This window comes from Shewanella sp. NIFS-20-20 (assembly GCF_019209865.1).
In the GTDB taxonomy this organism is placed as follows: Bacteria; Pseudomonadota; Gammaproteobacteria; order Enterobacterales; family Shewanellaceae; genus Shewanella.
This window is the reverse complement of record NZ_JAHUTT010000037.1, coordinates 1-41067: the sequence shown is the minus strand read 5'-3', so window position 1 is coordinate 41067 and position 41067 is coordinate 1. Positions and strand designations below refer to the sequence as shown.

At 46.7% G+C, this 41067-nt stretch carries 51 protein-coding genes and 4 tRNA genes; 48 read left to right on the top strand and 7 right to left on the bottom strand.

Translation table 11 applies throughout. The features are described from left to right. Positions 1–89: 89 nt before the first annotated feature. The gene (locus tag KU855_RS12440) at positions 90–275 is read right to left on the bottom strand and encodes a transposase (RefSeq protein WP_218530598.1); all 186 of its coding nucleotides are present in this window, start codon (positions 273–275) and stop codon (positions 90–92) included. 842 nt (positions 276–1117) lie between these two features. Between KU855_RS12440 and murB the strand changes: the two genes are divergently transcribed. Together murB and birA are read left to right on the top strand one after the other, a co-directional pair. Beyond that, a complete protein-coding gene (gene murB, locus KU855_RS12435) occupies positions 1118–2140 on the top strand; it encodes a UDP-N-acetylmuramate dehydrogenase (RefSeq protein WP_218530597.1) in 1023 nt (340 codons plus the stop codon). After that, positions 2134–3102, top strand: coding sequence for a bifunctional biotin--[acetyl-CoA-carboxylase] ligase/biotin operon repressor BirA (gene birA, locus KU855_RS12430; protein WP_218530596.1), 969 nt, complete (start codon positions 2134–2136; stop codon positions 3100–3102). Before murB ends, birA begins: the two co-directional genes overlap by 7 nt. Here the strand turns inward: birA and coaA are convergent. Continuing rightward, positions 3088–4035, bottom strand: coding sequence for a type I pantothenate kinase (gene coaA, locus KU855_RS12425; protein WP_218530595.1), 948 nt, complete (start codon positions 4033–4035; stop codon positions 3088–3090). The two genes, birA and coaA, sit on opposite strands and share 15 nt — an antisense overlap. A gap of 209 nt (positions 4036–4244) precedes the next feature. Here coaA and KU855_RS12420 point away from each other — a divergent pair. The 45 genes from KU855_RS12420 (at position 4245) to rplQ (ending at position 36704) form a co-directional block, all read left to right on the top strand. After that, positions 4245–4320 (top strand) — tRNA-Thr (locus KU855_RS12420). A gap of 7 nt (positions 4321–4327) precedes the next feature. Next, a tRNA-Tyr gene (locus KU855_RS12415) sits at positions 4328–4412 on the top strand. Positions 4413–4445: 33 nt separating this feature from the next. Continuing rightward, positions 4446–4519, top strand: a tRNA-Gly gene (locus tag KU855_RS12410). Positions 4520–4527: 8 nt separating this feature from the next. Next, a tRNA-Thr gene (locus tag KU855_RS12405) sits at positions 4528–4603 on the top strand. 109 nt (positions 4604–4712) lie between these two features. Then, on the top strand, positions 4713–5897 hold the full coding sequence (gene tuf, locus KU855_RS12400) for an elongation factor Tu (protein ID WP_218530584.1): 1185 nt from the start codon (positions 4713–4715) through the stop codon (positions 5895–5897). A 342-nt stretch (positions 5898–6239) separates the two neighbouring features. Continuing rightward, a complete protein-coding gene (gene secE / locus KU855_RS12395; protein WP_218530594.1) occupies positions 6240–6611 on the top strand; it encodes a preprotein translocase subunit SecE in 372 nt (123 codons plus the stop codon). A gap of 9 nt (positions 6612–6620) precedes the next feature. Further along, positions 6621–7172, top strand: a complete 552-nt coding sequence (gene nusG, locus KU855_RS12390; RefSeq protein ID WP_218530593.1) for a transcription termination/antitermination protein NusG — start codon at positions 6621–6623, stop codon at positions 7170–7172. A gap of 127 nt (positions 7173–7299) precedes the next feature. Further along, complete coding sequence (gene rplK, locus KU855_RS12385; RefSeq protein WP_218530592.1) at positions 7300–7728, top strand: 50S ribosomal protein L11; 429 nt, start codon at positions 7300–7302, stop codon at positions 7726–7728. A 4-nt stretch (positions 7729–7732) separates the two neighbouring features. After that, entirely contained in the window at positions 7733–8434 is a 702-nt protein-coding gene (gene rplA / locus KU855_RS12380; protein WP_218530591.1) for a 50S ribosomal protein L1, read from the top strand. Positions 8435–8680: 246 nt separating this feature from the next. Further along, positions 8681–9178: a 50S ribosomal protein L10 gene (rplJ, locus tag KU855_RS12375; protein ID WP_218530590.1), complete on the top strand. Its 498-nt coding sequence runs from the start codon at positions 8681–8683 to the stop codon at positions 9176–9178. A 54-nt stretch (positions 9179–9232) separates the two neighbouring features. Continuing rightward, entirely contained in the window at positions 9233–9601 is a 369-nt protein-coding gene (rplL, locus tag KU855_RS12370; protein ID WP_218530589.1) for a 50S ribosomal protein L7/L12, read from the top strand. Positions 9602–9841: 240 nt separating this feature from the next. Further along, positions 9842–13870: a DNA-directed RNA polymerase subunit beta gene (gene rpoB, locus KU855_RS12365; protein WP_218530588.1), complete on the top strand. Its 4029-nt coding sequence runs from the start codon at positions 9842–9844 to the stop codon at positions 13868–13870. Positions 13871–13949: 79 nt separating this feature from the next. After that, on the top strand, positions 13950–18164 hold the full coding sequence (gene rpoC / locus KU855_RS12360; protein ID WP_218530587.1) for a DNA-directed RNA polymerase subunit beta': 4215 nt from the start codon (positions 13950–13952) through the stop codon (positions 18162–18164). Between the two features lie 179 nt (positions 18165–18343). After that, the gene (gene rpsL / locus KU855_RS12355; protein WP_140930189.1) at positions 18344–18718 is read left to right on the top strand and encodes a 30S ribosomal protein S12; all 375 of its coding nucleotides are present in this window, start codon (positions 18344–18346) and stop codon (positions 18716–18718) included. Between the two features lie 78 nt (positions 18719–18796). After that, complete coding sequence (rpsG, locus tag KU855_RS12350) at positions 18797–19267, top strand: 30S ribosomal protein S7 (protein ID WP_218530586.1); 471 nt, start codon at positions 18797–18799, stop codon at positions 19265–19267. Positions 19268–19344: 77 nt separating this feature from the next. Next, entirely contained in the window at positions 19345–21441 is a 2097-nt protein-coding gene (fusA, locus tag KU855_RS12345; protein WP_218530585.1) for an elongation factor G, read from the top strand. A gap of 77 nt (positions 21442–21518) precedes the next feature. Further along, complete coding sequence (gene tuf, locus KU855_RS12340) at positions 21519–22703, top strand: elongation factor Tu (protein WP_218530584.1); 1185 nt, start codon at positions 21519–21521, stop codon at positions 22701–22703. 385 nt (positions 22704–23088) lie between these two features. Next, positions 23089–23400 carry a 30S ribosomal protein S10 gene (gene rpsJ, locus KU855_RS12335; RefSeq protein ID WP_006083601.1) on the top strand — a complete coding sequence of 104 codons (312 nt, stop codon included), beginning with the start codon at positions 23089–23091 and terminating at the stop codon, positions 23398–23400. Positions 23401–23427: 27 nt separating this feature from the next. Then, complete coding sequence (gene rplC, locus KU855_RS12330; protein WP_218530583.1) at positions 23428–24066, top strand: 50S ribosomal protein L3; 639 nt, start codon at positions 23428–23430, stop codon at positions 24064–24066. Positions 24067–24083: 17 nt separating this feature from the next. After that, entirely contained in the window at positions 24084–24689 is a 606-nt protein-coding gene (rplD, locus tag KU855_RS12325; RefSeq protein WP_218530582.1) for a 50S ribosomal protein L4, read from the top strand. Further along, the gene (gene rplW / locus KU855_RS12320; RefSeq protein ID WP_140930194.1) at positions 24686–24985 is read left to right on the top strand and encodes a 50S ribosomal protein L23; all 300 of its coding nucleotides are present in this window, start codon (positions 24686–24688) and stop codon (positions 24983–24985) included. Before rplD ends, rplW begins: the two co-directional genes overlap by 4 nt. A gap of 17 nt (positions 24986–25002) precedes the next feature. Next, positions 25003–25827, top strand: coding sequence for a 50S ribosomal protein L2 (gene rplB, locus KU855_RS12315; protein WP_218530581.1), 825 nt, complete (start codon positions 25003–25005; stop codon positions 25825–25827). Between the two features lie 14 nt (positions 25828–25841). Further along, on the top strand, positions 25842–26120 hold the full coding sequence (rpsS, locus tag KU855_RS12310) for a 30S ribosomal protein S19 (RefSeq protein ID WP_140930196.1): 279 nt from the start codon (positions 25842–25844) through the stop codon (positions 26118–26120). A gap of 15 nt (positions 26121–26135) precedes the next feature. Beyond that, positions 26136–26468: a 50S ribosomal protein L22 gene (gene rplV / locus KU855_RS12305; RefSeq protein WP_218530580.1), complete on the top strand. Its 333-nt coding sequence runs from the start codon at positions 26136–26138 to the stop codon at positions 26466–26468. Positions 26469–26477: 9 nt separating this feature from the next. After that, the gene (gene rpsC, locus KU855_RS12300) at positions 26478–27167 is read left to right on the top strand and encodes a 30S ribosomal protein S3 (protein WP_218530579.1); all 690 of its coding nucleotides are present in this window, start codon (positions 26478–26480) and stop codon (positions 27165–27167) included. Between the two features lie 11 nt (positions 27168–27178). After that, positions 27179–27589, top strand: a complete 411-nt coding sequence (gene rplP, locus KU855_RS12295; protein ID WP_039036042.1) for a 50S ribosomal protein L16 — start codon at positions 27179–27181, stop codon at positions 27587–27589. Beyond that, positions 27589–27780 (top strand): 50S ribosomal protein L29, encoded by a 192-nt coding sequence (rpmC, locus tag KU855_RS12290; protein ID WP_140930199.1) that lies wholly within the window; start codon positions 27589–27591, stop codon positions 27778–27780. The genes rplP and rpmC overlap by 1 nt, the downstream gene beginning before the upstream one ends. Then, complete coding sequence (rpsQ, locus tag KU855_RS12285) at positions 27780–28037, top strand: 30S ribosomal protein S17 (protein WP_140930200.1); 258 nt, start codon at positions 27780–27782, stop codon at positions 28035–28037. Before rpmC ends, rpsQ begins: the two co-directional genes overlap by 1 nt. Before the next feature lie 176 nt (positions 28038–28213). After that, on the top strand, positions 28214–28582 hold the full coding sequence (gene rplN, locus KU855_RS12280) for a 50S ribosomal protein L14 (RefSeq protein ID WP_140930201.1): 369 nt from the start codon (positions 28214–28216) through the stop codon (positions 28580–28582). Between the two features lie 11 nt (positions 28583–28593). Continuing rightward, positions 28594–28908, top strand: a complete 315-nt coding sequence (gene rplX, locus KU855_RS12275) for a 50S ribosomal protein L24 (RefSeq protein WP_218530578.1) — start codon at positions 28594–28596, stop codon at positions 28906–28908. Positions 28909–28920: 12 nt separating this feature from the next. Next, on the top strand, positions 28921–29460 hold the full coding sequence (gene rplE / locus KU855_RS12270; RefSeq protein WP_140930203.1) for a 50S ribosomal protein L5: 540 nt from the start codon (positions 28921–28923) through the stop codon (positions 29458–29460). A gap of 10 nt (positions 29461–29470) precedes the next feature. Beyond that, positions 29471–29776, top strand: coding sequence for a 30S ribosomal protein S14 (rpsN, locus tag KU855_RS12265; protein WP_218530577.1), 306 nt, complete (start codon positions 29471–29473; stop codon positions 29774–29776). A gap of 23 nt (positions 29777–29799) precedes the next feature. Then, positions 29800–30192, top strand: coding sequence for a 30S ribosomal protein S8 (gene rpsH / locus KU855_RS12260; protein ID WP_218530576.1), 393 nt, complete (start codon positions 29800–29802; stop codon positions 30190–30192). 10 nt (positions 30193–30202) lie between these two features. After that, positions 30203–30736, top strand: coding sequence for a 50S ribosomal protein L6 (gene rplF, locus KU855_RS12255; protein WP_218530575.1), 534 nt, complete (start codon positions 30203–30205; stop codon positions 30734–30736). Positions 30737–30746: 10 nt separating this feature from the next. Beyond that, complete coding sequence (gene rplR, locus KU855_RS12250; protein WP_218530574.1) at positions 30747–31097, top strand: 50S ribosomal protein L18; 351 nt, start codon at positions 30747–30749, stop codon at positions 31095–31097. Positions 31098–31109: 12 nt separating this feature from the next. Further along, positions 31110–31613 carry a 30S ribosomal protein S5 gene (rpsE, locus tag KU855_RS12245; protein WP_218530573.1) on the top strand — a complete coding sequence of 168 codons (504 nt, stop codon included), beginning with the start codon at positions 31110–31112 and terminating at the stop codon, positions 31611–31613. 6 nt (positions 31614–31619) lie between these two features. Beyond that, positions 31620–31802, top strand: a complete 183-nt coding sequence (gene rpmD / locus KU855_RS12240) for a 50S ribosomal protein L30 (protein ID WP_140930209.1) — start codon at positions 31620–31622, stop codon at positions 31800–31802. Between the two features lie 3 nt (positions 31803–31805). Continuing rightward, positions 31806–32240: a 50S ribosomal protein L15 gene (gene rplO / locus KU855_RS12235; protein ID WP_218530572.1), complete on the top strand. Its 435-nt coding sequence runs from the start codon at positions 31806–31808 to the stop codon at positions 32238–32240. 7 nt (positions 32241–32247) lie between these two features. Next, positions 32248–33588, top strand: a complete 1341-nt coding sequence (secY, locus tag KU855_RS12230) for a preprotein translocase subunit SecY (protein ID WP_218530571.1) — start codon at positions 32248–32250, stop codon at positions 33586–33588. A gap of 21 nt (positions 33589–33609) precedes the next feature. Further along, positions 33610–33723 (top strand): 50S ribosomal protein L36, encoded by a 114-nt coding sequence (gene rpmJ / locus KU855_RS12225; protein WP_011758355.1) that lies wholly within the window; start codon positions 33610–33612, stop codon positions 33721–33723. A 115-nt stretch (positions 33724–33838) separates the two neighbouring features. Beyond that, positions 33839–34195, top strand: a complete 357-nt coding sequence (rpsM, locus tag KU855_RS12220; protein ID WP_218530570.1) for a 30S ribosomal protein S13 — start codon at positions 33839–33841, stop codon at positions 34193–34195. Between the two features lie 14 nt (positions 34196–34209). Then, positions 34210–34602 (top strand): 30S ribosomal protein S11, encoded by a 393-nt coding sequence (gene rpsK / locus KU855_RS12215; protein WP_218530569.1) that lies wholly within the window; start codon positions 34210–34212, stop codon positions 34600–34602. Between the two features lie 31 nt (positions 34603–34633). After that, complete coding sequence (gene rpsD / locus KU855_RS12210) at positions 34634–35254, top strand: 30S ribosomal protein S4 (protein ID WP_218530568.1); 621 nt, start codon at positions 34634–34636, stop codon at positions 35252–35254. A 24-nt stretch (positions 35255–35278) separates the two neighbouring features. Beyond that, positions 35279–36268 carry a DNA-directed RNA polymerase subunit alpha gene (rpoA, locus tag KU855_RS12205; protein ID WP_218530567.1) on the top strand — a complete coding sequence of 330 codons (990 nt, stop codon included), beginning with the start codon at positions 35279–35281 and terminating at the stop codon, positions 36266–36268. A gap of 40 nt (positions 36269–36308) precedes the next feature. Further along, a complete protein-coding gene (gene rplQ, locus KU855_RS12200) occupies positions 36309–36704 on the top strand; it encodes a 50S ribosomal protein L17 (RefSeq protein WP_218530566.1) in 396 nt (131 codons plus the stop codon). 811 nt (positions 36705–37515) lie between these two features. On the opposite strand, the gene ccmE is transcribed toward rplQ, so the two are convergent. From ccmE to ccmA, 5 genes are read right to left on the bottom strand one after another with little or no spacing between them, the layout of a single operon-like run. Next, on the bottom strand, positions 37516–38004 hold the full coding sequence (gene ccmE / locus KU855_RS12195) for a cytochrome c maturation protein CcmE (RefSeq protein ID WP_218530565.1): 489 nt from the start codon (positions 38002–38004) through the stop codon (positions 37516–37518). Continuing rightward, positions 38001–38201, bottom strand: a complete 201-nt coding sequence (gene ccmD / locus KU855_RS12190; RefSeq protein WP_218530564.1) for a heme exporter protein CcmD — start codon at positions 38199–38201, stop codon at positions 38001–38003. The genes ccmE and ccmD overlap by 4 nt, the downstream gene beginning before the upstream one ends. Next, positions 38201–38947, bottom strand: coding sequence for a heme ABC transporter permease (locus KU855_RS12185; RefSeq protein ID WP_218530563.1), 747 nt, complete (start codon positions 38945–38947; stop codon positions 38201–38203). Before KU855_RS12185 ends, ccmD begins: the two co-directional genes overlap by 1 nt. Next, complete coding sequence (ccmB, locus tag KU855_RS12180; RefSeq protein WP_218530562.1) at positions 38948–39637, bottom strand: heme exporter protein CcmB; 690 nt, start codon at positions 39635–39637, stop codon at positions 38948–38950. Between the two features lie 12 nt (positions 39638–39649). Then, the gene (gene ccmA, locus KU855_RS12175) at positions 39650–40297 is read right to left on the bottom strand and encodes a cytochrome c biogenesis heme-transporting ATPase CcmA (RefSeq protein WP_218530561.1); all 648 of its coding nucleotides are present in this window, start codon (positions 40295–40297) and stop codon (positions 39650–39652) included. 316 nt (positions 40298–40613) lie between these two features. Between ccmA and KU855_RS12170 the strand changes: the two genes are divergently transcribed. Continuing rightward, positions 40614–40907, top strand: a complete 294-nt coding sequence (locus tag KU855_RS12170; protein ID WP_218530560.1) for a cytochrome c5 family protein — start codon at positions 40614–40616, stop codon at positions 40905–40907. The last annotated feature ends 160 nt before the right edge of the window (positions 40908–41067 follow it).

Below are 41067 nucleotides of genomic sequence, written 5' to 3'. Positions count from 1 at the left end.
TTTTGGTTGATGTCCGAGCGAGTATCTTCTACAACAGATAAGTGTTCAATAAGGTTCAAAATGACTGTGCTGCTGAGGGTTTGGCACAATTAGATCATATTTGTTAACAAAGTGCGATCCCGCCCTGGCATCCCACCGTACTTAGATTTCCATTTGTAATAGGTACTTTGACCTACATTATGTTTGCGACATAACTCAGGCACAGTCTGTGCACCAGACTCGCCTTCTTTGAGGATGTTGATAATTTGGCTTTCAGTAAAACGTGTCTTTTTCATGTGATTCTCCATTTGGTTTAGTGTAAATGGAAAACTCTATTTAAAACATTCTGATTTTAAGGGAGGGTTACACTGGTGAATTAGGTGATAATTTGATAATTTGATGATTGTAATTTTTTGACCTCGCCGCGATGTCATTGGTGCCTACCGGCACCTTCCATTATAACGTCAGCATGCGATGTTATATCCGCGAACGGTGAGAACTGTGTTATGTGGTGCGCATTGCCTGTGTATTTGTCCTCTAAACCCCAATAGTTTGGTCGATGCCTGTACGGTCGAATAGCGGGCCGCTTAGAAAGGCCTGTGTAAATTGCTGCTACCGTATTGTTGGAGGTCTGTTCCCTTGTCTGGCCTAATCTTGCTGCTCCTGATCGCAGGTATCGCTGCGCTCTCAAGGAGTGTACCTAGGATTTTAAGGAGCGTTTTAATTGGTGGGTTGATAACCGCTTTTTGAACTTAAATTGCCAGTTGTTTGGAGAGTGGGGAAGCGTGAAGCATTCCATCAAAACCTATGTGGTTCAATAATCGATTGAAAGCGACCGATAGGTTTGTCCATATTCCGTTAAGCTAACTGTGCATATGTGCGGTTTTAAATTGCTAACATACTCGCTGTTTGTTCATCTAACTATGATGAATTTTGCGGGCTTGCAACCAGATGCCTAACGACACGTTAGGTGAGTTCGGCTTGATGTGGGGCATTACCACTCACTCCAGCGGGTGAGTTAGTTCGTCGTTTACATTTTTAGTCTCGGGGCGAGAGCCGCTGGTTTGTGCATGAATCTATGCCAATTTAATCGACTAGACTGCTACAATGTCGCTATTATTTCGATTCGATGCCAATCATGTCTAATACCTCATTAAAACCTTATAACACCTTTGCGATTGAGCAGTCCTGTCGTGAGCTTAAGGTCGCTCACACACGTCAACAGTTGATTCATATGGCTCTTGCGTGCTATCAACAACAAAGCCCTCTATTAGTCATTGGTGGCGGGAGTAATCTAGTTTTACTGCAAGACTTTCTTGGGACGGTAATAAAGATTGAGACTCAAGGGATTGAGGTGTTAGAAACAGTTGAAGCCTACCATTTAACGGTTGCAGCGGGTGTTAACTGGCATGAGTTAGTTAAGCATACCTTAGACGTGAAAATGCCTGGATTAGAAAATCTAGCCTTAATTCCGGGGACAGTTGGCGCTGCTCCTATTCAGAATATTGGTGCCTATGGCAAAGAGTTTTGTGATGTTTGCGAATGGGTTGAATACCTTGATTTAGACAGCGGGCAACTGATTAAACTGAGCGCGGAGCAGTGTCAGTTTGATTATCGTGATTCTATCTTCAAACAAGAATTAGATAATAAGGCTATTATCATTAGCGTCGGCATTAAGCTTGAGAAACGTTGGCAACCTGTGCTCGACTATGGTCCATTACAAGCCTTTGATACCGCCCAGGTTGAGGCTGAGCAAATCTTTGACTGTGTGTGCCAAGTGCGCAGCAGTAAATTACCGGATCCGAAAGAGTTGGGCAATGCTGGTAGCTTCTTTAAAAACCCTATTGTTGAGGCCGCTGTCTATCATGAATTGGCGCGCCAATTTTCATCTATTGTGGGTTATGCCTTAGATGATGGTCGAGTTAAATTAGCCGCGGGCTGGCTAATAGAGCACGCTGGGTTAAAAGGCACCCGTTTAGGGGCTGCCGGTATCCACAAAAAACAAGCATTAGTGATCGTGAATTTGGGCGGGGCAAGCGGAGAGGATATTGCTGCCCTAGCTAAGCATGTAATATTAACAGTAGAAGATAAATTTGGGGTTCGTTTAGAGATCGAACCACGACTGGTCGCTAATCACGGAGTGATTGCAAGCATATGGTAGATCATTGGCATCGTAAACGAGAAATTCTCACCCTATTAGGCTCTGAGAAGTTTGTCTCTGGGGAGTGGTTAGCGCAAGAGTTAGGCGTTAGCCGGACGGCGATTAATAAGCATATAGAAGGCTTAATTGAGCTTGGCGTTGCCATTTATAGCGTTAAAAGTAAAGGTTATAAATTAGCCAGTCCGGTGCGATTGGCTAATGAAGATACGCTCAAATTTGGGATCAAAAATCGTTGTTTTTATTTTAATCAAATCGATTCAACCAACGGATTTGTGCTCCAGCATGTCAATGAGCTTGAACGAGGGGATATTTGCGTCGCTGAATGCCAATCAGGAGGCCGTGGCCGCCGTGGTAAGGCTTGGCTTTCTCCCTATGGCAGTCATCTCTATTTTACTCAATATTGGCAAACCGCGGGCAATATGGCGCAATTAATGGGCCTCAGTTTAATCGTTGGTTGTAGCGTAGTCACCGTCTTAGAGCGTTTGGGCGTTACTGGCTTAGGGCTAAAGTGGCCGAATGATGTCTATCTTGACGGCAAAAAATTGTCTGGAATTTTAGTGGAGTTGCAAGGCCAGGCCGACGGCGGATGCCATTTAGCCATTGGGATTGGAATTAATCTATTTATGCCACAACAAATAGGTGCTCATATAGACCAACCGTGGTCAGATCTATCCGATATAGTGCCAGTGTTAGATAAGAATCGTCTAATTGTTGGTTTACAAAAACAATTGAGCCAAGATTTGACGGTCTTTGAACAGCAAGGCTTAACCGCGTTTATCGATCGTTGGAAAAAATCAGACATATTTATGGATAAAAGTGTCAATATTTTATTGGGTGATAGCAGTGTGTCGGGGGTGTATCAGGGGATCGATGAACAGGGAGGAGTTGTGCTAACCACCGACAAAGGTAAACAGAGTTTTATCGGTGGTGAAATTAGCCTGAGAGCCTCATTTACGAAGTAAGACTTGATCCATCTGATGTTGCCTACCTTTACGTAAAATAAGGTGGGCACGTTCTCTGGTCGGCAAAATATTCTGGCGTAAATTCGGGCCGTTAATGGTGTCCCAAATATTAGCGGCGGTCTCATTTGCTTGTTGATCATTTAAGCTAGCGTAGTGATGAAAGAACGAACGTTTATCGCAAAAGGCGCCGCTTCTAAATCGCAGAAAACGATCAATATACCACTTCTTCAACAGGCGCTCATCGGCGTCCACATATACAGAAAAGTCAACAAAATCAGATACAAATGGTCTTTTTGTATCGACTGGAGCATCGAGACCCGTTTGTAATACGTTGAGCCCTTCAAGGATGAGGATGTCAGGCTGATCGACGATTTGTTGTTCCGCTAATCTGTCATAAGTGATGTGGGAATAGATAGGCGCAGGTACATTTCTTTGGCCTGATTTTATGGCAGCAATAAAATCAATAAGTAATTTGGTATCATAACTTTCTGGGAACCCTTTGCGCTGTAATAACCCTTTACGTTTAAGTGTTGCCAGCGGGTACAAGAAGCCATCAGTGGTCACGAGATCCACTCGCGGGTGCTCTGGCCAACGCTGTAATAGCGCCTGTAGTATCCTTGCTGTGGTGCTTTTGCCTACAGCAACGCTACCCGCGATACTAATCACATATGGACTGGGTGGTGTGTGCTGATCTAAAAACTTTTGCACCACTTGTCCACGTTGCTGTTTAGCACCAATAATCAAATTTAATAAGCGGCTTAGAGGTAAGTATATATCGGTCACTTCTTGGAGTGATAAGTCCTCGTTGAGTCCTTGTAAATCAACAATATCTTGCTCAGATAACGTTAAAGGTACTGCATTACGTAGCTCGGCCCACTGGTGGCGTGAAAAAGGCATATACAAGGCGGCTTGGGTGCTATTTTGTACTGGCATTCGAGTTCCTCTATTAAGCCCTGCACAGTACACCATTGAGGCAGTTGTCGACAACAATTGTTATCAACCTAAATCGTTAGTTTGAAAACTAACCTAATTAGCGGGTTTTGGTGTAAAAAAGCAGCGCTTGACACTTTTTTTCATTAAAATCACATTTTTCTATTGCACTCAGGCGAACATTTACCTAATATCCGCTACCGAAATGACACGCCGGCATAGCTCAGTTGGTAGAGCAACTGACTTGTAATCAGTAGGTCCCGAGTTCGACTCTTGGTGCCGGCACCATTTTACTGGAGGGGTTCCCGAGTGGCCAAAGGGATCAGACTGTAAATCTGACGGCTCAGCCTTCGAAGGTTCGAATCCTTCTCCCTCCACCATATTCCAAGTATTAGGTAGCCTGATTAGGTTGCGCGGGCATCGTATAATGGTATTACTCCAGCCTTCCAAGCTGATAACGCGGGTTCGATTCCCGCTGCCCGCTCCAAATTTGTTGCTGATATGGCTCAGTCGGTAGAGCGCATCCTTGGTAAGGATGAGGTCCCCAGTTCGATTCTGGGTATCAGCACCATCATTCAAGCTTCCCGATACTAAAAAAACGATTCGATGCTAATAATATGCATCGAATTTTTTCACATGTGCAGTTTTCATCACCAAGAATCTTGGATTGAGGCAATACCATGGCTAAAGCTAAATTTGAACGTAACAAACCCCATGTTAACGTGGGCACCATCGGTCACGTTGACCATGGTAAAACCACTCTGACTGCGGCGATCTCTCACGTACTGTCTAAGACTTACGGTGGTGAAGCTCGTGACTTCGCACAGATCGATAACGCTCCAGAAGAGCGTGAGCGCGGTATTACCATTAATACCTCTCACATCGAATACGATACTCCAAGTCGCCACTACGCACACGTAGACTGTCCAGGCCACGCCGATTATGTTAAAAACATGATCACTGGTGCTGCTCAGATGGACGGCGCGATCCTGGTAGTAGCTTCTACTGACGGCCCAATGCCACAGACTCGTGAGCACATCCTGCTTTCTCGTCAGGTAGGTGTACCTTTCATCATCGTGTTCATGAACAAGTGTGACATGGTAGATGACGAAGAGCTGCTGGAACTGGTAGAGATGGAAGTTCGTGAACTGCTGTCTGAATACGATTTCCCAGGTGATGACTTACCAGTAATTCAGGGTTCAGCTCTGAAAGCACTGGAAGGCGAGCCAGAGTGGGAAGCGAAGATCATTGAACTGGCAGAAGCGCTGGATACTTATATTCCAGAGCCAGAGCGTGACATCGATAAGCCATTCCTGCTGCCAATCGAAGACGTATTCTCAATCTCAGGCCGTGGTACAGTAGTAACTGGTCGTGTAGAGCGTGGTATCGTTAAAGTTGGTGACGAAGTAGAAATCGTTGGTGTTCGTGACACCACCAAGACTACTTGTACTGGCGTAGAAATGTTCCGTAAGCTGCTTGACGAAGGTCGTGCAGGTGAGAACTGTGGTGTTCTGTTACGTGGTACTAAGCGTGATGACGTAGAACGTGGTCAAGTACTGGCCAAGCCAGGCTCAATCAACCCACACACTACTTTCGAATCAGAAGTATACGTACTGTCTAAAGATGAAGGTGGACGTCACACTCCATTCTTCAAAGGCTACCGTCCACAGTTCTACTTCCGTACAACTGACGTAACCGGTACCATCGAACTGCCAGAAGGCGTAGAAATGGTAATGCCAGGCGACAACATCAAGATGGTTGTTACCCTGATTTGCCCAATCGCGATGGACGAAGGTTTACGCTTCGCTATTCGTGAAGGTGGCCGTACCGTAGGTGCTGGTGTTGTAGCTAAAATCATCGCTTAATTGCGAGGTTAGCTAGACGCTAAAGAAAAGGAGGCTTAGGCCTCCTTTTTTGTTATTCCAAATAATCATCGCTGTGTAAATCCTCATCAAAGAGGGGCCCTCAGCTAAGCTGTCGTCATATTTTTGCAGTTTCTTGGATTTTTGGCATGACTACAGGCTTGTACAACCTTGCGAACTTGGCTGATTAAGAATACAATCTATGGCCGATTTTTAACCCTTTAACTGTTTTAGATTGGGCAGTTAGTTGGGCAAGTAGAACTATCCGGGATGCTCTTGTGTGTAATGCCGGATACTGGCATTCACTAAACAAGCACAGTTCCAAGCGAATAACGGACTTAACCGATGACAACGAATACTGAAGAACAGGGTAATTCTCTGGATATGGTGAAATGGGGTGTAGTCATCCTGTTACTGGCAGCTGCTGTGATCGGCAACCAGTATTATAGCGAAGCCAGCGTTCTGGTTCGTGCTTTGGCTGTTGTTGCAGCCTTTGCAGCCGCAGGCGTAATTGCTTTGCAGACTGCGAAAGGAAAAATGGCATTAGCTTTTGCCCGAGAGTCGCAAATTGAAGTGCGCAAGGTTATTTGGCCAACACGTCAAGAAGCGCTTAATACGACTTTTATCGTATTGGCTGCCACCGGTGTTTTGGCATTAATTTTGTGGGGCCTGGACGCCGTTTTGCTGCGAATTGTAAACTTTATCACTGGCGTATAGGCACCCTAGATGACTGAAGCTAAAGAAGCGAAAAAAAGATGGTATGTAGTGCAGGCATTCTCTGGCTATGAAGGCCGTGTCTGTAAATCATTAATTGAACATATCAAAATGCACGAGATGGAGCGCTACTTTGGTGAGGTATTAGTACCTACTGAAGAAGTGGTCGAAATGCGCGCTGGTCAACGTCGTAAAAGTGAACGAAAATTCTTCCCTGGCTATGTATTAGTTCAGATGGAAATGAATGACGAAAGCTGGCACTTAGTGAAGAGCATTCCACGCGTAATGGGCTTTATCGGTGGCACCTCTGATCGCCCCGCGCCTATTTCTGATAAAGAAGCTGATGCGATTTTACGTCGCTTAGAAGAAACCACTGAGTCACCAACTCATCGCGTTATTTTTGAGCCGGGTGAAGTTGTGCGTGTTGCTGAAGGTCCATTTGCTGACTTCAACGGTACCGTTGAAGAGGTAGATTATGAGAAGAGTCGCGTTAAGGTCTCTGTTATGATCTTCGGCCGTTCAACACCGGTTGAGCTTGATTTTGGTCAGGTTGAAAAAAGCTGATTAAATAAAACACAAAATCCGTTTGGCAATGGGAGGGGATTTCTATATAATCCGCTCCCGTTGTTTTCGGGGGAGCTCGTTGGCATGTCGTCAATTAGCGTTTGAACCCAAATAGAGGAAATGTCACATGGCAAAGAAAATTGAAGCTTATATTAAGCTGCAAGTAAAATCTGGTTCTGCGAATCCTTCGCCACCAGTTGGTCCAGCTCTGGGTCAGAAAGGTGTTAACATCATGGAATTCTGTAAAGCGTTTAACGCCCGTACAGAAAAAATGGAAAAAGGCATGCCTGTTCCAGTTGTTATCACTGTATACAGCGACCGTTCATTCACTTTTGAAACTAAGACGCCTCCTGCATCTTTCTTGTTGTTGAAAGCTGCTGGCCTGAAGTCTGGTTCAAGCCGTCCAAACACTCAGAAAGTTGCTACCATCAAGCGCGCTGCCGTTCAGGAAATCGCTGAATTGAAAGCTGCTGATATGACTGGTGCTGACGTTGAAGCGATGACTCGCTCAATCGAAGGTACTGCACGTTCAATGGGTTTGGTAGTAGAGGACTAAGACAATGGCAAAGCTGACTAAACGCATGCGCGTAATTCGCGAAAAAGTAGACGGAACCAAGAGCTATGACATCAACGAAGCTGTTGCTTTGTTGAAAGAACTGGCTACTGCCAAGTTTTTGGAAAGTGTTGACGTTGCAGTTAACCTGGGCGTAGACCCACGTAAATCAGATCAAAACGTTCGTGGTGCTACTGTACTGCCACACGGTACTGGTCGTGACGTACGTGTTGCTGTGTTCACCCAAGGTGCAAACGCTGAAGCGGCTAAAGCTGCTGGCGCTGAACTGGTAGGTATGGAAGAGCTGGCTGAGCAAGTTAAAGCCGGTGAAATGAACTTCGACGTAGTTATCGCATCTCCAGATGCTATGCGCGTTGTTGGTATGTTAGGTCAAATCTTAGGCCCACGCGGTCTGATGCCTAACCCTAAGACTGGTACTGTTACTCCTAACGTTGCTGAAGCCGTTAAGAATGCCAAAGCTGGTCAAGTTCGTTACCGCAACGACAAGAACGGTATCATCCACACTACTATCGGTAAAGTGGACTTCGAAACCGCTCAACTTAAAGAAAACCTGGAAGCTCTGCTGTCTGCTTTGAAAAAAGCCAAGCCAGCTGCTGCTAAAGGCGTTTACGTTAAGAAAGTAACCATCTCCACCACTATGGGTGCAGGTGTAGCTGTTGACCAGGCTTCTCTGGACGCTGCTAACTAATTTACAAAGTGCGTGCGTTAGTCTATAATGCGCGCACTTTGGTGGGTTGAAGCCTGTTTTTAACAGGTTTCCGTCCAAGACCGCAGGTGTATATCACAAGATACACTTAATTTCCTGCGTAGACGGTGTCAGGCCCCAGTTTAGATTTTTATCTGCTGGATCATCTGCGCCGTAAGTCATTAGCAACATACGTTGCTAATAGGTAAATACTGGGGATAACCCAGGTAGAATCCAGGAGTATAGCCAATGGCATTAAGACTCGAAGACAAAAAAGCGATTGTTGCTGAAGTCAACGAAGCTGCCAAAGGTGCGCTTTCTGCAGTTGTTGCCGATTCTCGCGGTGTAACTGTAGGAGCCATGACCACTCTGCGTAAAGCTGCCCGTGCTAACGGTGTATACGTGAAAGTTGTACGTAACACTCTGGCGCGTCGTGCAGTTGAAGGTACCTCTTATGAGTGCCTGAGCGAAGTGTTTACTGGCCCAACTTTGATTGCTTTCTCTACTGAGCACCCAGGTGCTGCAGCTCGTCTGTTAAAAGACTTTGCTAAAGAGCAAGCTAACTTCGAAGTTAAAGGCGCAGCTTTTGAAGGGAACTTTATCCCTGCAGCTGAAATTGATCGTTTAGCAAAACTGCCAACTTACGAAGAAGCACTGGCTCAGTTGATGATGACTATGAAAGAAGCATCTGCTGGCAAGTTCGTTCGTACTCTGGCCGCTCTGCGCGATCAAAAAGAAGCCGCTTAATTTTAAGCTGGCTGCTTGAACTAATTGAATTCAGAACAATAGGAAATATTTCTTATGTCTATCACTAAAGACCAAATCTTAGAAGCCTTTGCAGCTATGTCTGTAATGGAAGTTGTTGAACTGATCGAAGCTATGGAAGAGAAGTTCGGTGTATCTGCTGCTGCTGCTGTTGTAGCTGGCGGTGCTGATGCCGGTGCTGCTGCTGAAGAGCAAACCGAGTTCGACGTAGTCATGACTTCACACGGTGCAAACAAAGTAGCTGTTATTAAAGCAGTTCGTGGCGCTACCGGTCTGGGTCTGAAAGAAGCTAAAGCTATGGCTGAAGCTGCTCCAGTAGCAGTTAAAGAAGCTGTTTCTAAAGAAGAAGCTGAAGCTCTGAAGAAAGAACTTGAAGAAGCTGGTGCTTCTGTAGAGATCAAGTAAGCTATATTAGTTTACTGCCACTCAAAGTAATTTGAGTGAGGCTGGCGGTTTTTTAACCGTCGGCCTTTTTTGCGCTATAAGCGCTGGCGATTTTTTCACCGTGTGTCGCCGGATTGTTATGCAGTCCCTAGCAGAGATTACTGGTTAGGTTCTTGCCATCAACGGTGATGGGCAAACGTGCTGAGTTAACACATGAGTGTTGGGTCAGTCTTGGTCACATCTCGCAAGCAGAGGAAACCCATGGTTTACTCCTATTCTGAAAAGAAGCGTATTCGTAAAGACTTTGGTAAGCGTCCAAAGGTTTTGGATATCCCTTACCTGTTGTCTATTCAGTTAGACTCTTTCAAGAAATTCACCGATCAAGATCCTACTGGTGAGCGTGGTCTTGAAGCCGCTTTCCGTAGCGTTTTTCCCATCAAGAGCTTTTCTGGCAATTCTGAGCTGCAGTATGTTAGCTACAAGCTAGGCGAGCCTGTCTTTGATGTGAAAGAGTGTCAAATTCGCGGTGTTACTTATTCCGCGCCATTACGCGTTAAATTGCGTATGGTTCTGTATGACCGTGAAGCAGCGCCTGGCACTGTAAAAGATATTAAAGAGCAAGAAGTCTACATGGGGGATATTCCTCTGATGACTGACAACGGTACCTTTGTTATCAACGGTACTGAGCGTGTAATTGTATCTCAGTTGCACCGTAGCCCTGGTGTGTTCTTTGACCACGATCGTGGCAAGACGCATTCATCAGGTAAAGTTTTATATAATGCGCGTATCATTCCTTACCGCGGTTCATGGTTGGATTTTGAATTCGATCCTAAAGATGCATTATTCGTACGTATCGACCGTCGTCGTAAGCTACCTGCGACCATTATCTTACGCGCTTTAGATTTCAGCACTCAAGAAATCTTAGACACCTTCTTCGACCGTGTTGAATTCCGCCTGAAGAAAGACTCATTAGTGATGAGTCTGTGTCCTGATCGTCTGCGTGGTGAAACTGCCAGCTTTGATATCAAAGATTCTGAAGGAACTTTGTTAGTTGAAGCCGGCCGCCGTATTACTGCACGCCATATTCGTCAGTTAGAAAAAACCAATACCACTGAACTGGAAGTGCCAGTTGAGTACATTATTGGTAAAGTTGCTGCCCAAGATTATATCGATCCAGATACCGGAGAAGTATTGGTTAGCGCCAATAACGAACTGAGCCTGGAAGATTTGGCGCAACTGTCTCTGGCAGGCATCAAAGAAATCAGCACCCTGTATATCAACGAGCTTGATAATGGTGCTTATATTTCTGACACTCTGCGTATTGATTCAACAACTAACCGCTTAGAAGCCTTAGTTGAAATCTACCGTATGATGCGCCCAGGCGAGCCACCAACCAAGGACGCGGCTGAAGCCCTGTTCCAGAACTTGTTCTTCAGCGAAGAGCGTTATGACCTGTCGAAAGTAGGTCGTATGAAGTTCAACCGTCGTTTAGAAATCGAAGAAGACCAAGGTTCTGGTGTTCTAAGCAACGATGACATCGTTGCTGTGATGAAGAAAATCATCGAAATCCGTAACGGCAACGACGAAGTCGATGATATTGACCACTTGGGCAACCGTCGTATTCGTAGTGTTGGTGAAATGGCTGAAAACCAATTCCGTGTTGGTTTAGTCCGTGTTGAGCGTGCTGTTCGTGAACGTCTGTCTTTGGGCGATCTGAACGAGTTAATGCCTCAAGATCTGATCAACGCTAAGCCAATTTCTGCGGCAGTGAAAGAATTCTTCGGTTCTTCACAGCTGTCACAGTTTATGGATCAAAACAACCCGTTATCAGAAGTGACGCACAAGCGTCGTATTTCTGCACTGGGTCCTGGTGGTTTGACACGTGAACGTGCTGGCTTCGAAGTCCGCGACGTACACCCAACTCATTATGGTCGTTTATGTCCTATTGAAACTCCAGAAGGTCCAAACATTGGTTTGATCAACTCTCTGGCTACCTTCGCCCGCACTAACTCTTACGGTTTCTTGGAAACACCATATCGTAAAGTAATCGACGGCGTTGTAACCGATGAAGTTGAGTACCTGTCTGCGATCGAAGAAGGTCGTTATGTGGTTGCTCAGGCAAACATCACATTAGACAGCGAAGGTCGTATTATTGAAGAGCAAGTGGCTTGTCGTCATAAGGGTGATGCCACCTTCATGCGCGCGGCTGACATTCAATATATGGACGTTTCACCACAGCAGATTATTTCTGTTGCGGCATCGTTGATCCCATTCTTAGAGCACGATGATGCTAACCGCGCCTTGATGGGTGCGAACATGCAACGTCAGGCCGTACCGACTCTGCGTTCAGATAAGCCATTGGTAGGTACTGGTATTGAGCGTGCGTTAGCGGTTGACTCGGGTGTTGTAGTTGCTGCTAAGCGTGGTGGTGTTATCGATTATGTCGATGCGAGCCGTATCGTGGTTAAAGTTAACGAAGAAGAGTTACACGCTGGTGAAGCGGGTATCGATATTTATAACTTAACCAAATATACCCGTTCAAACCAAAACACCTGTATCAACCAACGTCCTTGCTGCTCAGTAGGTGATCCTATTGTTCGTGGCGACGTACTGGCTGACGGTCCATCGACCGACTTGGGTGATTTGGCTCTGGGTCAGAACATGCGTATCGCATTCATGACTTGGAACGGTTATAACTTCGAGGATTCGATCTTAATCTCTGAGCGCGTAGCTCAGGAAGATCGCTTTACCACTATCCATATTCAAGAGCTGTCATGTATTGCTCGTGATACTAAATTGGGTAGCGAAGAAATCACCGCTGATATTCCAAACGTCGGCGAATCTGCCCTGTCTAAACTGGACGAGTCAGGTATCGTTTACATCGGTGCTGAAGTTAAAGGCGGCGATATTCTGGTTGGTAAAGTGACACCTAAGGGTGAAACTCAACTGACGCCAGAAGAGAAGTTATTGCGCGCAATCTTCGGTGAAAAAGCCTCTGACGTTAAAGACAGTTCTTTACGTGTACCTAACTCTGTTAAAGGTACCGTAATCGATGTTCAAGTATTTACCCGTGATGGTGTAGAAAAAGACAAGCGTGCTGTTGAAATCGAAGAGATGCACATCGCTCAAGCCCGCAAGGATTTGACTGAAGAGTTCAAGATCCTTGAAGAAGGTGTTCTGGGCCGTGCACGTAACTTGCTGCTGGCTGCGGGTTATAGCGAAGCGAAGCTGGCTGAAATTCCTCGTAAGGAATGGTTGCTGCAAGTTATTGACGACGAAGGTAAACAAACTGAATTAGAGCAGTTAGCTGAGCAGAATGAAGAGCTCAAAGCTGATTTCGATAAGAAGTTTGATCTTAAGCGTCGTAAGATCACCCAAGGCGATGACCTGGCTCCAGGTGTACTGAAAATCGTTAAAGTTTACTTAGCGGTTAAGCGTACCATTCAACCTGGTGACAAGATGGCTGGTCGTCACGGTAACAAGGGTGTTATCTCTAAGATTTGTCCAATTGAAGACATGCCATACGATGACAAGGGTAACCCTGTAGACATCGTCCTGAACCCACTGGGTGTACCATCGCGTATGAACATCGGTCAGGTATTGGAAGTCCACTTGGGTGCTGCTGCTAAAGGTATCGGTAATCGCATTACTGAGATGCTTGAAGAGCAACGCGAATTGGCTGAGCTGCGCGGCTACCTGAAGAAAGCCTATGAATTAGGCGATGTTCAGCAACGTGTAGACATCGACACCTTTACTGATGAAGAAGTATTGCGTCTGGCTAAGCACCTGAAAGGTGGTTTGCCTGTTGCTACCCCTGCATTCGACGGTGCTAAAGAATCTGAAATCAAACAGATGCTGGAATTGGCAGGCTTGCCAACTTCTGGTCAGTTGAAACTGTTTGATGGTCGTACCGGTAATGAGTTTGAGCGTGAAGTAACCGTAGGTTACATGTACATGCTGAAACTGAACCACTTGGTTGACGACAAGATGCATGCCCGTTCTACCGGTTCTTATAGCTTGGTTACTCAGCAGCCGCTGGGTGGTAAAGCTCAGTTCGGTGGTCAGCGTTTCGGTGAGATGGAAGTGTGGGCCCTGGAAGCGTATGGTGCTGCTTATACGCTGCAGGAAATGCTTACCGTCAAATCAGATGACGTGAATGGTCGTACCCAGATGTATAAGAACATCGTCGACGGTAACCATCAGATGCAACCTGGTATGCCTGAGTCCTTCAACGTATTGCTGAAGGAGATCCGTTCACTCGGTATTAATATCGAGTTGGATCAGGAATAAGCGAAGCTCGCTTCGTTTGGCAACAGAAATTGGTGTCCCGTTCGCGGGGCATCCGGTTTAACTCCTTCAGGAGAGAAACGTGAAAGACTTATTAAAGTTTCTGAAACAGCAAAGTAAGACTGAAGAATTTAATGGTATCAAGATTGGCCTTGCGTCACCTGATCTGATCCGTTCTTGGTCATTTGGTGAAGTTAAGAAGCCTGAAACCATTAACTACCGTACTTTCAAGCCTGAGCGTGAAGGTTTGTTCTGTGCGCGTATCTTTGGTCCAGTAAAAGATTACGAATGTTTGTGTGGTAAATACAAGCGCCTTAAGCATCGCGGAGTGATCTGTGAGAAGTGTGGCGTTGAAGTAACACAGACTAAAGTGCGTCGTGAGCGCATGGGTCACATTGAGCTGGCTAGCCCAGTGGCTCATATTTGGTTCTTGAAATCACTGCCATCCCGTATCGGTTTGATGCTGGATATGACCTTGCGTGATATTGAGCGTGTACTGTACTTCGAATCTTTCGTAGTTATCGAAGCCGGCATGACCAGCCTTGAGCGCGGTCAAATGTTGACTGAAGAAACCTACTTAGATGCATTAGAAGAGTACGGTGATGAGTTCGAAGCTAAGATGGGTGCTGAAGCAGTATTAGAATTACTGCGCGCAATTGATCTCGAAAAAGAGATTGAGCAAATGCGTGAAGAGCTGCCATCAATCAACTCTGAAACACGTCGCAAGAAAGTCACCAAGCGTCTGAAGCTGATGGAAGCTTTCTACACTTCAGGCAATAAGCCTGAGTGGATGATCTTGAAAGTGCTGCCAGTACTGCCACCTGACTTACGTCCTTTGGTGCCACTGGACGGCGGTCGTTTTGCGACTTCAGATCTGAATGATTTATATCGTCGTGTGATCAACCGTAACAACCGTTTGAAGCGCCTGTTGGATTTGGCTGCGCCAGACATCATCGTCCGTAACGAAAAGCGTATGTTGCAGGAATCTGTTGATGCGCTGTTGGATAACGGTCGTCGCGGTCGCGCCATCACGGGTTCTAACAAACGCCCACTGAAATCTTTGGCCGATATGATCAAAGGTAAGCAGGGTCGTTTCCGTCAGAACTTGCTCGGTAAGCGTGTTGACTACTCAGGCCGTTCGGTAATTACCGTAGGTCCAACTTTGCGCCTGCATCAATGTGGTCTGCCGAAGAAAATGGCATTGGAACTGTTCAAGCCGTTCATCTATGGCAAGCTGGAAGGTCGTGGTTTAGCGACTACCATCAAGGCTGCTAAGAAGATGGTTGAACGTGAAGTCGGTGAAGTTTGGGATGTTTTGGATGAAGTCATCCGCGAACATCCGGTATTACTGAACCGTGCACCAACACTTCACCGTCTGGGTATCCAGGCGTTTGAACCCGTCCTGATCGAAGGTAAAGCGATTCAACTGCACCCATTAGTGTGTGCGGCATATAACGCCGACTTCGACGGTGACCAAATGGCTGTACACGTCCCGCTAACACTAGAAGCCCAGTTAGAAGCGCGTGCGTTGATGATGTCGACCAACAACATTCTGTCACCCGCTAACGGTGAACCAATTATCGTTCCTTCTCAGGACGTGGTATTGGGCCTGTACTACACCAGTCGTGAAAAAGTTAACGGCAAAGGTGAGGGCATGGCATTTGAGTCTGTTGCTGAAGCTGAAAAAGCGTATCGTGTTGGTGCGGTTGAACTGCATTCACGCGTTAAAGTACGTATCACTGAAACTCACATCGATGAGAATGGTGAGCGCACTCAGAGCCGTCGCATTGTAGATACCACTGTTGGTCGTTCACTATTGTCAATGATCCTGCCTGAAGGCATGTCATACGACTTAGTTAACCAAGACATGGGTAAAAAGCAGATCTCTAAGCTGTTGAACACTTGTTATCGTCAATTAGGTCTGAAAGATACTGTTATCTTTGCTGACCAATTAATGTATACCGGTTTCCACTTTGCAACCATTTCAGGTGCCTCTGTAGGTATCAATGACATGGTTATTCCAGATGAGAAAATTGAATTAGTGGCTGACGCAGAAGCTGAAGTACTGGAAATTCAAGAACAGTTCCAATCTGGTTTAGTCACTGCTGGTGAGCGTTATAACAAGGTTATCGATATCTGGGCCCGGACTAACGAAAAAGTGTCCAAGGCGATGATGGAGAACTTGTCGACTGAAGTTGTGATCAATCGTGAAGGCGTTGAAGAAAGACAGAAGTCATTCAACAGCATCTTTATGATGGCAGACTCAGGCGCTCGTGGTAGTGCTGCTCAGATCCGTCAGTTGGCGGGTATGCGTGGTCTGATGGCGAAACCAGATGGTTCGATCATTGAAACCCCAATTGTGGCGAACTTCCGTGAAGGTCTAAACGTACTCCAGTACTTTATTTCTACTCACGGTGCGCGTAAAGGTCTGGCCGATACCGCATTGAAGACTGCTAACTCGGGTTATCTGACTCGTCGTCTGGTAGACGTTGCTCAAGATTTGGTTGTGATTGAAGACGATTGTGGAACTCACGAAGGTCTCACCATGAAGCCGCTGATTGAAGGTGGTGATGTGGTTGAGCCATTACGCGAACGCGTACTGGGTCGTGTGGTTGCTACTGACGTATTCTATCCAGGTACCAATGATGTTCTGGCTCCTCGTAACACGCTGCTGGATGAAGCATGGTGTGACAAGTTAGAAGAGCATAGTGTCGATGAAGTGATCGTCCGTTCGGTGATCAGCTGTAATACTGACTTCGGTGTTTGTGCTAACTGTTATGGTCGTGATTTGGCTCGTGGCCACATCATCAACCACGGTGAAGCTATCGGTGTTATCGCGGCACAGTCAATCGGTGAGCCAGGTACACAGTTAACGATGCGTACCTTCCACATCGGTGGTGCGGCATCTCGAGCGTCTGCTGAAAACAACGTTCAGGTGAAGAACACTGGTAGTTTGAAGCTGCACAACGCTAAGCACGTGACCAACAGCGAAGGTAAGCTGGTTATCGTTTCTCGTTCTTCTGAGCTGGCCATCATCGATGACCTGGGTCGTGAGAAAGAGCGCTATAAAGTACCTTACGGTACCGTGCTTGAGAAATTAGACGACTCTAACGTGAATTCAGGCGAAATCATCGCGAACTGGGATCCACATACTCACCCAATCATCACTGAAGTGGCGGGTTATGTAAAATTCCAGGACATGATCGATGGCGTGACCATGACCACCCAAACTGACGAACTGACTGGTTTGTCTTCAATTGTGGTGTTGGACGTAGGTCAGCGTAACTCAGCGGGTAAAGAAATGCGCCCAATGATCCGTCTGGTTGATGAGCATGGCACGGATCTGATGATCCCTGGTACCGACATTCCTGCGCAATACTTCTTGCCTGGTAATGCGATTGTGAACCTGCAAGACAACGCACAAATTCGAGTGGGTGATGCGTTAGCACGTATTCCACAAGAATCGTCTAAGACTCGCGATATTACCGGTGGTCTGCCACGCGTTGCGGATCTGTTCGAAGCACGTAAACCTAAAGAGCCTGCAATTTTGGCAGAGATCTCAGGTACCATTAGTTTCGGTAAAGAAACCAAAGGTAAGCGTCGTTTGGTCATTACACCAAACGAAGGCGGCGATGCTTATGAAGAGATGATCCCTAAGTGGCGTAACCTGAACGTGTTCGAAGGTGAAAAAGTTGAGCGTGGCGAAGTGATTGCTGACGGCCCTGAGGCTGCTCACGATATCTTACGCTTGCGTGGTATCCACCATGTAGCCAACTATATCGTTAACGAAGTGCAGGACGTATACCGTCTGCAGGGCGTAAAGATTAACGATAAGCACATCGAAGTGATTATTCGTCAGATGCTGCGTAAGTGTATCATTACCGAAGCTGGCGACACTGAGTTCTTAGAAGGTGAGCAAGTCGAAGTGGCGCGCGTGAAAATCGCTAACCGCGAATTGGAAGCTCAAGGTAAATTGCCAGCGAAATTCGATCGTGAATTGCTGGGTATTACCAAGGCATCGTTGGCGACTGAGTCATTTATCTCAGCAGCCTCGTTCCAAGAAACGACTCGCGTACTGACTGAAGCTGCCGTTGGTGGTAAGAGCGATGACTTACGTGGTCTGAAAGAAAACGTAATCGTGGGCCGTTTGATCCCTGCGGGTACCGGTTATTCTTATCACATTAAGCGTAACCAAGCTCGTGGCCAGTCAGCAGTGACTGAAGCTCCGACCATCAGTGCTAGCGAAGCTGAGCAAAACTTAGCTGATTTGCTAAACATGACGTCTGGGCAAGATTAATTCCCTTGCGCATGTAAAAAGGCGCCTTTAGGCGCCTTTTTTATCGGAATTTCACGCTAAAGTTGGCTATTTCTTGACAGGCTGGCTTTAGCTTTCTAAAATTCCGCCTCCCACACTTGTGGGAATAGATTTTTTACACCCTTACAACTTCAGTTATTATCAACTGATTGGAGCTTTAAATGGCAACAGTTAACCAGTTGGTACGTAAGCCACGTCGTGCATTGGTAGAAAAAACCAATGTTCCAGCGTTGGCCGCGTGCCCACAAAAGCGTGGTGTTTGTACTCGTGTGTACACTACCACCCCTAAGAAACCAAACTCTGCTCTGCGTAAAGTAGCGCGTGTGCGTTTGACCAACGGTTTTGAAGTGACTTCATACATCGGCGGTGAAGGCCACAACCTGCAAGAGCACAGTGTGATCCTGATCCGTGGTGGTCGTGTTAAAGACTTACCAGGTGTGCGTTATCACACTATTCGTGGCGCATTAGACTGTGCTGGCGTGACTACTCGTCGCCAAGCTCGTTCTAAGTACGGTGCTAAGCGTCCTAAGTCTTAACGTATCCGTTAAGTAAGGCCAAGCTAGATTAATTGAGATTCCAGTTTTGGAAATCCCTGAAGCATACGGAGAATTGTTATGCCAAGACGTCGCGTTGTAGGACAACGTAAAATCCTACCTGATCCAAAGTTCCACAGTGAGTTGCTGGCTAAGTTCATCAACGTCATTATGCAGGACGGCAAAAAGTCGACTGCTGAAAAAATTATCTACAAAGCTCTAGATGTTGTTTCTGCCAAAAAAGGCGAAGATCATCTGGTAATTCTTGAAGCAGCTTTAGATAACGTACGCCCATCTGTCGAAGTTAAATCTCGTCGCGTTGGTGGTTCTACTTATCAAGTTCCTTGTGAAGTTCGCCCAGTTCGTCGCAATGCGTTAGCAATGCGTTGGTTGGTTGAAGCTGCTCGTAAGCGTGGTGAAAAATCTATGGCTCTGCGCCTGGCTGGTGAAATGCTAGACGCATCCGACAACAAAGGCACTGCCGTTAAGAAGCGCGAAGACGTGCATCGTATGGCAGAAGCAAACAAAGCGTTTGCTCATTACCGCTGGTAATTGCTTTATATGGGGGTGGGCGCAAGCCCACGCCTTTATCGGTTTTTCCAGGGAACCCTGGGTAAGAGGAAATAATCGTGGCTCGTACAACTCCAATTGAGCGTTACCGCAATATCGGTATCTGTGCTCATGTTGACGCTGGTAAAACCACTACCACAGAACGTGTGCTGTTTTATACCGGATTGTCTCATAAGATCGGTGAAGTTCACGATGGTGCAGCAACAACTGACTGGATGGTGCAAGAGCAAGAGCGAGGCATTACGATTACCTCTGCTGCCGTGACCACCTTTTGGCGCGGTATGGATGCACAGTTTACTGAACATCGAATCAATATCATCGATACCCCCGGCCACGTTGACTTTACCATTGAAGTTGAACGTTCTTTGCGCGTCCTAGATGGCGCTGTCGTGGTATTTTGTGGTTCTTCAGGTGTAGAACCTCAATCAGAAACCGTATGGCGTCAAGCTGATAAATACGGCGTTCCTCGCATGGTGTTCGTTAATAAGATGGACCGTGCTGGTGCTGATTTCGATCGTGTGATCTCACAAATACGTACCCGATTAGGTGCGACTTGTGTTCCGATCCAGATGAACATCGGTGCTGAAGAAAATTTTAAAGGGGTGATCGACCTCATTAAGATGAAAGCCATTAACTGGAATGAAGCAGACCAGGGCATGACTTTTACTTATGAGCCTATCCCAGCAGACTTGGCTGATAAAGCAGCCGAGATGCGTGAGTACTTGGTTGAAGCAGCCGCTGAAGCGAATGATGATCTGATGAACAAATACCTTGATGAAGGTGATTTGACTGAAGAAGAAATCAAGCTTGCCCTGCGCCAACGTACCATCAATAATGAAATCGTGTTAGCGACCTGCGGGAGTGCATTTAAAAATAAAGGCGTTCAGGCAGTACTTGATGCTGTGATTGAATACTTACCAGCACCAATCGATGTACCTGCCATTAAAGGCATTGATGACGATGAGCAAGAAGTCTCACGTCCTGCGGACGATAACGCTCCCTTTGCCGCATTAGCATTTAAAATCGCGACGGATCCTTTCGTAGGAACCTTAACGTTTATTCGTGTATATTCAGGCGTACTTGAATCTGGCTCTGCCGCGTATAACTCTGTGAAGATGAAGCGTGAGCGGATCGGTCGAATAGTGCAAATGCACGCCAATGACCGTAAAGAATTAAAAGAAGTGCGTGCCGGTGATATTGCCGCGGCCATTGGTCTGAAAGATGTGACCACCGGCGACACCTTGTGTGACCCTGATCACAAAGTCATTCTTGAGCGAATGGAATTCCCTGAGCCAGTGATTACTATTGCGGTTGAGCCAAGATCGCAAGCTGACCAAGAGAAAATGGCCATCGCACTACAAAAGTTAGCTGCAGAAGACCCATCATTTAAAGTTGAAACTGATGAAGAATCAGGACAGACACTGATCTCTGGTATGGGTGAGCTACACTTGGATATCATTGTGGACCGTATGCGCCGTGAGTTCAGCGTCGAATGTAACGTTGGTAAACCGCAAGTGGCGTATCGTGAAACTATCCGTACAGCCGTTGAGGTTGAAGGTAAGTTTGTTCGCCAGTCTGGCGGTCGCGGTCAATTTGGTCACGTATGGTTAAAACTGGAGCCGCAAGAAGAAGGCTTTGGTTACGAATTCGTCAACGCTGTCGTTGGTGGTGTTATTCCACGCGAATACATCCCAGCCGTTGACAAAGGTATCCAAGAGCAGACGAAGAATGGCGTACTCGCCGGCTTCCCTGTTTTGGACGTGAAAGTCACCCTGTTCGATGGTTCATATCATGATGTGGACTCGAATGAGATGGCTTTCAAGGTTGCAGGTTCTATGGGCTTCAAGAAGGGTGCGCTTCAAGCCAACCCTGTGTTGCTCGAGCCGTGCATGAAAGTAGAGGTTACTACCCCTGAAGATTACATGGGAGACGTGGTCGGTGATCTGAACCGTCGCCGTGGTATGATCGAAGGGATGGACGACGGCATCGGTGGTGTCAAACTCGTTCATGCTGTAGTACCTTTAGCTGAAATGTTTGGTTATGCGACTGATTTGCGCTCTGCAACTCAGGGTCGTGCTTCATACTCTATGGAGTTTTTGAAGTACGCTGAAGCACCACAAAACATTGCTAAGGCAGTGATCGAGTCCCGCAATTAATTTTGGTTGGGGCAGGCCTGCAAGTTTGACTGATGTCGCCCAATTGTTGGGCATTTCTGAAAAGAAAGGAATTTATCGTGGCTAAAGCTAAATTTGAACGTAACAAACCCCACGTTAACGTGGGCACCATTGGTCACGTTGACCATGGTAAAACCACTCTGACTGCGGCGATCTCTCACGTACTGTCTAAGACTTACGGTGGTGAAGCTCGTGACTTCGCACAGATCGATAACGCTCCAGAAGAGCGTGAGCGCGGTATTACCATTAATACCTCTCACATCGAATACGATACTCCAAGTCGCCACTACGCACACGTAGACTGTCCAGGCCACGCCGATTATGTTAAAAACATGATCACTGGTGCTGCTCAGATGGACGGCGCGATCCTGGTAGTAGCTTCTACTGACGGCCCAATGCCACAGACTCGTGAGCACATCCTGCTTTCTCGTCAGGTAGGTGTACCTTTCATCATCGTGTTCATGAACAAGTGTGACATGGTAGATGACGAAGAGCTGCTGGAACTGGTAGAGATGGAAGTTCGTGAACTGCTGTCTGAATACGATTTCCCAGGTGATGACTTACCAGTAATTCAGGGTTCAGCTCTGAAAGCACTGGAAGGCGAGCCAGAGTGGGAAGCGAAGATCATTGAACTGGCAGAAGCGCTGGATACTTATATTCCAGAGCCAGAGCGTGACATCGATAAGCCATTCCTGCTGCCAATCGAAGACGTATTCTCAATCTCAGGCCGTGGTACAGTAGTAACTGGTCGTGTAGAGCGTGGTATCGTTAAAGTTGGTGACGAAGTAGAAATCGTTGGTGTTCGTGACACCACCAAGACTACTTGTACTGGCGTAGAAATGTTCCGTAAGCTGCTTGACGAAGGTCGTGCAGGTGAGAACTGTGGTGTTCTGTTACGTGGTACTAAGCGTGATGACGTAGAACGTGGTCAAGTACTGGCCAAGCCAGGCTCAATCAACCCACACACTACTTTCGAATCAGAAGTATACGTACTGTCTAAAGATGAAGGTGGACGTCACACTCCATTCTTCAAAGGCTACCGTCCACAGTTCTACTTCCGTACAACTGACGTAACCGGTACCATCGAACTGCCAGAAGGCGTAGAAATGGTAATGCCAGGCGACAACATCAAGATGGTTGTTACCCTGATTTGCCCAATCGCGATGGACGAAGGTTTACGCTTCGCTATTCGTGAAGGTGGCCGTACCGTAGGTGCTGGTGTTGTAGCTAAAATCATCGCTTAATTGCGAGGTTAGCTAGACGCTAAAGAAAAGGAGGCTTAGGCCTCCTTTTTTATTGGCTGCTCATTTGCATTGTATGAAAATCCGCCCTCGGCCAGTTATTCATGAAACAATTGCGCTCCTGATAAAAAGCCCGTATAATCCGCGCACTTTAATAAACAGCCGTCGTGCTGATTATTCGCACAATAGAGTTGCTATTTAAATGTAGCCATGTATAATGTGCGCCTCACTTACTTAAAGTAAGCGAATATATTGATTGAGCAATTGTCTTAATCATAAACAGCGACTCCGATTGGGAGTCGAACGGTTAAATCATCTCGCTCTGCCTTTCATTATTGAGACGGCTAGAGGGTGATTTTTTATGTGTCCATTTTAGGAGCTCTGGTCAATGCAGAACCAAAGAATCCGTATCCGCTTAAAAGGATTCGATCATCGTTTGATTGATCAGTCTACTGCGGAAATCGTTGAAACTGCTAAACGTACTGGCGCCCAGGTACGTGGTCCTATTCCACTGCCTACGCGTAAAGAGCGTTACACCATTTTGATCTCTCCGCACGTTAATAAAGATGCACGTGATCAGTACGAACTGCGTACTCACAAGCGTCTGGTTGACATCGTAGAGCCAACCGAGAAGACCGTTGACGCACTGATGCGTCTGGATCTTGCCGCTGGTGTAGATGTTCAGATTAGCTTGGGTTAATTGAGATCCAAAGAAGAGGTTTGAGAGATGGCTATCGGTCTTATTGGTCGTAAAGTGGGTATGACTCGCATCTTCACCGAAGATGGCGTTTCAATCCCGGTTACCGTAATTGAAGTTGCTGCCAACCGTGTTACCCAAGTGAAAACTTTGGAAACTGACGGTTACCGCGCACTGCAAGTTACAACAGGTGCCAAAAAAGCCAATCGCATCACTAAGCCAGAAGCTGGCCATTTTGCCAAGGCAGGCGTTGAAGCCGGTCGTGGTTTGTGGGAAGTGCGTCTGGCAGACGGTGAAGGCGAAGGCATTGAAGTTGGTGCTGAGCTGAACGTTGATATCTTCGCTGACGTAGCGAAAGTAGATGTTACCGGTCAATCTAAAGGTAAAGGTTTCCAGGGTGGCGTTAAGCGCTGGAACTTCCGTACTCAAGATATGACTCACGGTAACTCATTGGCGCACCGCGCGAACGGTTCTATCGGTCAGAACCAGACGCCAGGTCGCGTATTCAAAGGCAAGAAAATGTCAGGCCACATGGGTGCCGAGCAAGTAACTACTCAAAATCTGGACGTTGTACGTGTAGATGCTGAACGTAGCCTGCTGCTGGTGAGAGGTGCCGTTCCTGGCGCTACCAATGGCGACTTGATTATCAAGCCTGCTGTTAAAGCTTAAGGTCTGAGGAGATAGTAATGGAATTGGTATTGAAAGACGCTCAACGCGCTCTTGAAGTTTCCGAAACTACCTTCGGCCGTGACTTTAATGAAGCACTGGTTCATCAGGTAGTTGTAGCATACGCTGCAAACGCGCGTCAGGGCACTCGTGCTCAAAAGACTCGTGCGGAAGTAACTGGCTCAGGCAAAAAGCCTTGGCGCCAGAAAGGTACGGGCCGTGCTCGTGCTGGTAGTGTGAAAAGCCCAATTTGGCGTAGCGGTGGCGTAACTTTCGCTGCTAAAACCCAAGATCACAGCCAAAAAGTAAACAAGAAGATGTACCGCGGTGCTCTGATGAGCATTCTGTCTGAATTGGTACGTCAAGACCGTCTGATCGTAGTTGAAGAGTTCGCTGTTGAAGCGCCTAAGACTAAAGAGCTGAAAGCTAAGCTGGCAGCTATGGATCTGGAAGACGTGTTAATTGTTACTGCTGAAGTTGATGAGAACTTGTTCTTAGCTGCTCGCAACCTGTACAAGGTTGACGTTCGTGACGTAGCGGGCCTGGATCCTGTAAGTCTGATCGCTTTCAACAAAGTGCTTGTGACTGCTGATGCTGTGAAGCAAATCGAGGAGATGCTGGCATGATCCGCGAAGAACGTTTGCTGAAAGTTATTCTGGCTCCACATATCTCTGAAAAGAGCACTGTGAATGCCGAAAAAACTAACACTGTAGTTTTCCGTGTAGCAATCGATGCCACTAAGGCTGAGATCAAAGCTGCCGTAGCAAAGCTATTTGAAGTTGAAGTTGACTCAGTTCGCACTTTGGTTAACAAGGGTAAAACTAAGCGCACCGGTGGCCGTGTAGGTCGTCGTAGCGATTGGAAAAAAGCCTATGTTACCTTGGCTGCTGGTGCTGATATCGATTTCGTTGGCGCTGAGTAAGCAAAAGGAGAATTATCATGGCAATTGTTAAATGTAAGCCAACCTCTCCAGGTCGTCGCCACCTCGTTAAAGTGGTAAACACCGACCTGCATAAGGGTAAACCTTTTGCTGGCCTGCTGGCGAAAAAATCTAAGTCTGGTGGTCGTAACAACACCGGTCGTATCACTGTCCGTCATGTGGGCGGTGGTCATAAGCAACATTATCGTTTGATCGACTTCAAGCGTAACAAAGATGGTATTCAAGGCAAAGTAGAGCGTCTGGAATACGATCCGAACCGCACCGCGAACATCGCATTGGTTCTGTACGCTGACGGTGAGCGTCGCTATATCATTGCTGCTAAAGGCATGAAAGCTGGCGATCTGATCAAGTCTGGTGTTGATGCTGAAATTAAAGTAGGTAACGCACTGCCACTGCGTAATATCCCAGTGGGTTCTGTAGTTCACGCTGTTGAAATGAAGCCTGGTAAAGGCGCTCAGATCGCACGTTCTGCAGGTGCTTATGTACAAGTTGTAGCTCGTGATGGTGCCTATGCAACTCTGCGTCTTCGCTCTGGCGAAATGCGTAAAGTTCCAGTAGATTGCCGCGCGACTTTAGGTGAAGTTGGTAACGCCGAACACATGCTGCGCCAGTTAGGTAAAGCAGGTGCTAAGCGCTGGAGAGGCGTTCGCCCAACAGTGCGTGGTGTTGCAATGAACCCAGTAGATCACCCACACGGTGGTGGTGAAGGTCGTACTTCTGGTGGTCGTCACCCAGTGACTCCATGGGGCGTTCCAACTAAGGGTTATAAGACTCGTAGCAACAAACGCACTGACAAGTACATTGTACGTCGTCGTAATAAGTAATAAGAGGATTCGCCATGCCACGTTCTCTCAAGAAAGGTCCTTTCATTGACCTGCACTTGCTGAAGAAGGTAGAGAAAGCGATGGAAGCCGGTGACAAAAAGCCAATTAAAACTTGGTCTCGCCGCTCAATGATCATCCCAACTATGATTGGTTTGACCATCGCTGTCCATAATGGTCGTCAGCACGTACCTGTTTTCGTAACTGACGAAATGATCGGCCATAAACTTGGTGAATTCTCACCAACTCGCACTTATCGCGGCCATGCTGCAGATAAGAAAGCGAAGAAGCGTTAATACGGGAGGAATAAGATGGAAGTTTTAGCTAAACATCGTTTTGCCCGTACTTCAGCGCAAAAAGCTCGCTTAGTTGCTGATCAGATCCGTGGTTTGCCTGTTTCAAAGGCCCTCGAGATCCTGACTTTCAGCCCTAAGAAAGCGGCCGTACTGGTAAAGAAAGTAGTTGACTCAGCTATTGCAAACGCAGAGCACAACGAAGGTGCAGACATCGATGAACTGAAAGTTGCCAAAGTCTTTGTTGACGAAGGTCCAACTATGAAGCGCATCATGCCTCGTGCTAAAGGTCGTGCTGATCGTATCATGAAGCGTACCAGCCACATCACTGTGGTTGTATCAGATCGCTAGGAGAGAGCAATGGGACAGAAAGTACATCCTAATGGTATCCGTCTGGGTATCACCAAGCCTTGGATCTCTACCTGGTACGCGGATAAATCAGACTATGCAAATAATCTGAGCAGCGACTGGGAAGTGCGTAAGTTTCTGGAAAAGAAACTTAAAGCCGCATCAGTATCTAAGATTGTTATCGAACGCCCAGCGAAAAGCATCCGCGTTACTATCCACACTGCCCGTCCAGGCGTAGTGATTGGTAAGAAAGGCGAAGATGTTGAAGTATTGCGTGCCGAAGTTGCAAAACTGACCGGTACCCCTGCTCAGATTAACATCGCTGAGATCCGTAAGCCTGAAATGGACGCAAAACTGGTAGCTGACTCTATTGCTCAGCAGCTGGAGCGTCGCGTAATGTTCCGTCGTGCTATGAAGCGCGCAGTACAAAACGCCATGCGTATCGGTGCCCAAGGTATCAAAGTAGAAGTTAGTGGCCGTTTAGGCGGCGCTGAGATTGCGCGTTCTGAGTGGTATCGTGAAGGTCGAGTACCTTTGCATACCCTGCGTGCTGACATCGACTATTCTACTGCTGAAAGTCACACTCAATACGGTGTGATCGGCATTAAAGTTTGGATCTTCAAAGGTGAAGTTCTGGACGGTATGCTGCCTCAGATCGAAGAGCCGAAGCAGCAACCTAAGCGCAAGCCTCGTAACAAGTAGGAGAGCCGGCAATGCTGCAACCTAAACGTATGAAGTTTCGCAAGATGTTCAAAGGCCGCAACCGCGGTCTGGCGAACGGTACTGAAGTTAGCTTCGGTACTTTCGGTCTGAAAGCAGTCGGCCGTGGCCGCTTAACTGCTCGCCAGATCGAATCTGCGCGTCGTGCTATGACACGTCACATTAAGCGTCAGGGACAAATCTGGATTCGGGTTTTCCCAGACAAGCCTATTACCTCTAAGCCTCTTGAAGTGCGTATGGGTAAAGGTAAAGGTAACGTTGAATACTGGGTATGTCAGATTCAACCTGGTAAGGTACTCTACGAGATGAATGGCGTATCTGAAGAGCTGGCCCGCGAAGCATTCGCACTGGCCGCTGCCAAGTTGCCAATCAAGACTACCTTCGTAACTAAGACGGTGATGTAATGAAAGCGAGCGAACTAAGAGAAAAGGGCGTTGAAGAATTAAACGCTGAATTACTTGGTCTGCTGCGTGAGCAGTTTAACCTGCGCATGCAACACGCAACTGGTCAACTGGCTCAAACTCACCAGCTGAAAACAGTGCGTCGTAACATTGCGCGCGTTAAGACCATTATTACTTCTAAGGCAGGTGCATAATGTCTCAGGCTATCCGTACTTTGCAAGGTCGTGTGACCAGCAATAAGATGGACAAGTCCATCACTGTTGCCATTGAGCGTCAAGTTAAGCACCCAATCTATGGTAAGTACATCAAACGTACTACCAAGATTCATGCCCATGACGAGCAAAATCAGTGTCAAGAAGGCGATGTAGTCACTATTCGTGAATGTCGTCCTCTGTCTAAGACTAAGTCTTGGACTCTGGTTGAAGTAGTTTTTAGACCTAACGTAGCGTAAGGTCTTTCTAGCGAAACGGCCCCTTTTTTGGGGCCGTTTGTTTTTTAATACTATCCAAGCTCATTTTATGGTGTTATAATCGCGCTCCATTTTTGACCGAAATTCGGCAAAAGTGTGGTGAATAAATAACCCCGTATTTTCGGGATTTGTGTAGTAACGATAGCGGAGCACTTGAAATGATCCAAATGCAATCGACTCTGGATGTCGCATGTAACAGCGGCGCTCGCAGAGTTCAGTGTATTAAGGTCTTGGGTGGCTCTCATCGTCGTTATGCCGGTATCGGCGACATCATCAAGGTTTCTGTTAAAGAAGCTATTCCTCGCGCTAAAGCGAAGAAAGGTGATGTGTATAACGCGGTGGTAGTCCGTACTAAGAAAGGCGTACGTCGTCCAGACGGTTCTGTCATTCGCTTCGATCGGAATGCAGCAGTTTTGCTAAACGCAAACCTTGCACCGATTGGTACTCGTATCTTTGGCCCAGTGACACGTGAATTGCGTAATGAGCAGTTTATGAAAATCGTATCGCTGGCACCAGAAGTACTGTAAGGAGCTTCATAATGGCAGCTAAAATCCGTCGTCAAGACGAAGTAATTATACTGGCAGGTAAAGACAAGGGTAAACGTGCAAAAGTTTCTCAAGTTCTTCCTACTGGTAAAGTGATTGTTGAAGGTATCAATCTCGTTAAGAAACACACCAAGCCAAACCCACAACTGGGCGTAACTGGTGGTATCGTTGAGAAAGAAGCCCCGATTCAAGCATCAAATGTTGCGATCTTCAACCATGCCACAGGCAAGGCTGATCGTGTTGGTTTCCGATTTGAAGACGGCAAAAAAGTTCGTTTCTTTAAATCGAACGGTGAACTCGTTAAGTAACTGGAGTAAACGATGGCGAAACTGCATGATAAATATAAAGAGACTGTAATCGCTGAACTGGCTAAAAAGTTCGGTTATAGCAGTGTCATGCAAGTCCCTCGGATTGATAAAATCACCCTGAATATGGGTGTTGGCGAAGCTGTTGCAGACAAAAAAGTTATGGACGCTGCTGTCCGTGATATGACTGCTATCGCTGGCCAAAAACCAGTAGTGACTGTTGCTCGTAAGTCAGTTGCTGGTTTTAAAATCCGTGAAGGCTACCCGATTGGTTGTAAAGTAACCCTGCGCGGTGAGCGCATGTGGGAATTCTTAGAGCGTTTGGTTGACATCGCAATCCCACGTATTCGTGATTTCCGTGGTCTGAGTGCTAAGTCATTCGATGGCCGTGGTAACTACGCAATGGGTGTGCGTGAGCAAATCATCTTCCCAGAAATCGATTATGATAAAATCGATAAGATTCGCGGTATGGATATTGTTATCACTACCTCTGCGAAGACTGACGAAGAAGGTCGTGCTCTGTTAGACGCTTTTAACTTCCCATTCAAAAAGTAAGGGTAGCGTAATGGCAAAAACTTCAATGAAAGCACGTGAAGTCAAGCGTGCAAAGCTCGTGGCCAAGTACGCTGAAAAGCGCGCGGCACTTAAGCAAACTATCAACAGCCCAGAGACTTCTGAAGAAGCTCGCTGGGATGCGGTTCTTAAGCTGCAAGCTCTACCACGTGACTCCAGCGCAGCGCGTCAGCGCAATCGTTGTAGTCAAACTGGTCGCCCGCATGGCTTCCTGCGCAAATTCGGCTTAAGCCGTATTAAACTGCGTGAAGCAACTATGCGTGGTGAAGTTCCTGGTCTGCGTAAGGCCAGCTGGTAATACTTGTCACGGAGTAAGCTAATATGAGCATGCAAGATCCTATTGCGGATATGTTAACCCGTATCCGTAACGGCCAAGCTGCTAACAAAGTATCTGTGAAGATGCCTTCTGCTAAGCTGAAAGTTGCTATCGCAAAGCTGCTTAAAGAAGAAGGTTATATCACTGAATACGCAGTTGCAGGTGAAGCCAAACCTGAACTGGAAATCACTCTTAAGTATTTCCAGGGTCAGCCAGTCGTTGAGACTATCCAGCGTGTAAGCCGTCCTGGTCTTCGTATTTACAAAGGTAAAGACGAGTTACCAAAAGTGATGGGCGGACTGGGTGTCGCAATCGTGTCCACTTCTAAAGGCCTGATGACTGATCGTGCCGCCCGCCTTGAAGGCATGGGTGGTGAGGTTATCTGCTACGTAGCTTAAGGAGCTAGGAATGTCTCGTGTAGCAAAAGCACCAGTCACTATCCCAGCTGGCGTAGAGGTGACTGTAAACGGTCAGGAAGTTACCATCAAAGGTGGTAAAGGTTCTCTGACTCGAGTATTCAACAGCGCGGTTGCTGTTGTTGTTGAAGAAGGCGTTGTTAAAGCTCAACCTGTTGAAGGCGTTGTTAACGCTTGGGCACAGGCGGGTACTGCACGCGCTCTTTTGAACAACATGGTAATCGGTGTTTCTCAAGGTTTTGAGAAGAAGTTGAAGTTAGTAGGTGTTGGTTACCGTGCGAAAATCACTGGTAGTGACATTGACCTGACTTTAGGTTTTTCACACCCTTTAGTTCACAAGCTGCCCGCTGGCGTAACAGCAGAATGTCCATCACAAACTGACATCATCCTTCGCGGTGTTGACAAGCAAGTGGTTGGCCAAGTTGCTGCTGAGATTCGTGGTTATCGTCCACCAGAGCCTTACAAAGGCAAAGGTGTCCGTTATGACGACGAAAACGTTCGCCGTAAAGAGGCTAAGAAGAAGTAGGTAACGCGATATGGATAAGAAAACATCTCGCTTACGCCGCGCACTACGCGCACGTAAGAAGATCCAAGAGCTGGGCGCGACACGTCTGGTTGTACATCGTACACCACGTCACATCTATGCTCAGGTGATCAATGCTGAAGCCCAAGTAATTGCAGTTGCTTCTACCGCTGAAAAAGCTGTAAAAGACGCACTGAAATATACCGGCAACGTAGACGCAGCTAAAGCAGTGGGTAAAGCTATTGCTGAACGCGCGATCGAAAAAGGCGTGACTGTTGTTGCCTTCGATCGTTCTGGTTTCAAGTATCACGGTCGTGTAGCTGCGCTGGCAGATGCTGCTCGTGAAGCTGGCCTCCAGTTCTAAGGGGTTATAACAATGGCTAAATTAGAAGCTCAGCAAAAAGACGATCTGCAAGAAAAATTGATTGCAGTTAATCGTGTTTCTAAAGTAGTTAAGGGTGGCCGTATCTTTAGCTTCACCGCACTGACCGTAGTGGGTGATGGCAATGGTAAGGTTGGCTTTGGCTATGGTAAAGCGCGTGAAGTTCCAGCTGCTATTCAAAAAGCAATGGAAAAAGCACGTCGTAACATGGTAAACGTTGAACTGAACAAAGGTACCCTTCACCACCCAGTGAAAGGTCGCCACTCTGGTTCACGTGTATACATGCAACCGGCGTCAGAAGGTACCGGTATTATTGCCGGTGGCGCGATGCGTGCCGTATTGGAAGTAGCAGGCGTTCATAACGTACTGTCGAAAGCATACGGTTCTACTAACCCGATCAACATCGTTCGCGCGACTGTAGATGCTCTGGTGCACATGAAGTCACCTGCGCAAATCGCAGCTAAGCGTGGCCTGAATGTTGATGAAATTCGGGGGTAATGCACCATGGCTACTAAAACTGTAAAAGTCACTCAGACTAAAAGTGCTATCGGCCGTTTGCCTAAGCACAGAGCGACCCTGACTGGTTTAGGTCTGCGTCGTATTGGTCACACTGTTGAACTGCAAGATACTCCTGCTGTTCGCGGTATGATCAACAAGGTCTACTACATGGTTAAGGTGGAGGATTAATAGATGCGTTTAAATACTCTATCTCCAGCTGCAGGCTCTAAGTCTGCACCTAAGCGTGTAGGTCGTGGTATTGGTTCAGGCTTGGGTAAGACTGCCGGTCGCGGTCACAAGGGTCAAAAATCTCGTTCTGGCGGCGGTGTACGTCCTGGTTTCGAGGGTGGTCAGATGCCACTGAAGATCCGTTTACCTAAGTTCGGCTTTACTTCACGTATCGCTTTGGTAACTGCTGAAGTTCGTTTACTCGAACTGGCAAAAGTTAACGGTGATGTTATCGACCTGAACGCATTAAAAGATGCGAACGTAATTACTCGCAACATCCAGTTTGCGAAAATCGTTCTTTCAGGTACCATTGAACGCCCAGTGACCGTAAAAGGTCTGAAGGTAACCAAAGGTGCTCGTGCAGCTATCGAAGCTGCCGGCGGTAAGATCGAGGAATAATACGTCGATGGCAAAACCAGGACTTGATTTAAAAAGCGCGAAGGGCGGATTTTCAGAACTGAAACGTCGCCTCCTGTTCGTGATTGGTGCGATTATCGTCTTTAGGGCGGGTTCATTTGTACCGATTCCTGGTATTGACGCTGCTGTGTTAGCCGAGCTGTTTACTCAGCAAAAAGGAACCATCCTGGGCATGTTTAACATGTTCTCGGGTGGTGCCCTTGAGCGTGCTTCCATCTTTGCATTAGGGATCATGCCGTATATTTCGGCATCGATCATTATGCAGTTATTGACTGTGGTACATCCTGCCCTTGCTGAATTGAAGAAAGAAGGCGAGACAGGACGTAAGAAAATCAGTCAATATACACGTTGGGGTACGCTTGTGCTGGGTACGTTCCAGTCGGTCGGTATTGCAACAGGATTGCCGAATCTATTCCCAGGCTTAGTAGTAAGCCCAGGTTTTGGATTCTATTTCACTGCTGTGGTGAGCTTAGTGACAGGAACCATGTTCCTGATGTGGTTAGGCGAACAGATTACCGAACGGGGCATAGGGAATGGTATTTCGATCCTGATTTTTGCAGGTATCGTAGCCGGACTGCCTTCAGCTATTGGCCAAACGGCCGAGCAGGCGCGTCAAGGCGACTTAAACGTACTGGTATTATTACTGATTGCAGTGATTATATTTGCCGTTACTTACTTCGTAGTGTTTGTAGAGCGCGGTCAACGACGTATCGTTGTTAACTACGCTAAGCGTCAGCAGGGCCGTAAGGTATTTGCAGCGCAATCTACTCACTTACCGTTGAAAGTGAATATGGCAGGTGTGATTCCGCCAATTTTTGCGTCCAGCATTATTCTGTTTCCTGGAACACTGGCTCAGTGGTTCGGTCAGAATCCGTCTATGTCATGGTTGAGTGATTTTTCACTGGCTGTGTCCCCTGGACAACCGCTGTACTCATTATTGTATGCGGCAGCAATTATCTTTTTCTGTTTCTTCTACACTGCGTTGGTGTTTAACCCACGCGAAACAGCAGATAACTTGAAAAAGAGCGGTGCGTTTATCCCCGGGATCCGTCCTGGCGAACAGACTTCGCGTTACATTGATAAAGTAATGACACGACTCACCTTAGCGGGTGCCTTGTATATTACCTTTATCTGTTTAATTCCGGAGTTCATGTTAATCGCGTGGAAAGTACAGTTCTATTTTGGCGGTACTTCCCTACTAATTATGGTAGTAGTGATCATGGACTTTATGGCTCAGGTTCAGACCCATATGATGTCTCATCAGTATGAGTCTGTGATGAAGAAAGCTAATCTAGTCAACAAAGCGAACTTAGATCGCTTTGGTCGATAAATTAGCTTACGGAGTGTTGAAATGAAAGTTCGTGCTTCCGTGAAGAAGATCTGCCGTAATTGCAAGATCATCAAGCGTAGTGGCGTTGTTCGCGTGATCTGTGTTGAACCAAAACACAAACAGCGTCAAGGCTAAAAACATTTAATCAGCCCTATTTGATAGGGCTGATTAAAAATTGATTGCAAAACTGTCATCTGTTGAGTATCCTTTCGGGCTTTTCACAGATGGCCTTTAACTTAAGGAGTGCATAGTGGCCCGTATAGCTGGCATTAACATTCCTGATCAAAAGCACACAGTCATTGCATTGACTGCGATTTTTGGTATTGGACGTACTAGCGCTAGAGCAATCTGCGCTGCTACTTCAATCGCTGAAGATGCTAAGATCAAGGAATTGAGCGAAGCTCAAATTGATACTCTACGCGAAGAAGTCGCCAAATACACCGTAGAAGGTGACTTGCGTCGTGAGATTTCCATGAACATCAAACGTCTTATGGACCTTGGTTGTTATCGTGGTCTCCGCCATCGTCGTAGCCTGCCTCTTCGTGGGCAACGTACTAAGACCAATGCGCGTACTCGCAAAGGTCCACGTAAACCAATCAAGAAGTAACGGGAAGGTAGACAATGGCTAAAGTTCCGTCACGTTCTCCGCGTAAGCGCGTACGTAAACAGGTTGCGGATGGTATGGCTCATATCCATGCATCTTTCAACAATACAATTGTTACTATCACTGATCGTCAGGGTAACGCTTTGTCATGGGCGACTGCAGGTGGTTCAGGTTTCCGTGGTTCACGTAAATCTACTCCGTTTGCTGCGCAGGTGGCTGCTGAGCGCGCAGGTGCTGCTGCTCAGGATTACGGTGTTAAAAACCTTGAAGTTTTCGTGAAGGGTCCAGGTCCAGGTCGTGAATCAGCCATTCGTGCGCTGAACGCTGTTGGTTATAAAATTACCAACATTACCGATGTGACGCCTATCCCTCATAACGGTTGTCGTCCTCCTAAAAAGCGTCGCGTGTAACGACGTCTAGCTAGGATATTGGAGAAAGATCATGGCAAGATACTTGGGTCCCAAGCTCAAGCTCAGCCGCCGGGAAGGTACTGACCTTTTCCTGAAAAGCGGTGTGAGAGCAATTGATTCGAAGTGTAAGCTTGAAGCTGCACCAGGCCAACATGGCGCTCGTAAGCCACGTTTGTCTGAGTACGGTACTCAGTTACGCGAGAAACAAAAAGTTCGTCGTATTTATGGTGTGCTGGAAAAGCAATTCCGTAACTACTATAAAGAAGCTGCACGTCTGAAAGGCAACACTGGTGAAAACCTGTTGCAACTTTTAGAAAGCCGTCTGGATAACGTAGTTTATCGTATGGGCTTTGGTGCTACACGTGCTGAAGCACGTCAGCTGGTTAGCCATAAATCTGTTATGGTAAACGGTCGTGTTGTTAACATTCCGTCATTCAAAGTGTCTGCGAATGATGTAGTAAGCATCCGTGAGAAGTCTCAGAAGCAAGCCCGTATTAAGGCTGCTTTGGAAGTTTCTACTCAACGTGAGAAGCCTACATGGGTTGAAGTAGATGCCGCTAAGATGGAAGGTGCTTTCAAGCGTATTCCAGAACGTAGCGATTTGTCTGCGGAAATTAACGAACAGCTGATCGTCGAGCTTTACTCTAAGTAAGGCTAACAAACAAGAGAGGACACAATGCAGGGTTCTGTTACAGAATTTCTTAAACCGCGTCTCGTTGATATCGAGCAGGTTAACCCAACGCGTGCCAAAGTGACTCTGGAGCCACTTGAACGTGGTTTCGGTCACACTTTAGGAAACGCGTTGCGTCGCATCCTTTTGTCGTCTATGCCCGGCTGCGCGGTTACCGAAGTCGAGATCGACGGCGTGCTGCATGAATATAGCAGCAAGGAAGGCGTACAAGAAGATATCCTTGAAATCTTGCTGAACCTGAAAGGGTTAGCAGTGACCATCGAGGGTAAAGACGAGGCTATGCTCACTTTGAGCAAGTCCGGCGCAGGCCCTGTTACTGCAGCAGATATCACCCACGACGGCGATGTCTCTATCGTGAACCCAGATCATGTTATCTGTCATCTGACCGGTAACAATGATATCAGCATGCGTATTCGTGTTGAACGTGGTCGCGGTTATGTACCGGCTTCTGCCCGTGCTCAAACCGAAGATGACGATCGTCCGATTGGTCGCCTGTTGGTAGACGCTTCTTTCTCACCTGTTGCTCGCATTGCTTATAATGTTGAAGCTGCTCGTGTGGAACAACGTACTGACCTGGACAAGCTGGTAATCGATATGACCACTAACGGTACTATTGATCCAGAAGAAGCTATCCGTCGCTCTGCCACCATCTTAGCTGAACAGCTGGATGCGTTTGTAGAACTGCGTGATGTTTCTGAACCAGAACAGAAAGAAGAGAAGCCAGAGTTTGATCCGATTTTGCTGCGTCCTGTCGACGATTTAGAGCTAACTGTACGTTCAGCCAACTGTTTGAAGGCTGAAGCGATTCATTACATCGGTGATCTGGTACAGCGTACTGAAGTTGAGTTGCTCAAAACTCCTAACCTGGGTAAGAAATCTCTTACCGAGATCAAGGATGTGTTGGCTTCTCGCGGACTGTCGTTAGGTATGCGTCTGGAAAACTGGCCTCCAGCTAGTTTAGCAGACGACCTATAAGTCCCAGGTTTGTACAGATTTAGGTTATAAGGATTAGGTCATGCGCCATCGTAAGAGTGGTCGTCAACTTAACCGCAACAGCAGCCATCGCCAAGCTATGTTCCGTAACATGGCTTCATCACTGGTTCGTCATGAGATCATCAAGACAACTTTAGTGAAAGCGAAAGAACTGCGTCGCGTAGTTGAGCCTCTGATAACACTTTCTAAAAGTGACAGCGTTGCAAATCGTCGTCTGGCATTTGCTCGTACCCGCGACTCTGAAGTTGTAGGTAAATTGTTCAATGAATTGGGTCCACGCTACCAGGAACGTCCTGGTGGTTACACCCGCATCCTGAAGTGCGGTCTGCGTGCCGGTGATAAAGCCCCAATGGCTTACATCGAGTTAGTAGGTCGTCCTGAAGCTGCTGAAGCTGTTGAAGTAGAAGCTGCTGAGTAATATCAGGTTGTATAAAAAAACCGGACCTTGTGTCCGGTTTTTTATTATTTAAAATGTGTTTATTCCCGCACGGCGTAGACTTTCAAGTTTATTGATTTCTATGATTTTTACCTCTCTCGCATCATCTGACCGCTACTTGTGCTTTACGCTTTGCATTATCATGGCCATCGAAAATACTCATCGTGGTAAGCCAGAGTAGAAGCCTCAGCTTCATATTGCTCAGCCTTTTCGTTAATCCTTGCGAGTCAATCATGTCATTGGTGGGAATTGTCAGCCCATGTATCTGAAGGTCTTACCCCAAATCTCGGCTTGAGCTAGCTATTAATGGTGTCTTGGTGATGGATTAAATCGCTGCCATTAGGAGCCATTTAGTTCATATGCAATGAATATACTAATAGAGTGCGATGACGACGAGATATGCTGGTTTGAGTTGAATACTGCTGTGTTGGCACATAATAACAATGTCATAGCCTTACACAGTGATTCCAAACAACGCTACGAAACATTGAGTGGTCATGGGCTTATTGGCGCAGTCAGCTAGCAAACATTAAGGATGAGGCTCATTGGGTTAGCGTAGACTCGCCTAGGTAGACGTAATCTTGAACTGTGCAGGCGAATGGCTAGGTCACAGTGTTTTTGCGCCATTGCCGTGGCCGCTAACAGTCCAATGCACCTGTGAATACAGACGAGCGCTTAATGGCGCTCAGGGCTCCTGTAACGCGCAAGCTGTTTATTTTCACGCCAAGACATCATCTGATAAAAAAAGGCCGCTAACCAGGGTTAGCGGCCTTATAAGTGCAATAAGACGTTATTATTGTTCTGATTTTACCTGAGTTTCACTATATTCAAGTTTGTCATGGGTTTTACCCATGGCTTCAGCAACTTCAGGCGGCATATAATTTTCGTCATGCTTGGCCAACACTTCTGATGCTTGCAGCTTGTAGTCGTCAGTGAGAACACCTTGCGCCACAATGCCTTGTCCTTCACGGAACAAGTCTGGCAGTAAGTCATCATAAGTGACGATAATTTCGCCGCCAGCAGCGTCGTGAACAGCAAATTCAACATGCAGACTTTTCGGATCGCGGACAAGAGAGCCGACAGTCACCATGCCACCAACCCTAATTCGTTGACCTGGCTCAGGTTTAACCCCTGTATCTTTTTTACCCTGAGTAATTTCGGTCGGGGTATAAAATAAATTCAAATTTGAATTCAGTGCATAAAGTAATAATGAGGCGATGGCAGCAACGCCAGCAATCAAGCCGACGGCCATGACTAGTCTTTTTTTACGTCTTGGATTCACTGTTTATTGCTCCGATTTTGTTTTAGTCGCTCTTCGCGAGCTATCTTTTTCGCGATGTCAGTTAATACCCGTTTTTTACGGCTAATGCTAACGAGAGTCAGGATTAAAAGTGAGCCAAAGGTCACTCCATAAGCAAGCCATACAAAGAAAGCGTAGCCACCCATGTTGATAAATTCGCCAAAGGAATTGAATTCCATTATTTAGCTCCTTGCTCAAGTGCTAGTTTACGTACCCACGGGCGCATACCATTTCGCGCTAGGATCTCAGCGCGGAAGCGTACTAAGGTGAGTGCGCCAATCATAAGCCCAAAACCTAAAATATTAATTAAAAGTGGATACAACATATCGGTTGGCATCGCTGACTTTTCTGTAATTTTAATGGTTGAAGGCTGATGTAATGAACTCCACCAATCAACTGAGTATTTGATGATAGGGATATTAATCACGCCGACGATGGCCAAAATTCCCGCCGCGCGCGCAGCTAATACTTTATCTTCGAACGATGCATATAATGCAATTACGCCCAAATACAAGAACAGCAATACTAATTCAGAGGTTAACCGTGCGTCCCATACCCACCAAGCGCCCCACATTGGTTTGCCCCAAGTTGCGCCAGTAAACAATGCTATAAAAGTAATCACCGCACCGATAGGGGCGATAGACGCCGCAGCCCAATCCGCGGCTTTAATTTGCCATACTAGACCGACGAATGACGCAATCGCCATGCCCATGTACGCTGCCATCGACATTGACGCCGCAGGAACATGAATAAAGATGATTCGATAGCTGTCACCTTGTTGGTAATCGGTTGGGGCAAATAACAGACCCCAAATGGTGCCTGTGGCAATCATGCCAAAGGCAAGGGCGCTGAACCATGGTAGTAACTTTCCGGCCAGTTGAAAGGCGCGTTCAGGATCCGCGTAAGGGTGTAACCATTTCCACATTTAGTTAGTACTCACTCTTAGAGAGGCGCCTATTGCAAAAGGAGCCAAAGTTAACGAACCGACCAACATCGCGCCAATAATAGCGAGTTGACCATCAAAAGGTAAATTCATGCTTGCGGCATCGATAGCGCTGGTTGCAAAAATCAATACTGGGATATACAGAGGCAAGATCAATAGACTGACCAGCACCCCCCCTTTACGTAATCCCACGGTGAGTGCCATACCGATGGCTCCCAATAAACTTAATACAGGGGTGCCCAGTGCTAAGGTAGCAATTAAGGCGACATAACTATTGTCATCGAGATGCAGTAATACTGCGAGTAGCGGTGCAATGACAATCAATGGCACGCCAGTGAGTAACCAGTGAGCAATCACTTTTGCCAGGATCATCAAGGGTAATGGTTGCGGGCTCAAAAGCATTTGTTCAAGACTGCCGTCGCTAAAATCGGTTTTGAATAAGCGCTCTAAAGACAGCATCGATGCTAATAATGCCGCCACCCAAATAACGCCGGGGGCTATGCGACTTAGCATCTGAGGCTCGGGGCCAACGCCTAGAGGGAATAATGTCACGACCATCACAAAGAACAGCAGCGGGTTAAAAATATCGCCACGATGGCGAACTGCAATCTTTAAATCTCGATTCAGTACGGTAAAAAAAGCTTGGGTGTAATTTAGGCTTCTGCTTTTCATCCACTCATGACCTTATAGAAAGCGATAATCTAGTTGAATTTTACGAAGGCGATCCTTGGCGATGATCCCCATGTCTTGGTGGGTGGTCATGATCACACACCCGCCTTGCTCAGCATGGGCTAAGAACAAGTTCTCAAGGTCTTCAACCCCTTTTTTATCGATGGCAGTAAACGGCTCATCTAGGATCCATATTTTACAGTTGGTATGCCAAAGACGCGCTAGCGCTGTACGACGATGCTGCCCTGCAGAAAGGTGTCCAGCTAATGCATCCTCGAAGCCAGTGAGGTTAACATTGCTAAGAATTTCAGCAGCTTTGGCTGTATCGTAGCCACTTAACCTTAAATTGGTGTTAAGGTTCTCTTCGGCGGTTAACTCACTTTTTACCCCAGCTAAATGGCCTAAATAGAGCAAGTCAGTATTAAATTCATCGCGGCAACGATTGATGTTTTGTTGCTGGTAGTGGACATTTCCGGCATAAGGGCGGGATAAACCGGCCAAGATCCGTAACAGGCTGGTTTTGCCAGCACCGTTTGGGCCTTCTATTTGTACTATGTCACCTGCAAGAATATCGAAACTCAAACCATCAAATAGAATACGTTCTTCCCTGATGCATGTGAGTTCACAAGCCGATAGTAATGGGGGGATAATTTTGTCCGTCACTGTACCCTCTATCTAATGCCTAAATGAAACACAAGTGATACTAACATAAACGCAAATAGGGAGTTACTGTGGTTATGCGCTATATTGCAGCAATTTGAAGTGCTTCCAAGAAACCAACTAAAGTGGGAACTTTTACTCGAGTTGCTAATATACTAAAACATTGAGAATAAAATTTGCTAATGTTGCAATTCTAGGGACAAGGATCACAAAAACGTGAGTTTTTTTGCTGAATGTAGTAACCTTTAAGAGTCAAAAGGAGTCTGCCCTAGTTTTAGGCAGCGATGAGCTTTGTATATTAGCATTAGGAAAAATAAGCATGAAAAAAATGTTAGCCATGACTGCATTCGCTGTAATGACTATGTCACCAAGCGTTTTTGCTCAGGATGGAGAGGCTGTCTATAACAAGGCATGTCAGGTATGTCATAGCATGGGCGTTGCTGGTGCACCCAAATCTCATGACGTTGCCGCTTGGGAACCTCGCTTAGCACAAGGGATGGATACGTTAATTGCGACAGTTAAAACTGGTAAAGGCGCTATGCCACCAGGTGGTATGTGTACCGACTGTACTGACGAAGACTACAAAAATGCTATCGAGTACATGTCTAAATAAGATATTTGCATATTCATAAAAAAAACCGGCGATTGCCTAATGCCGTTCACTTAGTGTGAACGGCATTTTTCTTAGACTTAATGGGATACTTGTTTTTACTCATTTTTAACGCACGTGGATAGGCCCTATCCCGTTTCCCATCAAGCTTGAACTGTCTCGC

Excerpts from the sequence above, each read along its gene's own strand:
- KU855_RS12440 (WP_218530598.1), bottom strand. The coding sequence starts at position 275 with ATGAAAAAGACACGTTTTACTGAAAGCCAAATTATCAACATCCTCAAA.
- murB (WP_218530597.1), top strand. The coding sequence starts at position 1,118 with ATGTCTAATACCTCATTAAAACCTTATAACACCTTTGCGATTGAGCAG.
- birA (WP_218530596.1), top strand. The coding sequence starts at position 2,134 with ATGGTAGATCATTGGCATCGTAAACGAGAAATTCTCACCCTATTAGGC.
- coaA (WP_218530595.1), bottom strand. The coding sequence starts at position 4,035 with ATGCCAGTACAAAATAGCACCCAAGCCGCCTTGTATATGCCTTTTTCA.
- tuf (WP_218530584.1), top strand. The coding sequence starts at position 4,713 with ATGGCTAAAGCTAAATTTGAACGTAACAAACCCCATGTTAACGTGGGC.
- secE (WP_218530594.1), top strand. The coding sequence starts at position 6,240 with ATGACAACGAATACTGAAGAACAGGGTAATTCTCTGGATATGGTGAAA.
- nusG (WP_218530593.1), top strand. The coding sequence starts at position 6,621 with ATGACTGAAGCTAAAGAAGCGAAAAAAAGATGGTATGTAGTGCAGGCA.
- rplK (WP_218530592.1), top strand. The coding sequence starts at position 7,300 with ATGGCAAAGAAAATTGAAGCTTATATTAAGCTGCAAGTAAAATCTGGT.
- rplA (WP_218530591.1), top strand. The coding sequence starts at position 7,733 with ATGGCAAAGCTGACTAAACGCATGCGCGTAATTCGCGAAAAAGTAGAC.
- rplJ (WP_218530590.1), top strand. The coding sequence starts at position 8,681 with ATGGCATTAAGACTCGAAGACAAAAAAGCGATTGTTGCTGAAGTCAAC.
- rplL (WP_218530589.1), top strand. The coding sequence starts at position 9,233 with ATGTCTATCACTAAAGACCAAATCTTAGAAGCCTTTGCAGCTATGTCT.
- rpoB (WP_218530588.1), top strand. The coding sequence starts at position 9,842 with ATGGTTTACTCCTATTCTGAAAAGAAGCGTATTCGTAAAGACTTTGGT.
- rpsL (WP_140930189.1), top strand. The coding sequence starts at position 18,344 with ATGGCAACAGTTAACCAGTTGGTACGTAAGCCACGTCGTGCATTGGTA.
- rpsG (WP_218530586.1), top strand. The coding sequence starts at position 18,797 with ATGCCAAGACGTCGCGTTGTAGGACAACGTAAAATCCTACCTGATCCA.
- rpsJ (WP_006083601.1), top strand. The coding sequence starts at position 23,089 with ATGCAGAACCAAAGAATCCGTATCCGCTTAAAAGGATTCGATCATCGT.
- rplC (WP_218530583.1), top strand. The coding sequence starts at position 23,428 with ATGGCTATCGGTCTTATTGGTCGTAAAGTGGGTATGACTCGCATCTTC.
- rplD (WP_218530582.1), top strand. The coding sequence starts at position 24,084 with ATGGAATTGGTATTGAAAGACGCTCAACGCGCTCTTGAAGTTTCCGAA.
- rplW (WP_140930194.1), top strand. The coding sequence starts at position 24,686 with ATGATCCGCGAAGAACGTTTGCTGAAAGTTATTCTGGCTCCACATATC.
- rplB (WP_218530581.1), top strand. The coding sequence starts at position 25,003 with ATGGCAATTGTTAAATGTAAGCCAACCTCTCCAGGTCGTCGCCACCTC.
- rpsS (WP_140930196.1), top strand. The coding sequence starts at position 25,842 with ATGCCACGTTCTCTCAAGAAAGGTCCTTTCATTGACCTGCACTTGCTG.
- rplV (WP_218530580.1), top strand. The coding sequence starts at position 26,136 with ATGGAAGTTTTAGCTAAACATCGTTTTGCCCGTACTTCAGCGCAAAAA.
- rpsC (WP_218530579.1), top strand. The coding sequence starts at position 26,478 with ATGGGACAGAAAGTACATCCTAATGGTATCCGTCTGGGTATCACCAAG.
- rplP (WP_039036042.1), top strand. The coding sequence starts at position 27,179 with ATGCTGCAACCTAAACGTATGAAGTTTCGCAAGATGTTCAAAGGCCGC.
- rpmC (WP_140930199.1), top strand. The coding sequence starts at position 27,589 with ATGAAAGCGAGCGAACTAAGAGAAAAGGGCGTTGAAGAATTAAACGCT.
- rpsQ (WP_140930200.1), top strand. The coding sequence starts at position 27,780 with ATGTCTCAGGCTATCCGTACTTTGCAAGGTCGTGTGACCAGCAATAAG.
- rplN (WP_140930201.1), top strand. The coding sequence starts at position 28,214 with ATGATCCAAATGCAATCGACTCTGGATGTCGCATGTAACAGCGGCGCT.
- rplX (WP_218530578.1), top strand. The coding sequence starts at position 28,594 with ATGGCAGCTAAAATCCGTCGTCAAGACGAAGTAATTATACTGGCAGGT.
- rplE (WP_140930203.1), top strand. The coding sequence starts at position 28,921 with ATGGCGAAACTGCATGATAAATATAAAGAGACTGTAATCGCTGAACTG.
- rpsN (WP_218530577.1), top strand. The coding sequence starts at position 29,471 with ATGGCAAAAACTTCAATGAAAGCACGTGAAGTCAAGCGTGCAAAGCTC.
- rpsH (WP_218530576.1), top strand. The coding sequence starts at position 29,800 with ATGAGCATGCAAGATCCTATTGCGGATATGTTAACCCGTATCCGTAAC.
- rplF (WP_218530575.1), top strand. The coding sequence starts at position 30,203 with ATGTCTCGTGTAGCAAAAGCACCAGTCACTATCCCAGCTGGCGTAGAG.
- rplR (WP_218530574.1), top strand. The coding sequence starts at position 30,747 with ATGGATAAGAAAACATCTCGCTTACGCCGCGCACTACGCGCACGTAAG.
- rpsE (WP_218530573.1), top strand. The coding sequence starts at position 31,110 with ATGGCTAAATTAGAAGCTCAGCAAAAAGACGATCTGCAAGAAAAATTG.
- rpmD (WP_140930209.1), top strand. The coding sequence starts at position 31,620 with ATGGCTACTAAAACTGTAAAAGTCACTCAGACTAAAAGTGCTATCGGC.
- rplO (WP_218530572.1), top strand. The coding sequence starts at position 31,806 with ATGCGTTTAAATACTCTATCTCCAGCTGCAGGCTCTAAGTCTGCACCT.
- secY (WP_218530571.1), top strand. The coding sequence starts at position 32,248 with ATGGCAAAACCAGGACTTGATTTAAAAAGCGCGAAGGGCGGATTTTCA.
- rpmJ (WP_011758355.1), top strand. The coding sequence starts at position 33,610 with ATGAAAGTTCGTGCTTCCGTGAAGAAGATCTGCCGTAATTGCAAGATC.
- rpsK (WP_218530569.1), top strand. The coding sequence starts at position 34,210 with ATGGCTAAAGTTCCGTCACGTTCTCCGCGTAAGCGCGTACGTAAACAG.
- rpsD (WP_218530568.1), top strand. The coding sequence starts at position 34,634 with ATGGCAAGATACTTGGGTCCCAAGCTCAAGCTCAGCCGCCGGGAAGGT.
- rpoA (WP_218530567.1), top strand. The coding sequence starts at position 35,279 with ATGCAGGGTTCTGTTACAGAATTTCTTAAACCGCGTCTCGTTGATATC.
- rplQ (WP_218530566.1), top strand. The coding sequence starts at position 36,309 with ATGCGCCATCGTAAGAGTGGTCGTCAACTTAACCGCAACAGCAGCCAT.
- ccmD (WP_218530564.1), bottom strand. The coding sequence starts at position 38,201 with ATGGAATTCAATTCCTTTGGCGAATTTATCAACATGGGTGGCTACGCT.
- KU855_RS12185 (WP_218530563.1), bottom strand. The coding sequence starts at position 38,947 with ATGTGGAAATGGTTACACCCTTACGCGGATCCTGAACGCGCCTTTCAA.
- ccmB (WP_218530562.1), bottom strand. The coding sequence starts at position 39,637 with ATGAAAAGCAGAAGCCTAAATTACACCCAAGCTTTTTTTACCGTACTG.
- KU855_RS12170 (WP_218530560.1), top strand. The coding sequence starts at position 40,614 with ATGAAAAAAATGTTAGCCATGACTGCATTCGCTGTAATGACTATGTCA.